General features: G+C 33.0%; 49 protein-coding genes and 1 tRNA gene (2 of these 50 running past the window's edge). 16 read left to right on the top strand and 34 right to left on the bottom strand.

Annotated features, from left to right (window positions below; translation table 11 throughout):
- A protein-coding gene (locus tag H6589_11060) for an isoleucine--tRNA ligase (protein ID MCB9175136.1) crosses the window boundary here: on the bottom strand, positions 1-1,794 show its 5' portion. The gene continues 1,671 nt to the left of window position 1, outside the view; the window shows 1,794 of its 3,465 coding nt (coding positions 1-1,794); the start codon lies at positions 1,792-1,794; its stop codon lies off the left edge, out of view.
- A gap of 102 nt (positions 1,795-1,896) precedes the next feature.
- Between H6589_11060 and H6589_11055 the strand changes: the two genes are divergently transcribed.
- The gene (locus H6589_11055; GenBank protein MCB9175135.1) at positions 1,897-2,277 is read left to right on the top strand and encodes a hypothetical protein; all 381 of its coding nucleotides are present in this window, start codon (positions 1,897-1,899) and stop codon (positions 2,275-2,277) included.
- Here the strand turns inward: H6589_11055 and H6589_11050 are convergent.
- Positions 2,274-2,699, bottom strand: a complete 426-nt coding sequence (locus H6589_11050; protein MCB9175134.1) for a RidA family protein — start codon at positions 2,697-2,699, stop codon at positions 2,274-2,276. The two genes, H6589_11055 and H6589_11050, sit on opposite strands and share 4 nt — an antisense overlap.
- Positions 2,700-2,771: 72 nt before the next feature.
- Here H6589_11050 and H6589_11045 point away from each other — a divergent pair, with 72 nt between their 5' ends.
- The 7 genes from H6589_11045 (at position 2,772) to H6589_11015 (ending at position 6,975) form a co-directional block, all read left to right on the top strand.
- Positions 2,772-3,767, top strand: a complete 996-nt coding sequence (locus tag H6589_11045; protein MCB9175133.1) for an aldo/keto reductase — start codon at positions 2,772-2,774, stop codon at positions 3,765-3,767.
- Between the two features lie 10 nt (positions 3,768-3,777).
- Positions 3,778-3,948 (top strand): hypothetical protein, encoded by a 171-nt coding sequence (locus H6589_11040; protein ID MCB9175132.1) that lies wholly within the window; start codon positions 3,778-3,780, stop codon positions 3,946-3,948.
- Positions 3,949-4,124: 176 nt separating this feature from the next.
- Positions 4,125-4,826 carry a tetratricopeptide repeat protein gene (locus H6589_11035; GenBank protein MCB9175131.1) on the top strand — a complete coding sequence of 234 codons (702 nt, stop codon included), beginning with the start codon at positions 4,125-4,127 and terminating at the stop codon, positions 4,824-4,826.
- 68 nt (positions 4,827-4,894) lie between these two features.
- Positions 4,895-4,968, top strand: a tRNA-Ala gene (locus H6589_11030).
- Between the two features lie 48 nt (positions 4,969-5,016).
- Positions 5,017-5,253: a GIY-YIG nuclease family protein gene (locus H6589_11025; GenBank protein MCB9175130.1), complete on the top strand. Its 237-nt coding sequence runs from the start codon at positions 5,017-5,019 to the stop codon at positions 5,251-5,253.
- Positions 5,254-5,356: 103 nt separating this feature from the next.
- On the top strand, positions 5,357-5,593 hold the full coding sequence (locus H6589_11020) for a GIY-YIG nuclease family protein (GenBank protein MCB9175129.1): 237 nt from the start codon (positions 5,357-5,359) through the stop codon (positions 5,591-5,593).
- Positions 5,594-5,841: 248 nt separating this feature from the next.
- On the top strand, positions 5,842-6,975 hold the full coding sequence (locus H6589_11015; GenBank protein ID MCB9175128.1) for a saccharopine dehydrogenase NADP-binding domain-containing protein: 1,134 nt from the start codon (positions 5,842-5,844) through the stop codon (positions 6,973-6,975).
- Here the strand turns inward: H6589_11015 and H6589_11010 are convergent.
- The 5 genes from H6589_11010 to H6589_10990 all read right to left on the bottom strand — a co-directional run bounded on the left by H6589_11010 (position 6,968) and on the right by H6589_10990 (position 13,802).
- The gene (locus tag H6589_11010; protein MCB9175127.1) at positions 6,968-8,347 is read right to left on the bottom strand and encodes an aldehyde dehydrogenase family protein; all 1,380 of its coding nucleotides are present in this window, start codon (positions 8,345-8,347) and stop codon (positions 6,968-6,970) included. The two genes, H6589_11015 and H6589_11010, sit on opposite strands and share 8 nt — an antisense overlap.
- A gap of 9 nt (positions 8,348-8,356) precedes the next feature.
- A complete protein-coding gene (locus H6589_11005) occupies positions 8,357-10,450 on the bottom strand; it encodes a tungsten formylmethanofuran dehydrogenase (GenBank protein MCB9175126.1) in 2,094 nt (697 codons plus the stop codon).
- 117 nt (positions 10,451-10,567) lie between these two features.
- Positions 10,568-11,857: a sulfate adenylyltransferase subunit CysN gene (cysN, locus tag H6589_11000; GenBank protein ID MCB9175125.1), complete on the bottom strand. Its 1,290-nt coding sequence runs from the start codon at positions 11,855-11,857 to the stop codon at positions 10,568-10,570.
- 15 nt (positions 11,858-11,872) lie between these two features.
- Positions 11,873-12,778, bottom strand: coding sequence for a sulfate adenylyltransferase subunit CysD (cysD, locus tag H6589_10995; protein ID MCB9175124.1), 906 nt, complete (start codon positions 12,776-12,778; stop codon positions 11,873-11,875).
- A gap of 94 nt (positions 12,779-12,872) precedes the next feature.
- Positions 12,873-13,802, bottom strand: coding sequence for an outer membrane beta-barrel protein (locus H6589_10990; GenBank protein ID MCB9175123.1), 930 nt, complete (start codon positions 13,800-13,802; stop codon positions 12,873-12,875).
- Between the two features lie 117 nt (positions 13,803-13,919).
- On the opposite strand from H6589_10990, the gene H6589_10985 reads away from it, so the two are divergent.
- Genes H6589_10985 through H6589_10975 form a run of 3 tightly spaced genes read left to right on the top strand, consistent with a single transcriptional unit; the run spans position 13,920 to position 17,394 of the window.
- Positions 13,920-14,873 (top strand): nitronate monooxygenase, encoded by a 954-nt coding sequence (locus tag H6589_10985; protein MCB9175122.1) that lies wholly within the window; start codon positions 13,920-13,922, stop codon positions 14,871-14,873.
- A 2-nt stretch (positions 14,874-14,875) separates the two neighbouring features.
- Positions 14,876-16,114, top strand: coding sequence for an insulinase family protein (locus tag H6589_10980; protein MCB9175121.1), 1,239 nt, complete (start codon positions 14,876-14,878; stop codon positions 16,112-16,114).
- Positions 16,115-16,116: 2 nt separating this feature from the next.
- Entirely contained in the window at positions 16,117-17,394 is a 1,278-nt protein-coding gene (locus H6589_10975; protein MCB9175120.1) for an insulinase family protein, read from the top strand.
- Position 17,395: 1 nt separating this feature from the next.
- Here H6589_10975 and H6589_10970 read toward each other — a convergent pair whose 3' ends face one another.
- The 7 genes from H6589_10970 to H6589_10940 form a co-directional block, all read right to left on the bottom strand.
- Positions 17,396-18,082: a hypothetical protein gene (locus tag H6589_10970; protein MCB9175119.1), complete on the bottom strand. Its 687-nt coding sequence runs from the start codon at positions 18,080-18,082 to the stop codon at positions 17,396-17,398.
- Positions 18,083-18,122: 40 nt separating this feature from the next.
- Positions 18,123-18,503 carry a DUF1987 domain-containing protein gene (locus tag H6589_10965; GenBank protein MCB9175118.1) on the bottom strand — a complete coding sequence of 127 codons (381 nt, stop codon included), beginning with the start codon at positions 18,501-18,503 and terminating at the stop codon, positions 18,123-18,125.
- A 25-nt stretch (positions 18,504-18,528) separates the two neighbouring features.
- A complete protein-coding gene (locus H6589_10960) occupies positions 18,529-20,313 on the bottom strand; it encodes an acyl-CoA dehydrogenase family protein (GenBank protein MCB9175117.1) in 1,785 nt (594 codons plus the stop codon).
- A 23-nt stretch (positions 20,314-20,336) separates the two neighbouring features.
- Positions 20,337-20,780 carry a GNAT family N-acetyltransferase gene (locus H6589_10955; protein ID MCB9175116.1) on the bottom strand — a complete coding sequence of 148 codons (444 nt, stop codon included), beginning with the start codon at positions 20,778-20,780 and terminating at the stop codon, positions 20,337-20,339.
- Positions 20,781-20,877: 97 nt separating this feature from the next.
- Complete coding sequence (locus H6589_10950) at positions 20,878-22,053, bottom strand: acetyl-CoA C-acyltransferase (GenBank protein MCB9175115.1); 1,176 nt, start codon at positions 22,051-22,053, stop codon at positions 20,878-20,880.
- 148 nt (positions 22,054-22,201) lie between these two features.
- Positions 22,202-24,580: an enoyl-CoA hydratase/isomerase family protein gene (locus tag H6589_10945; protein MCB9175114.1), complete on the bottom strand. Its 2,379-nt coding sequence runs from the start codon at positions 24,578-24,580 to the stop codon at positions 22,202-22,204.
- Positions 24,581-24,831: 251 nt separating this feature from the next.
- Positions 24,832-25,263, bottom strand: a complete 432-nt coding sequence (locus tag H6589_10940) for a MarR family transcriptional regulator (GenBank protein ID MCB9175113.1) — start codon at positions 25,261-25,263, stop codon at positions 24,832-24,834.
- A 123-nt stretch (positions 25,264-25,386) separates the two neighbouring features.
- On the opposite strand from H6589_10940, the gene H6589_10935 reads away from it, so the two are divergent.
- Both H6589_10935 and H6589_10930 read left to right on the top strand, forming a co-directional pair.
- Positions 25,387-26,658 carry a T9SS type A sorting domain-containing protein gene (locus tag H6589_10935; GenBank protein MCB9175112.1) on the top strand — a complete coding sequence of 424 codons (1,272 nt, stop codon included), beginning with the start codon at positions 25,387-25,389 and terminating at the stop codon, positions 26,656-26,658.
- A 270-nt stretch (positions 26,659-26,928) separates the two neighbouring features.
- A complete protein-coding gene (locus tag H6589_10930) occupies positions 26,929-27,708 on the top strand; it encodes a pseudouridylate synthase (GenBank protein MCB9175111.1) in 780 nt (259 codons plus the stop codon).
- A gap of 161 nt (positions 27,709-27,869) precedes the next feature.
- Here the strand turns inward: H6589_10930 and H6589_10925 are convergent, their stop codons facing one another.
- From H6589_10925 to rpmH, 3 genes are all read right to left on the bottom strand, one after another.
- A complete protein-coding gene (locus tag H6589_10925; protein ID MCB9175110.1) occupies positions 27,870-28,145 on the bottom strand; it encodes a DUF4834 family protein in 276 nt (91 codons plus the stop codon).
- Between the two features lie 34 nt (positions 28,146-28,179).
- A complete protein-coding gene (gene carB, locus H6589_10920) occupies positions 28,180-30,999 on the bottom strand; it encodes a carbamoyl-phosphate synthase large subunit (protein ID MCB9175109.1) in 2,820 nt (939 codons plus the stop codon).
- Positions 31,000-31,144: 145 nt separating this feature from the next.
- The gene (gene rpmH, locus H6589_10915; GenBank protein ID MCB9175108.1) at positions 31,145-31,306 is read right to left on the bottom strand and encodes a 50S ribosomal protein L34; all 162 of its coding nucleotides are present in this window, start codon (positions 31,304-31,306) and stop codon (positions 31,145-31,147) included.
- A 192-nt stretch (positions 31,307-31,498) separates the two neighbouring features.
- On the opposite strand from rpmH, the gene H6589_10910 reads away from it, so the two are divergent.
- Positions 31,499-32,524 (top strand): radical SAM/SPASM domain-containing protein, encoded by a 1,026-nt coding sequence (locus tag H6589_10910; GenBank protein MCB9175107.1) that lies wholly within the window; start codon positions 31,499-31,501, stop codon positions 32,522-32,524.
- Here the strand turns inward: H6589_10910 and H6589_10905 are convergent.
- From H6589_10905 to H6589_10830, 16 genes are all read right to left on the bottom strand, one after another.
- On the bottom strand, positions 32,521-34,779 hold the full coding sequence (locus tag H6589_10905) for a patatin-like phospholipase family protein (protein ID MCB9175106.1): 2,259 nt from the start codon (positions 34,777-34,779) through the stop codon (positions 32,521-32,523). The two genes, H6589_10910 and H6589_10905, sit on opposite strands and share 4 nt — an antisense overlap.
- 50 nt (positions 34,780-34,829) lie before the next feature.
- Positions 34,830-35,615, bottom strand: a complete 786-nt coding sequence (locus tag H6589_10900; protein MCB9175105.1) for an ABC transporter substrate-binding protein — start codon at positions 35,613-35,615, stop codon at positions 34,830-34,832.
- Positions 35,615-36,946, bottom strand: coding sequence for a tRNA lysidine(34) synthetase TilS (gene tilS / locus H6589_10895; GenBank protein ID MCB9175104.1), 1,332 nt, complete (start codon positions 36,944-36,946; stop codon positions 35,615-35,617). Before tilS ends, H6589_10900 begins: the two co-directional genes overlap by 1 nt.
- The gene (pabB, locus tag H6589_10890; GenBank protein ID MCB9175103.1) at positions 36,924-38,174 is read right to left on the bottom strand and encodes an aminodeoxychorismate synthase component I; all 1,251 of its coding nucleotides are present in this window, start codon (positions 38,172-38,174) and stop codon (positions 36,924-36,926) included. The genes tilS and pabB overlap by 23 nt, the downstream gene beginning before the upstream one ends.
- A 3-nt stretch (positions 38,175-38,177) precedes the next feature.
- Positions 38,178-39,086, bottom strand: coding sequence for a dTDP-4-dehydrorhamnose reductase (gene rfbD / locus H6589_10885; GenBank protein MCB9175102.1), 909 nt, complete (start codon positions 39,084-39,086; stop codon positions 38,178-38,180).
- Positions 39,087-39,088: 2 nt separating this feature from the next.
- Entirely contained in the window at positions 39,089-40,120 is a 1,032-nt protein-coding gene (locus tag H6589_10880) for a potassium channel protein (protein ID MCB9175101.1), read from the bottom strand.
- A 9-nt stretch (positions 40,121-40,129) separates the two neighbouring features.
- Positions 40,130-40,351 carry a PspC domain-containing protein gene (locus H6589_10875; protein ID MCB9175100.1) on the bottom strand — a complete coding sequence of 74 codons (222 nt, stop codon included), beginning with the start codon at positions 40,349-40,351 and terminating at the stop codon, positions 40,130-40,132.
- Positions 40,351-41,634 carry a DUF2851 family protein gene (locus H6589_10870; protein MCB9175099.1) on the bottom strand — a complete coding sequence of 428 codons (1,284 nt, stop codon included), beginning with the start codon at positions 41,632-41,634 and terminating at the stop codon, positions 40,351-40,353. Before H6589_10870 ends, H6589_10875 begins: the two co-directional genes overlap by 1 nt.
- Before the next feature lie 3 nt (positions 41,635-41,637).
- Positions 41,638-42,630, bottom strand: coding sequence for an SPFH domain-containing protein (locus H6589_10865; protein ID MCB9175098.1), 993 nt, complete (start codon positions 42,628-42,630; stop codon positions 41,638-41,640).
- 2 nt (positions 42,631-42,632) lie between these two features.
- Complete coding sequence (gene pyrF / locus H6589_10860) at positions 42,633-43,451, bottom strand: orotidine-5'-phosphate decarboxylase (GenBank protein ID MCB9175097.1); 819 nt, start codon at positions 43,449-43,451, stop codon at positions 42,633-42,635.
- 3 nt (positions 43,452-43,454) lie between these two features.
- Positions 43,455-44,537: a peptide chain release factor 1 gene (gene prfA, locus H6589_10855; GenBank protein MCB9175096.1), complete on the bottom strand. Its 1,083-nt coding sequence runs from the start codon at positions 44,535-44,537 to the stop codon at positions 43,455-43,457.
- 3 nt (positions 44,538-44,540) lie between these two features.
- Positions 44,541-45,713 (bottom strand): phosphoribosylformylglycinamidine cyclo-ligase, encoded by a 1,173-nt coding sequence (locus H6589_10850; protein MCB9175095.1) that lies wholly within the window; start codon positions 45,711-45,713, stop codon positions 44,541-44,543.
- A gap of 81 nt (positions 45,714-45,794) precedes the next feature.
- Entirely contained in the window at positions 45,795-47,792 is a 1,998-nt protein-coding gene (locus H6589_10845; GenBank protein ID MCB9175094.1) for an OmpA family protein, read from the bottom strand.
- Between the two features lie 124 nt (positions 47,793-47,916).
- Positions 47,917-50,103 carry a glutamine synthetase III gene (locus H6589_10840; GenBank protein MCB9175093.1) on the bottom strand — a complete coding sequence of 729 codons (2,187 nt, stop codon included), beginning with the start codon at positions 50,101-50,103 and terminating at the stop codon, positions 47,917-47,919.
- A gap of 200 nt (positions 50,104-50,303) precedes the next feature.
- Positions 50,304-51,464, bottom strand: coding sequence for an OmpA family protein (locus tag H6589_10835; protein MCB9175092.1), 1,161 nt, complete (start codon positions 51,462-51,464; stop codon positions 50,304-50,306).
- 124 nt (positions 51,465-51,588) lie between these two features.
- Positions 51,589-54,456 carry a PD40 domain-containing protein gene (locus tag H6589_10830; GenBank protein ID MCB9175091.1) on the bottom strand — a complete coding sequence of 956 codons (2,868 nt, stop codon included), beginning with the start codon at positions 54,454-54,456 and terminating at the stop codon, positions 51,589-51,591.
- A 144-nt stretch (positions 54,457-54,600) separates the two neighbouring features.
- Between H6589_10830 and H6589_10825 the strand changes: the two genes are divergently transcribed.
- Positions 54,601-55,830 (top strand): insulinase family protein, encoded by a 1,230-nt coding sequence (locus H6589_10825; GenBank protein ID MCB9175090.1) that lies wholly within the window; start codon positions 54,601-54,603, stop codon positions 55,828-55,830.
- A 5-nt stretch (positions 55,831-55,835) separates the two neighbouring features.
- Entirely contained in the window at positions 55,836-56,480 is a 645-nt protein-coding gene (locus H6589_10820) for an O-methyltransferase (GenBank protein MCB9175089.1), read from the top strand.
- Positions 56,481-56,709: 229 nt separating this feature from the next.
- On the opposite strand, the gene H6589_10815 is transcribed toward H6589_10820, so the two are convergent.
- Positions 56,710-57,671: the 3' portion of a T9SS type A sorting domain-containing protein gene (locus H6589_10815; GenBank protein ID MCB9175088.1), read on the bottom strand. Its footprint extends 823 nt past the window's final position; the window shows 962 of its 1,785 coding nt (coding positions 824-1,785); the start codon falls outside the window, past its right edge — the gene reads right to left on this strand; the stop codon is at positions 56,710-56,712.

The following is a 57,671-nucleotide window of genomic DNA, read 5'->3' as shown; positions in this document are numbered from 1 at the left end:
ATTTTTATGCAAATCGAATTTATCATAATTGGCTTTGGTCATATCACCAACAACAAAATCAGCCAATGGGTTTTTAATCATTAACCCTGCTGACATTGATTTTTCTATTTCTCCTTTTAATTGCTCAACCGAAGAAATACAAATTGCCTCCGCACCATCTTCTGTTCTCCAAATTGGAATGGGGATTCCCCAATAACGCGAACGCGATAAATTCCAATCGTTCAAGTTCTCTAACCAATTACCAAACCTTCCTGTACCTGTACTTTCAGGTTTCCAGTTAATGGTTTTGTTCAAGGCAATCATACGCTCTTTAACCGCAGTAGATTTAATAAACCATGAATCTAATGGGTAATATAAAACAGGCTTATCAGTTCTCCAACAATGCGGATAACTGTGTTCGTATTTTTCAACTTTAAACGCCTTATTTTCTTCTTTCAGTTTAATAGCAATTTCTACATCAACCGATTTCTCTGGCTCTTCCCCTGTATTGTAATATTCGTTCTTCACAAATTTACCTGCAAACTCACCCATTTCTGGTCGGAATCTACCTTGTAAATCAACTAAAGGAACTGCATTTCCGTTCTCATCTAACACCAACATTGGTGGAACTCCTGCTTCTTTAGCCACTTTAGCATCATCAGCACCAAAAGTTGGAGCAATGTGTACGATACCTGTTCCATCTTCGGTAGTTACAAAATCTCCAGGTATTACTCTAAAAGCTTTATCAGCATTTTCATAAGGTAATGCATAAGGCAATAATTGTTCGTATTGGATATCTACTAAATCTGAACCTTTACATTCAGCTAAAATTTTATAAGGAATGGTTTTATCTCCATCTTTAAAATTTTGAAAATCTTCCTCAGAAACACTTTCAAAATAAGGTTTTGAAAATTGTTTAGCCACCAAGTTTTTAGCTAAAACCAATTTTACTGGTAAAAATGTATATTGATTAAAGGTTTCTACCAACACATAATCAATATTTTTTCCAACAGCCAACGCTGTATTCGATGGTAAAGTCCAAGGTGTGGTTGTCCACGCTAGGAAGAAAGCCCCACCCAACCTCCCCGAAGGGGAGGAATTTGCCAACGCGCTATCCAAATTAAAAGCCTTGCTAATGGAATTTTCCATTCCCCCTTCGGGGGTTAGGGGGCTTTTAAACTGCGCTACAACCGTTGTATCTTTTACATCTTTGTAACAACCCGGTTGGTTTAACTCGTGCGAGCTTAAACCTGTACCTGCAGCAGGTGAATAAGGTTGGATGGTATAACCTTTGTACAACAAGTTTTTCTTGTACAACTCACCCAACAACCACCAAACCGACTCTATGTATTTGTTTTCGTAAGTAATGTATGGGTCGTTCATATCCACCCAATACCCCATTTGTTTGGTAAGGTTGTTCCAAATATCGGTGTAACGCATTACGGCTTCTTTACAAGCATTGTTGTATTCTTCAACTGTAATTTTTTTTCCGATATCTTCTTTGGTAATTCCCAATTCTTTTTCAACTCCCAACTCTACTGGTAAACCGTGCGTATCCCAACCAGCTTTACGTTTAACTTGATAGCCTTTTAATGTTTTGTAGCGACAAAAAATATCTTTTATAGCACGCCCCATAACGTGGTGAATACCTGGTAACCCATTTGCTGAAGGAGGTCCTTCAAAAAAGACAAAAGGTTTGTTCCCTTCTCTGGTTTCAACGCTTTTTTCAAAAACCTTGTTTTCCTCCCATCTATCCAATACTTCTTTGGCAACATTTGGCAGGTTTAATCCTTTATATTCTGTGTATTTGCTCATTTTTAAGGCTAATTTCGAAACGCGAAATTAACGAATTTTAATAAACTTTTAATTCAAGTAATAATTCACTGTTAGTTATTTGATTATCTTTGGTTTAGAAAAATGAAAACCGTAGAATTACATAAAGCCTTTTGCTCCTTATTAGAAGAGGGCGTAATCAATGTTAGATACAAAGATGATGTGGAAATTGAGATAGAAGATGTTGTTGAATTAAGAAAAGTTACTGAAGAAATGACGGGAGGAAAATGCTATGTTTCTGTTTATGAAGCAGGAAACCATACTATCATTACAAAAGAAGCTAGAGAAATTTCTTCAAATGACGAACACATTAAAAATAGAAAGGCTTTAGCTATTGTTGTACAAAGTTTAGCACAACGTATAATTTCAAATTTCTTCATGAAATCAAACAAAGACATTCATCCCATTAAAGTATTTAGCTCTAAAACAAAAGCTTTAATATGGGCTAAATCACATTTAAATTAAATTGTAGCAATACACTTTAATTCAATACAAATTGGTGATGGCAATGCATTTACCTCAACGGTAGTTCTACAAGGCTGATTGGTATTAAAATATTCGGCATAAACTCGGTTGTAGGTTTTAAAATCACGTTTCATGTCAGTTAAAAAAACTGTAACATCCACAATTTTATCCCAGTCAGAACCAGATTCTTCTAAAATTACTCTAACATTATCAAACACCGAACGGCATTGAGCTTCAAAATCAAAAGCCTCGTAGTTACCGTTTTTATCATACTTTAAGCCTGGTATGTTGGCTTCTTCGCTACCCGAACCAGCTGCTCTCGGACCAACACCCGATAAAAACAATAAATTACCCACCTTACGAGCATGAGGATATAACCCCATTGGTTTTGGTGCTTTGTTTGAGTTTATTTTATCTGACATACCTGCTTTTGTTTCCTCAAATTTATAATTTTTAATACCTTTAAAGCAAATAAAACAAATAGAATTTTAAAAATGGAATACAGAAGATTAGGAAAGTCAGGTTTACAATTGAGTGAATTATCGTTAGGGAGTTGGTTAACTTTTGGTAAGCAAATAGAAAACAATACTGCCGAAGATTTAATGAAAATTGCCTACGATAATGGTGTTAATTTTTTTGATAACGCCGAAATTTATGCTCGTGGAGAATCTGAAATAGTGATGGGAAAGGTGCTGAAGAAAATGAAATGGGACAGGGATTCTTATTGTGTTTCGAGTAAAGTATTTTTTGGTTTTAGAGGTACTGAAAATACAAAACCCAACCAAAATGGCTTAAGTAGAAAACATGTTTTTGAGGCTTGCCACCAAGCATTAGACAGACTAAAAGTGGATTATTTAGATTTGTTTTTCTGTCATAGACCCGACAAAAATACACCCATTGAAGAAACCGTTTGGGCGATGCACAACCTCATTACACAAGGTAAAATTTTATACTGGGGAACATCTGAATGGAGTGCTCAAGAAATTATGGAAGCACACATGGTTGCTAAACAGTACAATTTAATTGGTCCTACCATGGAGCAACCACAATACAACATGCTACACAGAGCAAAAGTAGAAGTAGAATTTGACCAAATATATAAAACGGTTGGTTTAGGAACTACGATTTGGTCTCCTTTAGCTTCGGGAGTGTTAACGGGTAAATACAATCAAAATAAAGACCCAAAAGGAACTCGACTTAACATGGAAGGAATGGATTGGTTAAAAAAATCTGTTTTAGAAAAAGAAAACATTAAAAAAGCTGAAAAACTAAGTGTTTTAGCGAAAGAGTTGGGAATGAGTTTACCCGTTTTAGCTATTGCTTGGTGTCTAAAAAACCAACAGGTGAGCACGGTTATTCTTGGAGCAAGTAAAACTGCTCAACTTAAAGAAAACTTTAAAGCCATTGATGCAAAAAACAAATTAACACCTGACGTTATCGAACAAATTGAAAAGATTTTAAATAACAAGCCTGTGATACCAACATTTTAAATTTTAAGAAATGGCTGGAGTAGAAAAAACTGGATTTGGTGAAAAAGAGGCTCTTGTTGGTAAAACCAATAACCACAAAGGTGGTTACTGGGGTATTCGAGGTAGTAATAATGGCTGTATTTCATACATTATTATAGGGCTTGTGGTAATTGGTTTATTTTTAATAATGTATTTCCTTTAAGGAAATTAATATATTTATACTATGAGCTTAGGTAATGTTACCAAATTTTTCGTCGCTCCTATTGGTCAAAAAGGAAGATATGGAGATAATGGGAGAAGTGGATGTTTAAGATATCTTATAATGATTGTTATTCTTATACTTCTTACATTTACTATTCTCTTTATATTAGATAGAATATGAAACTATACTCCATAATTATTTGTTGTCTTTTAATGGGCTGTTCTGATTCCTCATTAGAAAATAAAGAACAGAATAAAGAAGAAGTTATTGTTATCGATGAATATACATTAAGTGCTGAGGAAGAATTATTAAGTACTGAAGAAAAAAGTATGAAAAGCGCAGAATTTGCAATGGCAGGACTTGATAAACATAATGAAAAGAAATATGTTGAAGCAATTGTTATTTATATTAAAGCAATAGCTTTTGACCCTAATAATAGTATAAATTATAATTGGAGAGGTAATTCCATGGTAGCATTAGGTGATTATGATAAAGCTATTAAAGATTATAGTAAATCAATTGAGCTTTCGTTGCCAGGTGGAAATGAATATGGATATTCTGGCAGGGCATATGCTAAGCTCCTCAAAAGTGACTTTGAAGGTGCTATAAAAGATTATTCTTTAGCAATTTTTTATAATGAAGATGAGGTCTATTTTTTTAATAGAGGATTGGCTAAATATTACTTAAAAGATTATGTCGGTTCGATTGAAGATTGTACTAAAGCTATTGAATTAAATGAACATAATATTGATGCTTATGGAATAAGAGCAGATTCAAAATTTGAATTGGGAGATAAGTCTGGAGCATGCTTAGATTGGAAATATGCTAAGAGTCAGAACCACAAAGAAGATTTAGAAAGAGAAAAATACTGTAAATAAGAAAACCTTATATTTTAAAATATTAAAATCACTCCTATACATAGAAATTATTACATTTACACCCGATTGGGGAATTAGCTCATTTGGCTAGAGCGCTTGCCTGGCAGGCAAGAGGTGGTCGGTTCGATTCCGATATTCTCCACTTTATTAAAAGCATCCGTCAATTGACTGATGCTTTTTTATTTAATTTATGTATTTCGTTTACATCTTATATTCTTCCAATATCGACAAATACTATGTCGGTCAAACTGAAAATTTGGAACGCAGATTATCTGAACACAACACAAGGAAAAATCTTGGTGCTTCTGATTGGCAAATCAAATATTTTGAAACCTTTGAGAATAGAAGCGAAGCTGTAAAAAGAGAATCTGAAATCAAAGCTAAAAAAAGAAGAACATATTTAGAATGGTTAATTTCTAAAGTTTAATAGAGCGTCCCGCAGTATTGCGGGAAGGTGGTCGGTTCGATTCCGATATTCTCCACTTTATTAAAAGCATCCGTCAATTGACTGATGCTTTTTTATTTAATTTATGTATTTCGTTTACATCTTATATTCTTCCAATATCGACAAATACTATGTCGGTCAAACTGAAAATTTGGAACGCAGATTATCTGAACACAACACAAGGAAAAATCTTGGTGCTTCTGATTGGCAAATCAAATATTTTGAAACCTTTGAGAATAGAAGCGAAGCTGTAAAAAGAGAATCTGAAATCAAAGCTAAAAAAAGAAGAACATATTTAGAATGGTTAATTTCTAAAGTTTAATAGAGCGTCCCGCAGTATTGCGGGAAGGTGGTCGGTTCGATTCCGATATTCTCCACTTTATTAAAAGCATCCGTCATTTGATGAATGTTTTTTTTTGTTTTCACCCCTCTGTGTCTCCCCTCTAAAGGGGAGAATTTCCTCCCTTGAGGGAGGATAAAGGTGGGTGATAAAATAAAACATTACTTATCAATAGATTTTCATTTCAGGTTAACTCCATTTTTGTTTATTTTCACAAAAAATTTAATGATATGAGTAAAATTATTGTTTTAGGAGCCGGAATGGTTGGAAGTGCAATGGCTATTGATTTAACTAAAAAACACCAAGTAACCGTTACCGATAGAAGCGAACAAGTTTTAGATAAGGTAAAATCTAAATGTAACGATTTAAGCACTCAAATACTTGATGTTACAGATATTGCTAAACTAAAATCGAATCTTTCAAGTTATGATTTGGTAATTTGTGCAGTTCCAGGGTTTTTAGGTTATAACACCTTAAAAGCAATAATTGAAGCTGAAAAAAATGTCATTGACATCTCTTTCTTTCCAGAAAACTCATTGGATTTAGATACTTTAGCCAAGCAAAAAAATGTAACGGCTATTGTTGATTGTGGCGTTGCTCCGGGTATGGACAACATTATTTTAGGCTATTACAACGAAAAACTAAAATTGACCGATTTTGAATGTTTGGTTGGCGGTTTACCAAAAGTAAAAAAATGGCCTTTTTGCTACAAAGCACCTTTTTCGCCAATGGATGTGATTGAAGAATACACTCGCCCTGCTAGATATGTCGAAAATAGCCATGTAGTAGTTAAAGAAGCCTTAACCGATTGCGAATACATTGAATTTGATAAAGTTGGAACATTAGAATCGTTTAACAGCGATGGTTTACGCTCCATCATTTTTACGATGCCACATATTAAAAACATGAAAGAGAAAACCTTACGTTATCCTGGTCATGTGGAGTATATAAAAGTGTTGAAAGAAAGTGGCTTTTTTAATACGGAAGCCATAGAGGTGAACGGACAAAAAATTGCTCCGTTAGATTTTACCAGCAAAATATTGTTTAACGAATGGAAATTGGGTGAAACAGAAGCAGAATTGACTGTTATGCGCGTTACTGTAAAAGGAATAAACGCAATCGGAAAAGAAGAAACCATCGTTTACAATTTATACGACGAATACAATCCAACAACAAAAACATCGTCAATGGCACGAACAACAGGTTATACAGCTACTGCTGCCGCTAATATGTTTTTAGATGGTTTATTTCAAGAAAAAGGAGTTTTTCCACCAGAATTAGTCGGAAAACACGAAGCTTGTTTCAATTACTTTATCAAGTATTTGGAAGAAAGAGGAGTGGTTTATACAAAAACTGTTAGTTAGTCTTTATTACCAACAGTTTATCTTGTAACATTTCGTTAATGGTGTATTGAATTCCTCCTACTCCAATTCCTGAAGATTTTCGTCCGCCAAAAGGCATCCAATCTACTCGGAAAGCAGTGTGATCGTTTATCATAACTGCTGCGGCATTCAATTGTTTTGAGATGGAAAAAGCTTTATCAATGTTTTTGGTAAAAACTGCTGCTTGAAAAGCAAAAGACAATGCATTGGCTTGATTTATGGCTTCTTCAATTTTTTTGTAGGTATAAATACAAATTACTGGTCCAAAAATTTCTTGAACAGATACTTTTGAATTTTTGTTTGGATTCAATAATACGGTTGGTTCAAAACACGATGAAGATATTCTTTTTCCACCACAAAGCAATTCAGCTCCTTCGTTTATGGCTTCATTCACCCAAGCCTCAACCCTATCTACTTCTGTTGGTAAAATTAATGGTCCCACCTGTGTTTTTTCATCGAGTGGATTTCCAACTTTTGTATTATTTGTTGCTTTAACTAACAAAGGTAAAAACTTATCCAAAAACTGCTCGTGAACAAAAACTCGTTGCACGGAAACACAAACTTGTCCTGCATGGTAAAAGCCACCTTTTACTATGGCTGGAATCAACTCAGCAACATCAGCATCTTGCTCGACAATTACTGGAGCCACACCACCATGTTCTAAAGCAATTCGAGTTCCTGGAGCAATTTTAGAACGTAAATACCAACCAACTTTAGCAGAACCAATAAACGTTAAATAGTTAACTCGTGTATCTGTTGCTAATTTTTCCGCCAACTCATCTTCACAAATAATAAGCTGACACCAATCTCTTGGCAAACCTGCTTCTTTCAATATTTCAACAAACTCTATACACGATAATGGTGTGGTTAACGCTGGTTTAACGATAACTGGGCAACCAGCAGCAATAGCCGTAGCTACTTGGTGTACAATTAAGTTTAGTGGATGATTAAAGGCACTTATCGCCACCACCACTCCAATTGGTTCTTTGGTTGTAAATGATATTCGGTTTGTTGAAGATGGAGTTAATCCCATTGGAATTTCTTCTCCATGCAATTGATTAATCGTTTGAGCAGCTATCTTTACTCCATTTATAGCCCTTAAAACCTCAACCTTTGAGTCCATTAATGGTTTTCCGCCTTCTTTGGTTGCTAAATCTGCCAAATAATCTTCTCGTGAAGTCATTATTTCGACAACACGCTCCAATATAGCTACTCGCTGAAAAGCGGGCATCCAATTCTGTTTATCGTTAAAAACAGCTGTAGCCTTATGTAAAGCTCTTTCAACATCTTCGACAGTATTTAAAGGTATTTCCTTAATTAATTCTTGATTGTAAGGAGAAAATACTTTTAACATGTCGGGATTTTAATAATTTAAAAGTGCTTGAAGTGCCTTAGCAACTTTATCTCCATTTGGCAACAATGTTGCTTCTAACACAGAGTTTAAAGGAATTGCAGGTGTATCAATCGATCCTACAATTTCAATTGGAGCATCCAAATGCTTAAAGCAATTCTTTTGAATTCGAGCAGCCAATCCTAAGGTAAAACTATTTTCAACAGATTCTTCAGTCACCAACATCACCTTGTTGTGTCTTTTCGTTGCAGCATACATCGCTTCTTCATCAATCGGATTTAATGTTCTTAAATCAATAATTTCAATTTGACCTTTAAACTGTTTTGATGCTTCTAAACTCCAATACACACCTCTACCATAAGTGATAATAACAGCACTCTCTCCATTTTCAATTTTATCTGCATCCGCTTCAATTACTGTTCTTGCTTTTCCAAAAGGGATTACATAATCTTCATCAGGCTCAACCGTTTTTGCTCCTTCGGTACCTTTAATTTTACTCCAGTATAACCCTTTGTGTTCAAAAATTACAACAGGATTTGGGTCGTAGTATGCCGATTTTAGTAAACCTTTTAAATCTGCACCTGTTGATGGATAAGCTACTTTTACACCTCTAATTTGTGTTACAACAGATTCAACACTTGAAGAGTGATATGGACCACCAGAACCATAAGCTCCAATTGGAACTCTTAAAATCATACTTGCTGGCCATTTACCGTTTGAAAGATAATACGAACGACTGACCTCAGTAAACAACTGATTTAAACCAGGCCAAATGTAATCCGCAAATTGCACCTCAACAATTGGTTTTAAACCAACTGCTGCCATACCAACAGTACTACCAACTATAAATGCTTCCTGAATAGGAGTATTAAAAACTCTATCATCACCAAATTGCTGAGCCAATGTTGCCGCTTCACGGAAAACTCCTCCCAAACGACCACCAACATCTTGACCGTACATCAAACATTCCTTGTGCTTGGTCATTAATTCTCGAACAGCAAATAAAGCAGAATCAACCATTACAGTTTTATCTTTCCCTTTTGGTTCTCGTTCGCCCTTTTCCTCTGTAATTGGTGTCGGAGCGAAATGATGCAAAGTTAAATCTTCTGGTCTAGGGTCTTCTTCTAATAAAGCCAATTGATACTCTTTTTCAACCAATTCTTTTGCCTTATTCTCTATAGAAAGTAATTCAAACGATTTAACGTCTAAATCCAATAAATTTTGTTTGATTTTTGGAAAAGGATCGCGAGTAGCTGCTTCCGCCAAATCGTCTCTGTACCATTCTTTTCTCACACCTGATGTATGATGATTTAACAACGGTACTTTTGCGTGTACCAAAAAAGGACGACGTTCTTTACGAACAATATCAATCACTTCTTGCATTGTCGAGTACGACTCAATAAAATCACTACCATCAATAGTTCTAACTTCCAATCCTTTAAAACCTCTTGCAAAATAAGTAATATCTTGAGCTCTAGTTTCTTTTGCTGTTGCAGAAATATCCCATTCATTATCTTGAACCAAATAAATAATTGGCATTTGTTTTAACACCGCCATTTGAAAAGCTTCTGAAACTTCTCCTTCGGTACATGAAGCATCTCCCAAACTACAAACAACAACAGGGTTTTCTCCTTTATAATCTTCTGCAATTCCAATTTTTTCTTTGTATTGAATACCCATTGCCACGCCAGTTGCTGGTATAGCTTGCATACCCGTTGCCGAAGATTGATGAGGTATTTTTGGCTTGTCTGCATCATTTAAACTCGGGTGCGAATAGTAAGTTCTTCCACCTGAAAATGGATCGTTTCGTTTTGCTAATACCTGTAACATCAACTGAAAAGGAGACATTCCTATTGACAATAAAATACTATCGTCACGATAATAAGGAAAAACAAAATCTTGCGGTTTTAATTGCAATCCAGTAGCAATCTGAATTGCTTCATGTCCTCTTGATGTTGCATGAACATATTTGGCTGTAATCTCTTTGTTTTCTTCGTAAAGCTCTGTAAGCGATTTAGCAGTACACATTAGCTTAAAAGCTTCAAGAACTACTTCTTTAGATACTTTAGAATCCTTACCCACTTTTTTCTCAATAATTTCAGCCATAAAAAATATTTGAAGACAGTTTACAAAGATAAGAAAAAACACTGTTTTTAGCCTAAAAACAGAAAATCTTAACCCTTTACGGATTAAGATTTAAATTTTTAAAAGAATTTGAGGTAATTATTCAACAATCATACCTGCTCCAACAGTTTCATTGGTTGCTTCGTCTATTAAAATTAGACTTCCTGTAAAACGATTTCTAGAATATTTATCATACAACAATGGCTTCGTAGTTCTGATTGAAATACGAGCAATATCATTCATTTTTACATCCTTATCATCTTCCATTCGATGTAAAGTATTGATATTAATTTTGTATTTAACCTCCTTAACTACACATCTCACATCATTAGAAGTGTGCTTAATAGCATATTTACCGTTAAGAATTAAGTTCTTGGGATTAAACCAACAAACCATCACATCAATATCTTGACTAACCTCTGTTTGATTATTGTTTCTAACAATCATATCTCCTCTACTAATATCAATATCATCTTCTAACGTAATAGTTACTGACATTGGAGCGTAAGCTTCTTCTAATGATCCATTAAAAGTATCAATTGATTTAATTTTAGAAGAAAAACCTGACGGCAACACCGTTACTTCATCACCTGGTTTAAAAACTCCCCCTGCAATTCTACCTGCATAACCTCTATAATCGTGGTATTTATCAGATTGTGGTCGAATTACATACTGAACAGGAAAACGACAATCGATGTGATTGTAATCGCTACCTATGTGAATATTTTCTAACAAATACATCAAGGTAGAGCCTTGATACCAATCCATTTTTTCAGATTTGTTCACCACATTATCGCCATTTAAAGCAGAAATAGGTACAAACTGAATATCTTTCACATCTAGTTTAGAACAAAATGCTTCTAAATCTTTTTTAATTTTAAAGAAAACCTCTTCAGAATAATCCACCAAATCCATTTTGTTGATACAAAACACCACATGAGGAATACCTAAAAGAGCTGCTATAAAAGTGTGTCTTGAGGTTTGCTCAACTAATCCGTTTCTAGCATCTACCAATATTATGGAAAGATTAGATGTTGACGACCCAGTAACCATGTTTCGAGTGTACTGAATATGTCCAGGTGTATCAGCAATTATAAATTTACGTTTTGGTGTTGCAAAATAACGGTAAGCTACATCAATCGTAATTCCTTGTTCTCGTTCGGCTCTTAAACCATCTGTTAATAACGCTAAATTAACAGTCTCTTCACCTTTCTTTTTACTCGATTCCTCTATAGCCTCGTATTGGTCTGCAAATATTGATTTCGAATCATACAAAAGCCTTCCTATCAATGTACTTTTTCCATCATCAACGCTTCCTGCAGTAGAAAATCTCAATAACTCCATATCTAAATATGAAGAAGTTGATGGTTGTATTGTAGTTTTTTCCATTTCGTTTTTCTTCTTTTAAAAGTAACCTTGTTTTTTTCTATCTTCCATTGCTGCTTCTGAACGTTTATCATCAGACCTAGTACCTCTTTCTGTAGTTCTTGCAGCTGCCACCTCTTCAATTATTTTTTCAATGCTATCAGCATCCGATTCAACTGCACCTGTACAAGTTGCATCTCCAATTGTTCTAAACCTTACTTGCATTGTTTTAGTTGGTTCTGTATCTCTTTGCTGAATAAAATCAGTAGTACTCATTATTACACCATCTCTAACAAAAACCTCTCTGTTGTGTGCTAAATAAATTGATGGAATTTCAATTTTTTCCATTAAAATATATTGCCACACATCCATTTCCGTCCAATTACTAATTGGAAAAACTCTAAAATGTTCTCCTAAATGCTTTCTACCATTAAAAATGTTCCATAATTCAGGACGTTGATTTTTTGGATCCCATTGTCCAAACTCATCTCTATGTGAAAAAAAACGTTCTTTAGCACGAGCTTTTTCCTCATCTCTTCTAGCTCCACCTATAGCACAATCATACTTGTTTTGCTCAATTGTGTCTAATAGAGTAACTGTTTGCAAAGCATTTCTACTTGCATTAAATCCTTTTTCCTCAATTACTTTTCCTTCATCAATTGATTTTTGAACAGAACCAACAACCAAGTTAGCATCGTATCTTTTTACAAAATCGTCTCTAAATTCAATAGTTTCAGGAAAATTATGACCAGTATCAACATGAACTAAAGGAAAAGGAATTTTGGCTGGCCAAAATGCTTTTCTAGCCATGTGAGCAACAATAATAGAATCCTTTCCGCCAGAAAAAAGTAATGCTGGATTTTCAAATTGAGCAGCTACTTCCCTAAGCACATAAATTGCTTCCGATTCTAATTCTTGAAGATGAGTTAAATTATAAGACTTCATATTATAAATTTGTGAACAAAGATAACCAATATAATTTTTTAGCATAAAAAAAGAGCGTGTAAAACTACACGCTCTTCAATATTTTAAAGTAACCCTAGAATTTAGCTCTTGATTTTCTACGTTTACGTTTGTTTTTACCAAGAACCCAGCTATTTTTAGATTTGTAAAAGTTACTTCTACCACGAATTGCCCAACTAAAATTAACAGTTACAGTTGCGTAGCTATCATTATGTTCTGGATCGCCTCGTTTTCTTCCAGGTTGATACGTACTTGGGTAAGGTAATTTATCAGCATCAGGATTTTCTTCTCTTATTTGTGCCGATAATTCAGGACTACTCTTATCTGCTAAACTAGCAGTTAATGGATCTGTATGTGCGATATATCTATTACTTACATCATCAATGTAATCGGTAAAGGTCGTTCTCCAGCTAAATTCCATTCCTAAACGATATTTACGTTGAATAGTATAGTAGAATCCTAAACCCACTGGTACCGAAAGATTAATTAAACTATAATTCACTCCTTCTGTTTTTAAAGGTTGTAGAGCATACCAACTGCCATTTAATTCACCTTTTGGATTGCTATAAAATGCACCAACACCACCAAACACATATAAATTAAAATCTGATGTATAACGACCCGTACCACCTACATCATTTACTTTATACACATACAACTCAAGATGTGCATCCAATTCAACCATGTCATTTTTGAAGTTCAAGTTTCTTCCTCTCCTAGCAGGATTCAATGACTCCGAATCGTCCCCAGACAACCTGATATAGTTCAAAGATCCTTTTACAGCAAACTTATTTGAAAATCGGTAACGATAAAAACCTCCTAAATTCCACCGTGTAAAGTTCAACTTCATATCAGCAGGTCCACTTCTTCGTTCACCAATTCCTCCCCCCATCTCTCCTAAATAATTAGAAGCACCTAATGAAAAACCATAGTCTATGCGATACTGACTATACGCACCAAAAGACAATGTTAAAACAGCAATTATTGTAAGTAATATTTTTTGCATTATGGCAAATATATAAAAGTTATACAAACTGATGCACTTTAAATAGAAAAATCTATCTATTAAATTCTACAATTTGTATTTTCGTAAAAAAAACAAAGCTACATAATTCGTTTTGAAATGGAAAATAAAATTTGTTTACTCTTTAATATTAAACTCCCTGTAGTTCAGGGAGGAATGATTTGGAATAGCGGATGGAAATTAGCCTCAGCTGTTAGTAATGGTGGTGGATTAGGTTTAATTGGTGCTGGTTCAATGTACCCCGAAGTATTTAGGGAACACATACAAAAATGTAAAAAAGCAACGAATAAACCTTTTGGGGTTAATTTACCTATGATTTATCCTCAAATTGAGGAATTAATTCAAATCATTATCGATGAAGAAGTTAAAATTGTTTTTACTTCGGCAGGTAACCCAAAAACTTATACTAGTTTTTTTCATGAACATGGGATAAAAGTTGTCCATGTTGTGCCTGGAGTAAAATTTGCTTTAAAATGTCAAGATGCAGGTGTTGATGCTGTGGTGGTTGAGGGTTTTGAAGCTGGAGGACATAACGGAAGAGATGAAACTACCACATTTTGTTTAGTACCTATGACTAAAAAGGAACTGTCTATCCCAATAATTGCTGCTGGTGGTATTGCTACAGGAAGAGGCATGTTAGCTGCAATGATACTTGGTGCTGATGGGGTTCAAATGGGAAGCCGATTTGCAGCATCCATTGAGGCCTCTTCTCATCAAAATTTTAAACAAGAAATTGTGAATGCTAAAGATGGCGCAACCATGCTCACGCTAAAGGATGTCACACCAGTCCGACTAATTAAAAATAAATTTTATAATACCATATCAACAGCCATCCAAAAGGGAGCGAGCATTGATGAACAAAAAGACCTTTTAGGTCGCGGAAGAGCAAAAAAAGGGATGTTTGAAGGTGATTTAGACGAAGGTGAATTAGAAATTGGGCAGGTTGCTGGATTAATTGACAGTATAGAACCTGTATCAAAAATTATAGAAAATATTATGACAGAATATCATCAAGCACTTCGTGAATTAAATCAACCAACATATAAATTTTAAGCATGATAAAATTTGAGAAATTTACGTTGAACAATGGATTAAAAGTTATTGTACACCAAGATAATACTACACCAATAGTTGCTTTTAATTTACTTTACAATGTCGGAGCTAGAGATGAAGATGAAAATAAAACTGGATTTGCCCATTTGTTTGAACACTTGATGTTTGGTGGCTCGATTAACATCCCAAATTTTGATGAGCCTTTGCAATTTGTAGGAGGCGACAACAATGCTTTTACATCAAACGATATTACTAATTACTATATAACGCTTCCTAAAAATAATTTAGAAACCGCTTTTTGGTTAGATTCTGATAGAATGTTGAGCTTGGCGTTTACTGAAAAAAGTTTGGAAGTACAACGTCAAGTTGTAATTGAAGAATTTAAACAAAACTATTTAAATCAACCTTACGGAGATGTTTGGCTGCTTTTACGACCATTAGCTTACCAAAATCATCCATACAAATGGGCTACAATTGGAAAAGAAATATCTCATATCGAAAATGCTACGATGCAGGATGTGAAAGACTTTTTTTACAAACATTATTTGCCAAACAATGCTATACTTTCTGTTGCTGGAGATGTTGATGTTGCAGAAATAAAAAAATTAGCTGAAAAGTGGTTTGGGAATATTCCATCAGGAAATGTTCCTAAACGAGCCCTACCCATAGAGCCAAAGCAAAAGGAAGAAAGACGACTGAGTGTTGAACGAGATGTTCCTGCAAACGCAATTTACAAAGCCTACCACATGTGTAAAAAAACTGATGATGATTTTTATGCAACTGACTTGTTGAGCGATGTATTATCGTTAGGAAATAGTTCTAGGCTATATCAAGCATTAGTAAAAGAACAAAAATTATTTAGTGAAATTAGTGCTTACGTAATGGGTAGTTTCGATGATGGACTCTTTATTATCAACGGAAATTTACAGGACAACGTTTCTTTCGAAATTGCCGAAAAAGCTATTGAACACGAACTTACAAAGATTAAAGAAACACTTGTTCAAGCAAAGGAGCTAGAAAAAGTTAAAAACAAAATTATCTCTACTTTACTATTTTCTGAAACTAGTGTTTTAAACAAAGCTATGAATTTGGCTATTTCTGAACTTTTGGGTGATGCTAACGATGTAAATACCGAAGAAGAAAAATACATGAAAGTTACCCCAGAAGATATTAAGCAGATAGCCAACAAGATTTTAGTACCAACAAACTGTAGCACCTTAATTTACGCTAAAAAGAATTAAAAATGAATGTGTTAGACAGACAAACCCCTCCACAATATAAAGACATCAATCGGGTTGATTTTATTAATCCTGAAAACCATATTTTATCGAATGGTTTAAAAATTAATGCTCTCTCAGGCGGTAGTCAGGATATTGTAAAAATTGATTTTATTTTTAATGCCGGAACTTGGCATCAACCTTCCCCGTTAATTGCAAGCACCACCAACAACTTAATGAAAGAAGGCACTAAAAACTTTTCTTCGTTCGAAATTATTGATGGAATTGACCAATATGGTGCTTTTTTGCAAACCAGTGTCGATTTTGATAGTGCAAACATTACGCTATACTCGTTAAACAAACATCTCGAGAAAGTACTCGTTTATGTTCAAGACATTATTTTTAACCCCACTTTTGAGCAAAAAGAATTTGATATTTATAAGAACAACAGCCTCGAAAAGTTTAAAGTTTCGATGGAGAAAGTATCTTATGTGGCACGTAAAGAATCGATGAGGCAAGTTTTTGGAACAGATAATCCTTATGGCGTTGGCGCTGAATTAGTTGATTTTATGAACCTAAGCAGAGAAAAAGTTATTGCTTTTCATCAACAATTTTACAGCCTAAATAATTGCGAAGTAATTATTTCAGGAAAAGTAACCAACGAATGTATTTCATTACTTGAAAAATATTTTGGAGAAAAAACATCAAAAACAATTCTTCCTGAAAAAGAAACAACAAATACTTTATCAAATGAGCCTGATAAAATTTATATAGAAAAGAAAAATGCATTGCAATCAGCTATTCGCATAAGTAAACAGTTCCCGAATAAATTACATCAGGATTATTTTGGTTTACAAATTTTGAATACTATTTTGGGTGGATATTTTGGTTCTCGATTAATGAAAAACATTCGTGAAGACAAAGGCTACACTTATGGTATAAGTTCTGGAATTTTGTCACTACAACATGGAGGTTTCTTTTATATTTCTACTGAAGTTGGTAGTGATGTTACAAAAAATGCACTGGCTGAAATTTATAAGGAAATTCAACTTCTTCAAACCAAAAAAATAAGCAACGAAGAATTAGATTTAGTAAGAAATTACTTGATGGGAAAAATTTTAAAATCGTGCGATGGACCATTTAACATGGCAGAAATGTTTGAAAATGTGTATTTCTATGGTTTAGATTATGATTTTTACAATCGATACATCCACAAAATAAAAACTATTACACCAGAGGATTTAATGAGTTTAGCAAACAAATACTTAGTAGATTTAAAGGAAACAGTTATTGGGAAATTATAAATTAGAATTTAATAGCCAATCCTGTCCCGAAATAAACTCCTTTTAATTCAAAATCTAATTTCCAAGAATAATTTAAGTTCCCTACAAATGCTTTACCAGCAGAGCTTAATTCAGGCACAGCTCCATTATAGTTATACCCAGTATATTGTAAACTCAACAACATTCCAACATGATCTGAAAAAAATATCCGATCTGTTATACCAAATACTACAGAACTACCCGAACCAGTAATAGAACTTAAGAATATACCAGGATTTTCTTGATAAGTCCATTTACCACTAGCAAAACCTAGTCCTAGTGTAAGGAATAAATCATTTCTTTGAGCATTGAGTAAATGAAAATTGAAATAAAAACTAAAGTCGTTACTTTTTACGCTTTTAAGTGTATCCTTATCTTCTGCAGAAATAATATAGTTACTAGCGCCCAGTTTTAGTCCCAACCCTATTTTATTAGAAACTCCATATTCACCTCCTATTCTAAATACAGAACTCGCAGTACCACTTACATCAGTATCTGTAAAAGTAAATGCTCCAACCGATACAGTTGATGTTGTTCTAACTCCATAAGCTGCACCTCCTAAATCTAAATCAATATTCCAATTACCTTTTTCAAAGGCTTGAGAAAACAAATTAAATGAAGTAATAGTAAGTAAAACAACTAAAATTGATTTGAAGGATAAATTTTTCATAATTCTTTTTTTTACCAAATCTAATAAAAAAGAATCTAAATTAAATTTCTACTTCTTTAAAAATAAAATCGAAATCGAAAGAATCGTTATAATCTTCTCCTACTTCCTTCATGTCCACATCATCTGAAGCATAATACCAAACCACTGATAGTTTTGTTTTTTTATGTTGTTCTTGATTTACTAGACTAATGATGTCGTAAATAAATTGTAACGAACTGGTATTGGAATATTTTAATTTAAAAATTACTGTTGTTGAAGAACAAGGTTGTTCGATGTATTTTTTTAACCAAGTAAGAATTGGTCTATAAAAATCCATCGTATTTTCTATTAAAGAAACCCCAGAAATTTCAAATATTCCTGTTTCAGGATTAAAATCAATTCTGGGGCTTTTTAAAGTATTTTCTATTATTAATCGTTCCAATTACATCTAAAAATTGGACGCGAAATTAATAACAATATTTATTTTCAGCTATTAATTTTTCAGCAATATTTCTTCGTGCATCTTTAACATTCAGATTTGCTTGTTTTGTAAATCGTTTTAATCCCATTTGCATAATTCTTAACTCATCACCTTCCACAAATGAATTAATGGCATCTTTACCCGATTTATTTATTTTATCCGCTGCATCATAAATATACACATTCATCATGTCTATTTGATTTTGTAAAGTTGCTTTGTCGTTCGTCAAAGCTAATTTTTCAACACGTAACAAAATAGATTCAGCAACATAGGTCTCAATGGCCATGTCAGCAATACACATTAAAATTTCTTGCTCTTTTGCCAACTGCATCATTAGTTTTTGAGCAGCGCTTCCTGCAACCATTAAAATTGCTTTTTTAAATTTTTTCACTTGCTCGTGAGCTTGTTCAAAAATATCGTCGCTTCCTGCACCAAAATCAGGAATACTCATTAATTCTTTTGCTACTTCTTGCGCTGGACCCATTAAGTCTAACTCACCTTTCATTGCTTTTTTTAGCAACATATCTACCGTTAACATTCTGTTAATTTCATTGGTACCTTCAAAAATTCTGTTGATACGCGCATCACGATAAGCAGCTTCCATTGGTGCCTCAGCAGAATAACCCATTCCACCGTAAACTTGAACACCTTCATCAACCACATAATCTAACACTTCAGAACCATGAACTTTTAAAATAGCAGCTTCTGCGGCAAACTGACTGATTCCATCTAAAGTAGCTTTTTGTTTATCTACTCCTTGTGAAATCAAAGCTTGAATGGCATCGTCGATATTTTGACTACAACGGTAAATTGCAGACTCCGATGCATAAACTTTTATAGCTTGTTCAGCCAACTTATATTTTATAGCGCCGTATTTTGAAATTGGACGACCAAACTGATTTCTTTCATTAGCATAATTTACTGTTTTATCAATGATTTTTTTACAACCACCAATTGCCGAACCAGCCAATTTAATTCTACCAATATTTAAAATGTTTAAGGCAATTTTAAAACCTCCTTGTCTTTCTCCCAACAAATTTTCAACTGGAACTTTGCAATCGTTAAAAAATACTTGACGAGTAGATGAGCCTTTAATACCCAATTTTTTTTCTTCTGGATTTAGAGAAATCCCTTCAAAAGATTTTTCTACAATAAATGCTGAAAGGTTTTCATCGTTATCAATTTTGGCAAAAACAGTAAAAATATCAGCAAAACCAGCATTTGTAATCCACATTTTTTGTCCGTTTAACAAATAATGCTTTCCATCAGGAGTTAAAACTGCTTTAGTTTTTCCAGAATTTGCATCAGAACCCGAACTTGGCTCAGTTAAACAATATGCTGCTTTCCAAACACCAGTTGCTAAGTTTGGCACATATTTTTGGCGCTGTTCGGCGTTACCGTAATACAAAATTGGCAATGTACCAATACCTGTGTGTGCAGAGATTGAAACTGCGAAAGAATGTGCTCCACCAATTACTTCGGAAGTAAGCATACTTGTTACAAAGTTTTTTCCAAAACCCATGTATTCTTCAGGAACAGAAACCCCTAAAATTCCAAGCTCACCAGCTTTTTCCATTAATAATTTCGACAAACCTTCTTCTTGTTTTTCAATTCGCTCCAGATTTGGCTCAATTTCTTGTTTTATAAAATCAGCGCAAGTATCTGCTATCATTCGTTGTTCTTCATCAAAGTCTTCAGGGATAAAAACATTTCTTGGGTCAGTTTCCTTGATAAGAAATTCTCCTCCTTTGATTGTCTTATTGTTTTCCATAATATTTAGTTGTTATCGTTATACTAGTTTATTTTGTAATACATTAATTTGTGAGGTCCTATTTGTGGAACATCATAAAAATCTCCTACCACAGTAAAACCCATTTTTTCGTAAAATCCTAAAGCAATTTCTCTGGCATCACACCAAAGCAAATCAACTTTTCTATTTCGTAATTCTTGAATGGCAAATTCTATCACTTTTTTACCAAAATTTTCACCTCTAACCACAGGTGAAGTTGCCATTGCTCTTAACCGGTATTGTTGTTCTTCTTTAAATTTTTCGTTTCGTTGTATCAAAAAAGTTCCTATCGAAACTAATTCTTTCTTTTTAAAAGCACCAACATGAAATGTACCTTCCATATCATCTACATCTATACCACATTCATTCAAACTATTTTTATGAGACCATAAAACACTATACCTCAACGGGTAGGTTTGTTCTGATGATATTAGTCTAGTTTCATTCAATTTTTTACTTTTTTATACCTTAACCAACAAAATGCTTCAACAAACTCAGCATGATAGAGTTTGTTAAGCCCCTCCTTCGGAGGGGTTGGGGAGGTATTTACAACATTTCGTAAATACCAGCAGCTCCTTGACCTGTACCCACACACATCGTAACCATACCGTATTTTTGTTTTCTTCTTTTTAATTCGTTAAAAATTTGAACAGATAATTTAGCTCCAGTACAAGCCAATGGGTGTCCTAATGCAATAGCGCCACCATTCACATTTACTTTATTGGTATCTAAATCCAACCCTTTTATAACTGCAAGCGATTGCGAAGCAAAAGCTTCGTTCAACTCAAATAAATCAATATCACTTTGTTTTAACCCTGCATGTTTTAATACTGCCGGAATTGCTGTTAACGGACCAACACCCATAATTCTTGGTTCCAATCCAACCACCTGGTAACTTACCAATCGTGCAATTGGTTTGATATTTAATTCTTTCACCATTCTTTCCGACATTACCATTACAAAAGCAGCACCATCAGATGTTTGTGATGAATTACCAGCCGTTACACTACCGCCTGCAGCGAAAACTGGTTTTAATCCAGCTAACGCCTCAACTGTTGTTCCTCTTCGTGGTCCTTCATCAGTATCTACTGTATATTTTTTTGAATGACGTTTATTGTCTTCTCCAACAAATATTTCTTCCACTTCAATCGGAACAATATCATCTTTAAACAATCCATTATCTATTGCACTTAAAGCTCTTCTGTGCGATTCATACGCAAAAGCATCTTGTTCTTCACGAGAAATTTTAAAATCGTTAGCCACTGCTTCTGCAGTCAAACCCATTCCCCAATAATAATCAGGATTTTCTTTTGCCACTTTAGCATTCGGAACTATTCGCCAACCACCAAAAGGTATTGGACTCATGGTTTCAACTCCACCAGCAATAATGCAATCGGCCATGCCAGCATTGATTTGTGCTGATGCTATTGCAATGGTTTGAATACCTGAAGAACAGTATCTGTTCACAGTCATACCCGGAACTTTAACTGAGTCTAAGCCCATCATTGATATCATTCTACCAATGTTTAAGCCCTGTTCGGCTTCAGGTGTTGCATTACCAACAATCACATCATTAATGCGTTCTTTATCTAATTGAGGAAAATCCTCCATCAATCTCTTAATTACAGCGGCACTTAAATCATCTGGTCTTGTAAATTTAAACAAGCCTCGTGGTGCTTTTCCTACTGCTGTTCTGTATCCTGCTACTATATATGCGTCCATATTTCTAAATTATAGCCCCTCTTAATCTCCCCGAAGAGGAGAAATACTAAGCTGATTATTTTTCTATTTTTTTATCATTTCAATTTAACACACCCCTAACCCCTCTCAAGAGGGGAAACTCCTTACCCTTGGGAAGGTTGGGGTGGGATTAGTTTCTCAATACTTTTCCTGTTGTAATAATACTTTGTAATCTTTCTAATGTTTTGCGTTCGGTACAAAGCTCTAAGAAAGCTCTTCGTTCCATGTCTAGTAAATACTGTTCGTTTACTTCTGTTGGACTTGATAAATCGCCTCCACAAAGTACGTAGCCTAATTTTTCAGAAATTAACTGATCGTGTTCAGAAATGTATTTACCCGATTTCATTGAGTTGGCTCCCACGTATACAATACCTAAACCTTCGTTACCCAACACTTTAATGTCTTTACGTTGCAGAGGTTTAGTATATCCCTTATTTGCAAGATTTAAAGCCGCTTGTTTTGCATAGCTCAACTGATGAGCTCTACTTACCACAACCTCGTCAATACCTTTTCGTAAGTAACCTAATTCAAAAGCTTCTTGTGCAGAAGTTGAAACTTGAGCTTGACCAACAGTTAAAAAACGATTTCTTAAAATATTCAATCGCATTCCATCACCATATTCATCAGATGCACGTAAAGCAAATTCTTTAGTTCCGCCACCACCAGGAATAACACCTACTCCAAACTCAACCAATCCCATATAGGTTTCAGCATGAGCAACAACCTTATCAGCATGCATACTCATTTCGCAACCGCCACCTAAAGCTAGGTTATGAGGAGCAACCACTACTGGTATTGAAGAGTAACGAACTCTCATCATGGTTTTTTGGAAAGCTTGAATAGCGAAATCCAACTCGTCGTATTCTTGCTCAACCGCCATCATAAATATCATACCTACATTGGCTCCTGCCGAGAAATTATCCCCATCGTTTGAGACAACCAGGCCTTTGTATTTTTGTTCAGCTAAATCAATAGCCTTATTAATTCCTTCTATTACTTCACCACCAATGGTATTCATTTTAGTGTGGAACTCTAAATTGATGATTCCATCTCCTAAATCTACAATGGTAGTTCCAGAGTTTTTCCAAATGGTATTTTCTGCTCTTAGCGTTTCTAAAGAAAGCACTTTATCTGAACCTGGAACCATTTGGTAAGACTTCGATTCAATATCGTAAAAATATTTAGCTCCTTTTTCTACTTTGTAAAAAGATTTGATTCCTGCAGCCAACATTTCTTTTACCCACGGATTTGGCGTAATGCCCATTTTCTCCATTATTGGTAAACTTTCTTCCACTCCAATGGCATCCCAAGTGGCAAATGGACCTAACTGCCAGCCGAAACCAGCACTCAAGGCATCGTCAATTTTATATACCGCATCAGTAATTTCTGGTATTCTATTCGAAACATAAGCAAATAAGCCAAAAAACGATTTACGGTAAAACTCTCCTGCTTTATCTTGACCTTGCACCAAGGCTTTTGTTCTCAACCTCAAATCGTCAATGGTTTTTGCCAATTCTAATGTGGCAAATTTTACTTTTTGACCAGGTCTATATTCTAATGTATTTAAGTCTAATGTTAAAATTTCACTATTGCCTTTTTCGTCTTTTACTTTTTTAAAGAACCCTTGTTTGGTTTTTGAACCCAACCATTTGTTCTCCACCATTTTATTGATGTAACTTGGAATGGTAAAAATGGTATTCGCTTCATCATTCGGACAATTATCCTTAACTCCATTGGCAACGTGCACCAACGTATCTAACCCAACCACATCACACGTACGGAAGGTTGCCGATTTTGGACGACCCATTGCTGGACCAGTTAATTTATCAACCTCTTCAACCGTTAAACCCATTTCAGTAACGGTATGAAATAACGACATGATGCTGTAAACACCAATTCTGTTAGCAATAAATGCTGGAGTGTCTTTACAAACCACTGTAGTTTTTCCTAAAAATCGTTGACCATAATCTTCCAAGAAAGTCATCACTTCTGGATCGGTTTTAGGCGTTGGAATTAACTCTAACAATTTTAAATATCGTGGTGGGTTAAAAAAGTGCGTTCCACAGAAATGTTTCTGAAAATCTTCACTTCTTCCTTCCAACATCATGTGAATTGGAATACCAGATGTGTTAGATGTAATTAACGTTCCTGGTTTACGGTATTTCTCAACGTTTGCAAAAACTTGTTGTTTAATGTCTAAACGCTCAATAACCACTTCAATCACCCAATCGCAAGTTGCAATTTTTGATAAATCATCATCAAAATTTCCTGTAGAAATTCTACTGATATAAGACTTACTGTAAATTGGAGAAGGGTTTGATTTCAATGCAAACTGCAACGCATCGTTAACAATTTTGTTACGCTCAGCTGGTTTTTTCGAATCAGCAGCTTCTTTTGGTACAATGTCCAACAAAAGCACTTCTACCCCAACATTGGCAAAATGGCAAGCAATTCTTGAGCCCATTACTCCTGAACCCAATACTGCTACTTTATTAATTTTTCTGTTCATATTTTATTTCATTTTGTCATTTCAACTTTATGGAGAAATCTTCTAGGTTAGTTAAAAGATATCTCTTCGCTCGATATGACAGTTAATTTATATTTTATCAATCTTGTTACTTAACACACCCCTTCCGCTCTCTAGAGGGGAAGCTACCACACAAAGCCAACTTCGGTCTTCCATATTTGGACTTCACGCTAATTATTCTTTTTCTTTTCGTTCCTCTACGTAGCCCCTCCTTCGGAGGGGTTGGGGAGGCTTTAGTTTTCTTGTTTATACTTTTCTATCGTCTTATTTATCGTGTCCATTACTTCAAAAAAAACGTGAAGTTTACTTTGCGGAATTTCCTCTAAAATTAAATCATTAAATCCTTCTACTACTTTTTTCGCCAATTTTCTTTTTTCAACACCTTCGGGAGTTAAAAAAATACGTACCATTCGTTTGTCTTTTTCATCTTGCTTACGGAAAATCAAGCCTTTATCTTCCATACTTTTTATTATTCTACTCATGCTGGTTGCCTCCATACCCATTAACGGAGCTATGCTTGTTGCAGGAGTACCTTCTTTACTTATGGTAAGCAAAAAATAACCTGCCGCCTGTGTGCTACCATGCTTTGCAGCCACTTGGTTGTACATTTTAAAAATGCCGTGCCAAGTAGATTTTATTTGATAATCGATGGTGTTTTGATTCATTTATTATGCTTACATAACAAATGTAGTAAATTATATTGTGTAAGCATAGTATATTGAATTATTTTATTAAAAAAATCCCATTTTAAATAAAAAGATTTAACTTTAGATAAAAACTCAATTTATATGAAAGGCTCAATTTTATTTTTTGTTGGAGTTTTATTTTTTACCCTTAATTATAATGCTCAAAATATTCAAATTGATTCTCTTTGTTTAACAAAGGAGTTAATAGATTATCAACTATCAAAAAATCAAAAAGAAGCACAAGAAAAAGAGGTATTAATTCAACAATTAATTAAAAAAATAAAAGACGAATCCACCAAAGATTATTCTTTATTTAAAACAACTACATATACTATTCCAGTTGTATTGCATGTTTTTCATAATGGCAATGATGGCAAAATTGACTTAGACCAAGCACAATCTGGTATTGATATTCTTAATAATGATTTTAATGGTCTCAATAGTGACTGGAATACAATTGACCCTGAATTTGATAGTATTAAAGCGACTTTAAATATACAGTTTTGCCTTGCTTCGATAGACCCTAATGGCAATCCAACAACTGGAGTAATTTATTATCAAGACTCTAGCGCTATGGTGAACAGCAGCTCAAACCTATTATATCAGCACGCTTGGGACAATTATAAATATTTTAATATTTATTTACCAAAATACAGCAAAGGCGTTCCATCAGATTTTACTGGTTCAGCAACTCTACCAGATAATTATTTATCTAGCATAGGAAGAGATGGAATTATTTATAGCTCTATTAGATGGGGTTATGGTACTCATTCTGAATTATATTATGGTCAAGAATGGGCATCTGTAGGCACACATGAAGTTGGTCATTGGCTAGACCTCTATCATACTTTTAGTAATAATTGTGGAGATAGTGGAGATTTAGTTGCTGATACTCCACCAACTCTTGGAGGAACAATTTATCTTTCAGGATGTTATAACAACAACATGTCTTGCGGTTTTAATACTAACGGAGAAAATTACATGGACTACAATCACGATTGCAAAAAAATGTTTACTCAAGGACAAGTTGATCGAATGAATGCGGCACTATATTTACCCTCAAGAATAACAATTTGGTCAGATTCAAATTTAGTAGCAACAGGATGCTCTCCCAATATTCTAAATACTTCAGAATTACAGAAAGAACACCAACCTATAGTATTCCCAAACCCTTCTAACTCTATATTAAATTTTATTTTTCAATACAAACAAAGTTCTCTAAATATATATAATCCTATAGGGAATCTAGTTTATAGTAAAATAATTGATTCTAATTATCTGACTATTAATGTAGCTAACTTTACAAAAGGAATTTACTTCTATACTAGTACCTATAAAAATATTATTTCTAATGGTAAATTTGTCGTTGAATAATCAAAACATTACAATCATTGATTATCCAACTACCCCACCTCTCGTAAGCATCCATCAGTAAACTCTATTCCAAGCGTCCGCTTGAAATACATTATTGAAATCAAAATAGATTGCGGGTCAAGCCCGCAATGACGTATAAAAAGATTGTAGAGTTTTTGTGGATAATGGGTTAGACTACAATTAACCATTCATTGTAGAGACGGATAATTATCCGTCTCTACAAAACAACATGGATTTATTCTTATTTTCGCTTATCTACTTAAAAGCAACTTGACAAACTCAACAAACAGCTACTTCACCCCCTTTAATCAAGTTATTGAGTTATCAACCCTACCTTTTAAATTTACCTATCCTTTTGATTATACTCCACACCCACTTTGTTTATTAGCTGCAAAACAATTGCAAGAATATTTAACCACCCAACAAGATTTTGAGCATAATTTTGGTTTAGACAAAACCCAAGAAGGGATGGTTATTGGAAAAATGTTTGGTGTATTGGTGGTGCAAACTCAAGAAAACGAATTGGGTTATTTAGCAGCATTTTCGGGTAAATTGGCAGGAGCCAACCAACATATTAAATTTGTACCACCAGTTTATGACGGATTGGTTGAGGGCAATTTTATCAATTTAGGCATGCTGGAACTAAGCCGAATAAACGAAGAAATAAAAACCTTAGAAGAACAAAATACCACAGAAAGCAACCTAAAAATTACTGAATTAAAAACACTACGAAAAGCCAACTCCATTGCTTTGCAGGACCAAATTTTTGACCAATACTTTTTTATTAATCAATCAGGCGAAGAAAAAGGGTTACGTGAAATTTTTAATAAACCGCCTAGCGGAGCTGGCGAATGTGCTGCACCAAAATTGTTGCAATATGCATTTTTGAATAAGCTAAAACCTATTGCTATGGCAGAATTTTGGTGGGGGCAATCACCAAAATCGGACTATTGGAAGCATGGGCATTTTTACCCTGCCTGTAAAGAAAAATGTGAGCCTATTTTAGCTCACATGTTAAAAGATATTGAAATGGATGGGAAGCCTTTTTAATAAAAAGAGTCAGTTCGAGTTTCCGATTTTCTATCGGAAATATCGAGAACACACTTTTTAGAACCTAAAATTTTATTCTCGATAAATTCCGCAATAATGCGAAACACTCGAATGGACAAATTTTCGGAAAAGAGATTCTTGATTAAACTACATAAATAAGCTTACTCTACCTCCTCATAATCCACGTAATCGCCTAAATCATCCGATTCTGGTTTAGTACTTCTTTTAGTCGAGTTTATTTTTACTTCTCCTTCGTGTTGTTTTACAAAACGTTTTGCCTCTTCTTCATCTCTAACCTGGTTTTGTGCTTGTTGTTGAAATTCTTGCATCTTTTTATTTGCCCAACGGGTAATTAAAAAAGGAAACACGTAACGTACCAACAACTTAAAGCCGTAATAAACAATAATAATGATGGCTATGGTACGAAGTAATTGCAAAATCAGTTAAAGATTTAAAGTGGGTATTAGCTAATTAACGGCTCAAATATAGATTACGTTCGGCATAAATATCTCTAAAAAATTTATCCTTTAAGCTATCAATAAAGTATATTGCTTCTCCTGTCGATTTCATTTCTGGACCTAACTCTTTATCTACATCAGGGAATTTGCTAAACGAGAATACTGGTATTTTAATGGCGTATCCTTTTTTATAAGGTTTAAAGTTGAAGTCTTTCACTTTGTTTTCCCCCAACATTACTTTAGTTGCATATTTCACGTAAGGTTCGCGATATGCTTTTGCAATAAAAGGAACTGTTCGAGAAGCTCGTGGATTTGCTTCGATAACATAAACCACATCATCTTTAATAGCAAACTGAATATTGATTAATCCTACTGTTTTTAATGCAACGGCAATCTTTTTGGTTATTTCCTCTATTTGAGTGATAATCAAATCACCCAAATTGTATGGAGGTAATACTGCATAAGAATCACCAGAGTGAATTCCTGCTGGCTCAATGTGTTGCATGATTCCAATAATATAAGTATCTTTTCCATCACAAATGGCATCCGATTCAGCTTCTATTGCTCCACCCAAAAAGTGGTCTAACAAAATTTGGTTGTTCGGCATGGCTTTTAAAATATCCACCACGTGATGTTCTAATTCTTCTTCATTAATTACAATTTTCATTTTTTGCCCACCCAATACATAAGAAGGACGAACAAGTAATGGAAAACCTAAATCCTTAGAAAGTTGAATAGCTTGCTCGGCACTTTCTACAATACCATATTTTGGAAAAGGGATTTTCAGCTCTTCCAACACTTTAGAAAACCGCCCTCTATCCTCAGCAATATCTAATGCTTCAAATGAAGTACCCAATATTTTAATTCCATATTTTTCTAATTTCTCAGCTAACTTCAATGCTGTTTGACCTCCCAACTGAACAATTACACCCTCAGGTTTTTCGTGTAAAATGATATCATAAATATGCTCCCAAAAAACTGGTTCAAAGTAAAGTTTATCAGAAGTATCAGAATCGGTTGAAACCGTTTCAGGATTACAGTTAATCATAATGGTTTCGTAGCCGCACTCTTTAGCTGCCATTACGCCATGTACGCAACTGTAATCAAACTCAATTCCTTGTCCAATTCTATTCGGACCAGAACCCAACACCACTACTTTTTTTCTATCTGAAACTATAGATTCATTTTCATCCTCGAAAGTTGAATAATAATATGGTGTCTCCGCAGGAAATTCAGCAGCACATGTATCTACCAACTTGTAAACCCTGTTAATTTTCATTTCGATACGCTTATTAAACACCTCACTTTCTAAACATTTCACTAAATGAGCAATTTGTCTGTCAGCGTATCCTTTTTGTTTTGCTTCGTACATTAATTCACGAGGCAGAGTATCAAGTGTAAATTTTTGGATTTTGTTCTCCAATTTTATCAAATCTTCAATTTGACGTAAAAACCAATGGTCAATTTTTGTTTTTTCGTAAATGGTTTTAAAAGGAATACCCAATTTTATGGCATCGTAAATATGAAACAACCTGTCCCAACTTGGGTTTTCTAAACTGTGCAAAATTTGGTCTTGATTAGTCAATTCTCTTCCGTCAGCGCCCAATCCATTTCTACTTATCTCCAAACTCTGACAAGCTTTTTGCAATGCTTCTTGGAACGAACGACCAATACCCATTACTTCTCCAACCGATTTCATTGAGAAGCCCAATCTTCTTTTTGCACCTTTAAATTTATCAAAATTGAATCGTGGAATTTTTACAATTACATAATCCAATGTTGGTTCAAATAATGCCGAAGTATTTCCTGTAATTGGATTTTTCAACTCATCAAGTGTATAGCCAATAGCCAATTTAGAAGCTATTTTTGCAATAGGATAACCCGTAGCTTTTGATGCTAGAGCAGATGAACGCGAAACCCTTGGATTAATTTCTATGGCAATAATTTCTTCTTTTTCATCATTACTCACGGAAAACTGAACATTACAACCTCCAGCAAAATTTCCAATAGAGCGAATCATATGAATCGCCATGTCTCTCATTTTTTGAAAAGTCGTGTCTGATAAAGTCATTGCTGGAGCAACTGTTATGGAATCTCCAGTATGAATACCCATTGGGTCAAAATTCTCAATAGAACAAATAATAACAACATTATCATTTTTATCTCTTAACAATTCTAACTCATATTCTTTCCAGCCAATAACTGCCTTATCAATCATTACCTCATGTATTGGCGATGCCTGAAGCCCCACATGCAAAGCGTCTTCAAAATCTGCTTGATCGTAAATTACTGCTCCACCCGTTCCTCCTAAGGTAAACGAAGGTCGTATAACCAAAGGAAAACCTATTTTTTGTGCAACCTCTTTACCTGCTAAATACGATTTTGCCGTTTCTGATGGAGCCATCGGCACACCTATCTCCTCCATTTTCTGTCTAAACAACTCCCTATCTTCTGTGATATCAATAGCTTTAGTATCAACACCAATCATTCGCACATTGTTTTCTTCCCAAACACCCATTTTATCACACTCAATTGCTAAATTAAGCGCTGTTTGTCCTCCCATTGAAGGCAGTACCGCATCAATATCAGGATGATCTTCTAATATTTTAATAATTGATGAAGTTTCTAAAGGCAACAAATACACGTTATCGGCTGTCACCTCATCAGTCATAATGGTTGCTGGATTAGAGTTAATTAACGTAACTATAATTCCTTCACTTCTTAATGAACGTGAGGCTTGAGAACCTGAGTAATCAAATTCACAAGCTTGACCAATAACAATTGGTCCGCTTCCGATTAATAAAACATGTTTGATACTGTTGTCTTTTGGCATGGGTATGTGTTATATGGTGCTTAATTTATTACTGCGAAGTTAATTTAATTGGACTTGCTTTTCAGGTTAACTTTTCAACAAAAAGTAATTTTTTGTTCAAAAAAAAGGGAAGCTAATTGCTTCCCTTTTAATCTAACCTATATAATTACTTTCTATGTTTGAACTCGTCAGACACAGTTAGTTTCTTTCTACCTTTTGCTCTTCTTCTAGCTAAAACTTTTCTGCCATTAGCAGATTCCATTCTACTCATGAAACCATGTTTGTTTCTTCTTTTTCTTACTGATGGTTGAAATGTTCTTTTTGACATGTTGTTTAAGTTTTAGTCTTTCCTCAAAAAATTGGACTGCAAAAATATACTTTTTTTATATACTAACAAATAATTTGATAAATATTTTTTAAAAGCAACTTTTGTTTTTCTGCTCATTAATTATGACAAATATCAGTATTAAACTTTTTTTTTGAAAGTACTTTAGCACTTAATTTCAGGAATAGTAATAAAATGTTGATTGGCTTAAGAGATTTTTTTGTTCGAAAACTTAAAAAAGGTACTTTTTTATGGAAGGTGCTGGAATTTTTACAAGGCATGTTTTTTGTGAAAAACTATTTATTTTATTACAAATGGAAATTAATTAAATCTCAAACCACAATTAGGGAAATAAACATTGAATTTACTAGCTATTGCAATTTAAGGTGCGCATTCTGTTCGCTCGACCATGAAAAACCAAAAATTAGAATATCTCCAACTTTATTAGACACTTTTTTTAGCAATTTAACCTCCGACAAACGATTTGGCAATGTAGAAGTAATTCATTTACACAATGGCGGAGAAACCCTATTACATCCAGAAATTGCTGAATTACTTGCTATTATTAAAAAATATAAAGACCTTGTTAAATCAGAAAATAGAAAATTCCCAATTGTTCATTTACTAACCAACGGAACACCTTTGAACGAAAAGAAATCATTAGAGGTTTTAAACAGCGATGCAATTGATGTTATGGAGTTTAGTATGGACGGCGGTAGTCCTGAACGATTTGAAGAAATGAGAATTCGAGCAAAATGGGATAGCTTCTATCAAAACATCAAGTTTTTTTGTGAAGAAAATAAAAAACGAGGCAATAAAATTCGAACCAACATTATATCAGTTATCGATTCCAAAAACAGTTTGAAAACCGATTGGATGGACAAACAATTTGTTGAAGTACTTAATATGGTTGACACTTATGAATTGAGACATCCGCACACCTGGGCTGGAGAAATTGACATTGAAGGTGATTCATCAAACAGTAAAAACAAACCTCACAAAATTGGATGCGGTTTATTGATGCATCAATTGGTTTTTTTACCTAATGGCGATGTTAGTGTTTGCTGTGTTGATTTAAACTCAAAAGGTGTTGTTGGAAATATTAACAACAATTCACTTTTTGACATCTACGACTCTAAACTTAGGAAAAGATGGTTGGAATTGATGTTTAAACGACGTAAATCAGAAATTGATTTATGTAAAAACTGTGATACATTTTAATCCAAACTTTTCTTGTTGAATATCATAAATCCAAAATGAAACAATACACTCCAAGGAGTTTCTGATTTATCGTAATAATTCACATTAAACGCTAAGGGTCCAATTGGAGTATAGTATACTAACGAAGAAGACCCTACATACCTAGTGTTTGACCATTCCGTACTAAAAACAGCCTTATTATTTACATCGGATAAAATAGTCTGATACGGCTGAAATGCATAACCCTCAACTCTTAATTGAAAGTTATTAAATAAAGTGAAAATACTTTTCACACCCCCAGCCACATAATTATAAGCTCTAAAATTGTTTTGAAACAATGTTCGCATTTCGGGTAAAGGAAGAAATGCTGGGGCTGATAAAATTGAAGCAGAATAATTACTGAAAAATTTCTGTTCAGAATAACTTCCTTCAACCATTAACCCAAATTTTACTTTATGTTTTTTATTAAAATATTGATCGAATTTCAACTTTACTTGTCCCCATTCTATACTATTGTTATAAACAGTCGTATCATTTGATGTTGAACCAAGCACCGTATTTTCATTTCCTTTTATATACTTATATTTCAAAGAAAAATAACTTCCTGTGGTTGCATACTGAGGCTTATCCAATGAATTTCGTTCAAAATAAATCCCACCAATAATATTTTCGAAATGTGTTTTATCGGTTGTGTCAGTAGATAAAAACTGCTTCGTTTGATAGTATTCGTTTACTATTTCACCTATACTACCCTCAAAAACCAATTTACCTTTATAAAAAACTGGCAACCCTATTTCTGTTTTCAAATACTTATCTCTTATTAACAAATAGGAAGGTTTTATATCATCAAAAAACACGTTATTACTTTTAAAGTAATCCCAACTCCCCATATTGTAGGTTGTTTGCGAGTAAAATGGAATTTTAAAAGGAATATCAATTCTTACTCCGCCAAGTATTGAATTATGGAATCTACCGAAATAACTATTTGCCATTAAGGTGATGGCTGTTTTACTCAAAAAATTATACTTTACACCAATAAAACCTTCGTCAATTGGCTTAGAAGAGAAAAGACCTCCGAACGACACAAATAAATCCCTTTCTTTTTTTGCTTTCAGTTTAAGCGTGAAATAATTGGTTAAACTGTCATATTCCGCTTCAGGATACAATGATTTTATTTTATCGTCAGATAACAGTTTAATATACTCATGCTGAATATCTTTAATTGAGAAGGTATCTTTATTCAAGCTAATAGACCGTTCAACGTAATGATTTTGGGATTTTTTTAGCCCTTCAACTTTTACCTTATCAAAAACCAAACGTGGTAAATTCTGTCTATATATTTTCCTTTTATTTTCTACTGCTGATTTTGTAATAAAAGTATTTAAATTCTTCTTAATTGAATCCATTACTGCAATTGTAGCATCATATCCAATTTTAATCAACTCTTTGTTATTGTTAAAATTAAAAGTAGCGTAATCTTCAGCATTTGGATTTATAATTATTCCTTGTTCACAAGGAATAGAATAGTCAGTTTCAAAAGCTACAATCGCTTTAAATTGCGATACTATATTATCCTCATCGGGTAAATCAAAATTATAGGAAACATTACTTCCTATTATATAATCAGGAGAGAAATCATGATACATAACATCAGAAGGAAAATTATTATATAAACCTCCATCAAAAAGTAACATATCCTTGTAAGCAACTGGTTTTAGATACAATGGATATGACATCGATGATCGAACTGCCATTGCTAGTTTTCCCGATCTAAAAACCATCTCTTTTTTAGAAACCACATCAGAGGCAATACACCTAAAAGGGACAAATAAATTATCAAAGTTATCGTTAGCGGCAGTAATAGAACCTGACAAATAAGACATCAACCCAAAATTGATTGCTTCTGACGAAACAAAGTTAGTTGGTAAATTTGCCTCAAAATTAGTATCAAGAGCTAACTTAAAAGTTATCATAGAAGCATCCTGCTCTTTTTTTCGTAAATTGTAGGTATAATTATCGTCTAAAACTCCAGCAGCCCAATCTTTAAAGTCTTGTGAAGTAAAAATCACCTCCATTTCTTCTGGCGAATAACCAGAAGCATAAAACGCACCTACTAAAGCTCCAATAGATGTTCCTGTAATATAGTCAATAGGAATATCATTTTCTTCTAAAGCTTTTAAAACACCTACATGAGTAATACCACTTGCTCCACCACCACTAAATACCAACCCAACTTTTTGGGCATACGAATATGTTCCAAAAAAAACAAAGGACAATAAAACAACTATTTTAAGCGACTTATTAATAACGAAAAGTTTTTTCGAAGTTAATTGATTTTACTATATAAGTCAATAAGATAATCAACTGTTTTTGTTAATCGTGAACCATACCAAGAAAACATTTCTCCATCTACCAACACTATTTGGGCATTGGGACATAAATTTTTAAACTCCAACATGTCTTTTTCTTTGAAAGGATAGGGTTCCGACGAAAGTAAAATTAACTGTGGATTATAACTCATAATTTGTTTATTTGAAAGTTCTGGATAGTTTTTATCAGAATCTACAACATTATTGAAGCCTACCTGTTGCATCATACAATGTATAAAGGTATTCTTACCTACCGTCATGTATGGTCTTTTCCAAATAAAATACAGCGTTGATTTAGCTTTGAAATGAAGATTTGCAAGCCTTTCAAAATCATGTTCTATTTTTTTACAAATTTCCAAAGCTAATGTTGATGTTGATGTCATTATACCAATTTGAGTTATCATTTCCAAACTTTCGTCAAGCGTGGAAATATTACTTGTCCAAACTGGAAAAAGCTTTTGCAATTCAAAAATTTGTTCTTTGGTGTTTTCTTCTTTATTAGCTATAATTAAATCGGGTTTTAGCGCTTTAATTTTTTTAATATCAAGTGTTTTAGTTCCTCCAACACGCTGTTTATTGTCAAACCATTTTTTGGGATGAATACAAAACTTTGTAATACCTACTACTTCATCTTCTAATCCTAAATCAAACAACAATTCGGTTTGGGAAGGAACAACAGAAATTATTCTTTTTGGGGTTGTATTTAATTGTATTTGATGTCCTATTTGGTCAGTAAATGTCATTACTTTTTAATTTCGAGCAACAAAACATTTTTAGTTGTTGAAGTGATTTTAAAATCATCGTTTATTCGATAACCAACAACCCAAATAATTTGATTGTTTTGAGTTAACAACCATACCTCTTCCTTTTCCTTTAAAGATAGTTTTTCATCAATAAAAAAGTCGCTTAATTTTTTAGTATTCTTCATTCCAAACGGCTTAAATCGGTCTCCTTTCTCCCATCTTCTCAATACCATTGGATAGCTAATTTTATCAGCATTGAAGTAAGCTATTTTTTTATCTTTTTTTAAAGAACCCAAAACTTCATTGTTTACAATTTTGGCATTTATTTTAATTGGAAGTATTTTAAAATCATTGATAGAATTGATTACAACCACTGAATTATTATCGCTTGCAGATTCAGAGATAATAAGCTTTTTACGATCCTTAATTATTTGGTGTGTTCCGCTTAAAAATGTTTTTCCGGATTGCTTGTTTAAGGACTGTAACACATCCTCAACATCAGAAAAGTTAAATCCAAACGGTTTAAAAAAATAATATAAGTACGTTTTGATGGGTTGTAATGATAATAGCTGTTCAATATCTATTTCGGTATGTTGTGACAATACTTTTACACATTTTTTTCTATCCTCATCAATCTTGTAATCAAGCAACTGCTCTAATTCTGCAAATTGTAAAGTTTCATTAAACATCGTTTCAATTAACGCTGGGTTTATTTTTTCCAACTCTGGAATCACTTTATGTCGTATTTTATTTCGGACATATTTGGTTTCCTCATTTGATAAATCCTCTCTAAAATCTAAGCAGTTTTTTTCGATAAAATCATCAATTTCTTGGCGATTAAAACAAAGTAATGGTCGCACAATTTTACCATTTTTTGCAGCAATACCGTGTAATCCACTTAAACCAGTCCCTTTGGTTAGATTAATCAAAACGGTTTCGGCAACATCATTTTTATGATGAGCTGTGGCGATGAATTGATAATTATTTCTTAATGTGAGTTCTTCAAACCATTGGTAACGCAACTCCCGAGCTGCCATTTGAGTTGAAATTTTCTTTTCTTTGGCAAAAGCAGCAGTATTAAACGATTTTGAATAAAAAGAAACCCCTAATTTTTTTGCTAAATTCTGGACAAATTTTTCGTCTTTATCAGACTCTTTACCCCTTAGCTTAAAATTACAATGTGCAATTCCAAAGTTCAACTTAGATGCGTGAAACAAATGTGCCATAGCTACAGAATCCTTACCTCCACTTACTGTGAGTAGAACCTCATCTGCTTTTGAAAAAAGCTGTTGTTTTTGGTAAAAATTCTCAAACTTGTTTAACATCTTCATTTAATACTTCATTTAATACTTCATTTATTGCTTTTGCTTTAAGCAAACATTCTTCGTACTCTTTTTCTGGGTCAGATAAATGTGTAATAGCACTACCAACAAAGTACGACATTTTTTTAGTTGAACGGTTGTATAAAATGCTTCGTATCACAACATTAAAATCAAAATCTCCATTGGGTTTTATGTATCCTACAGTTCCTGAATATAAACCTCGTTTTGAACTCTCGTATTTTTCAATTAACTCCATTGCACTAATTTTTGGTGCACCAGTCATAGAACCCATCGGAAATAAAGCATGAATAATATCTTTAAAAGAAATATTAATCCCTATTTCAGCACTTATTGTAGAAATCATTTGATGTACTTGCGGAAAAGTATAAATTTCACACAATTCTTCTACAGTAACTGTATTTCGTTGAGCAATTTTCGACAAATCATTTCTAACCAAATCAACAATCATGATGTTTTCACTTCGTTCTTTTGGGTCGTTTTGGAGTACTAGTTTTAACTTTTCGTCTTCCTCTTTGTTCCAACCTCTTTTAATTGTCCCTTTAATAGGTTGTGAGGTAATTTTATTTGCTTGTTTTTTAATGAAACGTTCGGGAGAAGCTGACAGTAAAAATTTATCATCGTGTTTTACAAAACAAGAAAATGGAGTCGGTGATTTTTTATTCAATTTGAAGTATAATTCTGTAGGATTAATTTCAGTATCATGAGCATAAAACTCCTGACAATAATTAACTTCATAAATATCTCCTAACTGAATATGATTTTTTAGCTTAACTACATTATTTAAATATTGCTGCTTCGAAATTCGTGGAACAGCAATAGGGTTGTTATTTTTAGACACATCTATTTCAAACGCTATAATATTGTTATAAACGTTTTGAATTGATTCTTCAGCATAAATATGAGCATTGTATTGTATTTCGAGTTTATTATCTGAGATAATGAACAGAATTTCAGGAGTAAAAAAGAACTCATCTTCAAAACCAATTTCATCAATATGATTGGAAGTTAATTCTTCGATTTGGTTTTTATAATCGTAAGCTATAAAACCTAGTTTCCAATTGTTTTCAGCAACGTTATCAGTATTTGAAACACCAAAGAAATTTGCATTGGAATTGTTAGAATTAAAAAAAAATACATTTTTATATTCAGAAAAGTAATGAAGCAACTTTTCTTGAAACCTTACTTTGTTGTTTATCGAAAAAGAAACTGTTTTCAATGCTTAACCTTTAACTACTTGAAGTTGTTTATCCAAAATTGCTAAACCTTCTTCAAAGGTACAAGGAGAATATTCCAACTCTATATAAGCTTTATCTAAAATAAAACCTGTTCTTGGAGGTCGTTTTGCAGCTTGGTTTAACGATACTGATTTAATTGGAGTGATGATGGTTTTATCCAAACTATAGAAATCAGCAACTCGATTAACCAATTCTAACACACTCATAAAATCTTTACCTGATATATGATAAATACCCGTTGCTTCTCTTTCAGCGATTTGCCAACAAGCATAAGCCAAATCTTCGGCTAAAGTTGGCATACGGAATTGATCGTCTACAATAGTTAATGGATTGCCCTTTTCTAAAGCTTGTTTTGCCCAAAGTACAATGTTAGAACGACTCATATCTTCAACAACACCATAAACAATAATGGTACGAACAATGCTCCATTTTATTGATGATTGTTGTAGTAATTTTTCAGCTTCGTATTTTGATTCACCATAAAAGCTCAACGGATTTGGTTTATCATCTTCTTTATATGGTCCACTTTCTCCATCAAAAACAAAATCGGTTGAAAGATGTATTAAATGTGTTTCATGTTTTTTCGATGCATCAATCAAATGTTGAACTGCATTTACATTCAAATTCCAACATTCGTCTTTTTTATCTTCGCAAGCATCTACATTAGTCATAGCAGCTGTATTGATTACAACTGTTGGCTTAAATTTATTAAATACCTGTTCAACTTGCGTTTTATTGGTAATATCTAAACTAGCATAATTAAAGCCTTTGACAGATGTTATTCTATTTTCACCAGTTGATGTAGCGAGAAATTCGATACCCGATACATTTGCTAAAAGTTTTACCAATTTTTGCCCCAACAACCCATTACTTCCTGTAATTAAAACACGCATTTCTATCCTTTTAACAAATTAGTTTGAGTAGTAATATCTCTAAAAGCTTCTATTTGATTAGATGTTCCGAGAATAAAAATTCTTGCTTTAGGCATAATAATAGTGTCTGGTGACGGGTTAATGATATATTCCCCATCAGGTGTTCTAAACCCAACAATATTTGCTCCTGATTTATTTCTAATATCAAGCTCTTTAATGGTTTTATTCTGAAATTCAGCTGGTAAATTTTCAAATGTAATTTCTTCCAAATTTGCCGCATTATTGCCTTGTCCCATCACATAATCAATAAACTCAATAATATCTGGCTTAATTACTAACGAAGCCATGTGTGCTCCTCCAATTTTATCGGGCATTATTACATTATCAGCTCCTGCTCTACGAAGTTTTTTATCCGAATTTTCTTCCGACGCCCTACTTATTATAAGTAAATCAGGATTCATTTCTCTTGCCGTTAACACTACAAACATGTTGTCGGCATCTTTTGGCAATGTGGTAATTAATGCTTTTGCACGATGAATTCCAGCTCTTTCCAATGTTTTTTCATGAGTAGCATCGCCCTGAATAAAAGGTATATTTAAAGAAGCATCTAAATCATCCAGTATCTGTGTATCTTGTTCAACCAATACATAAGGTTTATTGTGAACTTTTAGTTCTGAAACCGACTGCTTACCGTTTCTTCCATATCCGCAGATGATGGTGTGATTTGAAATTTTATCCACTTTTTTATTTATTCTTAAATCCTTAAAATATCGTCTAAACTCACCATCCAAAATATAAATTGTTATAGATGTAATGGTATACGCAAATGTACCAAAGCTAAAGATAATTAAAAATGATGTAAATATTCTACCTTCAGACGATAAAGGGTGAACTTCAGTAAACCCAACTGTTGAAATGGTAATAATTGTCATGTAAAATGCTTCAATAAAATTGTAGCCTTCTATTAACCTAAAACCAAATACACCAACCAATATTATCACTAGTAATAGCGATAATGAAAGGTATAATTTCTTAAAGTGCTTAAAATTTAACATCGAACGAAGTTAAATATCCCAAACTGTTTTTCGCTTACTAAACTTAAAATATTCTTTGTGTTTTAAAACAAAAGCCATTATTAAGTATACAATAACAGGAGAACCGACTGTAATAAATGATAAATAAATAAAGGAAAGACGTACCTGAGCTGTTTTTAGTTGTAGTTTTTCACCCCACCAACTGCAAACCCCAAAGGCTTGTTTCTCAAAATAAGCTAAAATTTTAGAAATCATTTTTTTATTGATTTAATCAGATTATTTCCAATACTGCAATTTAAACATTTTTTTTGAGAACAATAATTTGTTTTTAATTCAATTAATGCTTGACTATCTAAAGCATTTTTAGCTTCAACTCCATTTTTCTCAAAATTATTAATAATTGTATTACTTTCTGCCTTTAAGTCTTGCAGAATAGTTAAGGCTTTTGATTTTAAATTTTCATCATTAACAGATTCACCATAAACATACAAAAAAGGAACAATTACATTAACTATTAATGCATCAATTAAAACCGCCCCTGTATTTTTAACATTGATTTTTTCAGATTTCTTACCAAACTGATAATGTGCCGACCAATAATCTGAAGCATAAAGTTTAAATAAATTACGAAATTCTTGTATTGTATTTAATGACAATACTTTAGAGAATAACCTTGGTTCGTTTTTTAACAAATTTGCTAGTTGAGCTATTCTAATAGTAGGAAAATTAGCTGGTCTTAACCGCAAAAACTTCCATATGCTATTTTCAAGTGGTGATAAAGAAAACTTAGACTTTAAAAATTTGTACTCATTTTTTAGTTTTTGGAAATAATCATCATTATAATCATCTTGTAAAAATCCAGCCTGACCAAATAACAACGCCTCTATTGAAAAAATGCTATTGTGTTTTTCTATAATTTTTAATGGGGATTTTTTAGCCAGTAATAAAAAGGGTTCTGCGTTAACTTTTAACCCAAAATATTTAAACAACTGCTGATAAAAGGTTTCTTCCCAATTGTTCATATTCAGTTTTAATGAATCTTTTATCGATTTCGACTTATGCTCTAATCGTTCAATAACCAGCCTTTCAAGCCAATTATTAATAATAAATATGTCTACATCATTAAGGTTAGCACTACAAGGAATCCAATTTTTGCTAAACAATAATTCCTGGTAGTTTTCAACTAATTTATTATTGATAATTTCTCTTAATTCAAAAGTAGGTATATGAATGTTTTTAGAATTTTTTATGTTTTTATCATTTTCATATACCACATGTAAAATAACATTGTCGTAAGCGGTGTCTTTTTGGTGTTGATGTTTATCCCAATCTGATGATTTAATATGAATCTCTACATTTCCTGCCCAAGTGGTATTACCTATTTTAATTTGGGCATTAAAAAAATCGGGACCAGCATCTGTATTGTGCTGTCCCGATTTTATAATTTGTATCGTTTCGTTGTTGGATGTCTTTAAATCAAGTGTATTAAACAATTTAAAGTTCCAGATATAGTGAAGAAAATCTTCGGTAATCATACTTTATAGCAAATCTCCATTTTCGTCTTTATCTCCGTATTTTTTTGCTGGCTTTTTCTTCATATAATCAGCACGAGTGGTTGATTTATTAACTGTATCTGCAGCAATTAAACTCGATTGAATTTGAGTTTGTAAATCACCTACAGTGCCTGGAGAATAAGGTACAAAAATAGTGTTAACCCCTTGCTCCGCTAATCTTCCAATGGTATCGTAATGTTGAGTCATAAACAACATGTTCATTACTTGTTGTCCGGTAACACCATCTTCCATTGCACCCTTTACCTCTTCAACCGAATGTTTAATACCATTTGCAATAGCAATACGTTGATTGGCAATACCCTCACCTTGAAGTTTTTTACCTTCTGCTTCTGCCTGTGCAGCAGCTACTACTTTAATCTTTTCAGCTTCAGCATATTCTTTTGCAGCTTCTTTTAATCTTTTTGCCGCATTAATCTCATTCATGGCGTGCTTTACTTTGGCATCTGGATCAATATCGGTAATTAAGGCTTTAATAATTGCATAACCATATTCTTCCATAGTGTCAGCCAATTCAATTTGAACTGCTTTTGCAATTTTATCCTTCTCACTAAACACATCATCTAACAGCATGTTAGGTACTTCCGAACGGATTGAATCAAAAACATACGATTGAATTTGACGAGCTGGATTATCAAATTTATAAAATGAAGTTTGGATTCCATCTTCTGATTCAACAACATAATATTGAACAGAAATAATTAATCGAACAAAAACATCATCTTTTGTTTTTGTTTCAACTTCAACGGGAAGTTCCATTACTCTTAAGTTTACTACTCCCGCTTTTTTATCAATAATCGGGATTTTAAAATTGAACCCTGAACGAGCTACTCGTTGAAATTTACCAAAACGCTCAATAATAACTGCCGTTTTTTGTTTTACAACGAAAAACGCACCAAATACAAAGAAAAATGCAAAAATAAATAGCACTATTCTACCGACACCAAAAGGAATTTCCATAATTATATAATTTTAAATTTGTTTAACAAGATAGCCATTTCTTTTTGGATTTTTACTGCTTCTTCACGAGATTTTTTTGCAAAATCAACATCTTTACCCGCATATATAATTCCTCGCGAAGAATTAACCAGTAACCCAACTTCTTTATTCATTCCGAATTTACAAACTTCACTCAATTCACCACCTTGAGCACCAATACCAGGAACTAATAAAAAGCTATCAGGAACAAGTTTTCTAATGTCTAAAAACATTTCGGGACGAGTTGCTCCAACCACATACATTAAATTTTCATCATTGCCCCACTCCTTAGATTTTTTTAGCACTTTTTCGAATAATTTTTCCTTTTCTCCATCAAAAAATTGAAAATCGTCAGCGCCTTTATTAGATGTTAACGCTAAAAGAATTACCCATTTATTTTTAAACTCTAAAAAGGGCATTACCGAATCTGCTCCCATATATGGAGCTACAGTTACCGAGTCAAAATTTAAGTTTTCAAAAAATGCTTTAGCATACATACTTGAAGTATTACCAATATCACCACGTTTCGCATCAGCAATCGTAAAAATTTCTTTTGGAATATACTCGATTGTTTTTTGTAAACTTTCCCAACCTTGTGAGCCATACACTTCATAAAAGGCTAGATTGGGCTTATAAGCAACACATAAATCGTGTGTAGCATCAATTATCTGTTTATTAAATTCAAAAATTGGATCTTTCCCTTTTAATAAATGTGTCGGAATTTTTGTTAAATCTGTATCTAAACCAACACATAAAAAGGATTGTTTTAGTTTTATTTGGTTGATTAATTCTTGTTTAGTCATTTCTTATTCGGTTAATCCTGCCTGAAGTTTTTCCGTATTTTCTGCAATTTTTAACGAATTGATAATTTCATCAATATCACCTTCCATTGCCGCTCCTAAATTGTAAAGTGTTAACCCAATTCTATGGTCGGTAACCCTTCCTTGAGGATAATTGTAGGTTCTTATTTTTGCAGATCTATCACCAGTAGATACTTGAGATTTACGCTCCGCTGCTCTTTCTTTTTCTCTTTTAATTACCTCTGCTTCATAAAGGCGTGTTCTTAATACTTTCATGGCAATTTCCATGTTTTTTATTTGAGACCGTCCTTCTTGACATTCAACAACAACACCAGATGGAATATGTGTTAAACGAACCGCAGATTCAGTTTTATTAACGTGCTGCCCTCCTGCTCCAGATGAACGGTATGTATCTTTTTTAATATCATCTTTTCTAATTTCAATATCTACTTCTTCTGCTTCTGGTAAAACTGCAACCGTAACTGCTGATGTGTGTACTCGACCTTGAGATTCGGTAGCCGGAACACGTTGAACACGATGTACTCCCGATTCAAATTTTAAAACACCATAAACGCTATCTCCTTCAACAGAAAAACCTATTTCTTTAAATCCGCCAGCAGTCCCTTCATTTACAGTCAAAACTTCTATTTTCCAGCCTCTTTTTTCCATGTATTTGGAATACATTCTGAATAAATCTCCAACAAAAATACAAGCTTCATCTCCACCAGTACCTGCTCTTATCTCAACAATAACGTTTTTAGTATCTTCCTCATCTTTTGGAATTAACAAGACCTTAATCTCATCGTCCATTTTATTTTTTTCCTGAATAAGGTCATCTAGTTCTGCCTTAGCCATTTCTAAAAATTCCTTATCAGTTTCCGTTTTAATAATTTCTTTTGATGATTCAATATTTCCAACTATGTTCTTATATCTTTTGTACACTTCATTGATTTCCGATAACTCCTTATATTCTTTATTTAACTTAACATAACGACTCATGTCTGAAACCACCTCTGGATCAACAATCTGCTCACTCACTTGGTCAAATCGTATATTGATTTGTTCCAATTTCTTTAATAAATCACTCATAAATTAGTTGTAAATAAATTCTCCAAATTCACTTTTGATGGTTAATTTTTTTTCTCCTTTTGCTACCACTTTTCCAATAATTTTAGCATCAACATTAAATGATTTTGAAATAGAAATAATATCTGTAGCTATTTCTTCTGAAACATAAAGTTCCATTCTATGCCCCATGTTAAACACCTTATACATCTCCTTCCATTCAGTACCTGATTCTTCTTTAATAATTTTAAACAAAGGTGGTACATCAAACAAATTATCTTTTACAATATGCAAATCATCTATAAAATGTAAAATTTTGGTTTGAGCGCCTCCACTACAATGCACCATACCATCAATCTGATGTTTATATTTTTCAAGGATTTTTTTAATAATTGGAGCATATGTTCTTGTTGGTGATAAAACTAACTTCCCTACATTAAGCTCAACACCATCGACTGTGTCAGTTAAATTATATTTCCCTGAATAAACCAATTCACTTGGAAGACTATTATCATAGGTTTCAGGATATTTTTTTGCAACAGTTTTGTTAAACACATCGTGTCGTGCGGATGTCAACCCATTACTTCCCATTCCACCGTTATATTCCTTTTCATAAGAAGCTTGACCTGATGAAGATAATCCAACAATAACATTACCTACTTTAATATTAGCATTATTCACCACATCATCTTTCTTCATTCTGCAAGTAACTGTAGAATCAACGATTATAGTTTTAACTAAATCGCCAACATCTGCAGTTTCTCCACCTGTTGAATAAATACCAATTCCTAACTTTCTTAAATCATCAAGCAACTCTTCCGTTCCATTAATAATTTCAGATAAAACTTCTCCTGGAATCAAATTTTTGTTTCTTCCGATGGTTGAAGAAAGTAATATGTGATCAACAGCACCTACACACAATAAGTCATCAATATTCATAATTAATGCATCTTGTGCAATTCCTTTCCACACGGAAATATCACCAGTTTCTTTCCAATATGCATAAGCTAATGATGATTTTGTTCCTGCTCCATCTGCATGCATAACAATACAGTGATCTTCACTTCCTGTTAAATAATCAGGGATAATTTTACAAAATGCTTTTGGATAAAGACCTTTATCAATTTTCTTAATAGCATTATGAACATCTTCTTTTGAAGCTGAAACTCCTCTTAATAAATATCTTTCCGACGGCTTCATTTAATAATATATTTTTTGTAAAAACTATAAACAAAAAAAGCATCCACCAATGGCAGATGCTTTTTTTATTATTTATTTAATCTAATTAGCAGATGGTTGCGGTGCCTGAGGCACATAATCATCTCTTAATACTTTAAAGTCAGTTCTTCTGTTTCGTTGATGAGCAGCTTCTTTTTCTTCTTCAGATTTCAAAGCATTAATGTATTTCTCATCTAATAATGTACCATCAGGCATTTTTAAAGGTTCTTTTTCTCCCATACCTTTAGCTACAATTCTATCTGGAGCAACACCTTTTTCTTTAATTAAATAATCAACACAAGATTGAGCTCTTCGTTGAGATAATTTCTCATTATAAGCATCTTTACCTCTAAAATCTGTATGAGATCTTAATTGAATAACAATATTTGGATTATCTACCATAATATTATACAGGTAGTTCAATGAATCTTTAGATTCTGGTAATAAATCAGCACTATTGTAAGCATACAATATTAAAGGTAATTTAATTGGTCCTTGCATTGGTTGTAACTCATATTCATGAAAGAAGTTCATTGAAGACTCATGTCCAACAGTTGTTTCTTTCCCTTTTGCTGATAAATATTTCTCTTTTTCTACAACTAATGAATATGAAGTGTTAGGATTTATATACCTTGCATCACCATTTTCTTTAAATGAAAATGCTCCACTTTCATCTGTTAACATTTCTGCTGACAATCCATCTGTTCCAATTAATTTAACTTTTGCACCAGCAATTGGTTTTTGAGTTTCAATATCTCTAACAACCCCCTCTAAAGCAAACACAATTTCTGGTAAATAAAACTCCCAAATATCATCCCCACCTTTACCTCCAGAACGGCTAGTTGTAAACATACCTCTATTTTGACCTTCTTCGAAAACAATACCAAAATCATTTGCCTCAGAGTTCATTGGTGCTTTTAAATTTTCAGGATTTCCCCATTGATTGATTCCTTTACTTTTAGCTTTAAACAAATCTAGACCTCCCATACCTGGATGTCCATTAGAAGCAAAGTACAATTCGCCATTATCTCTGATATAAGGAAACATTTCGTCACCAGGCGTATTGATTTCTGGACCTAAATTAACTGGTTGTGACCAAGTTTTAGCTTTTTTATCATAAGTTATATACCATAAATCTTTACCTCCTTGTCCTCCTGGAATGTTAGAAGCAAACACTAAAGTGTTGTCATCATCTGAAATTGCTGGATGACCAACCGTAAATGTATCCTGAGCAACAGCAATTAATTCAGGTTCACCCCAATTTTGTCCAGATTTTCCAGCAGTATAAATACTACACCCCATAACTCCTTTCTTTTGAACGCCACAACGAGTAAAATAAATTGTAGATTTTTTTGAATTCAAACAAGCAGAACCTTCACTTGCTGGTGAATTTACAGTAGCATTAAGCAGCGCAGGCGTACTCCATTTCCCTTTTTTATCTCTTTTAGAAAAATAAATATCATCAAAATTCATTCCCGTAACATCAGATACTTCAGTTCCAGTAGAACCTTGTCTTGTAGAAGTAAAATAAATCTCATCTCCTTTTTTACTAGAAAATGTAGGTGAAAAATCATAATCCTCTGAGTTCAATAATGGCAAAGGATTAACAACAACTTTAGTTGGATTATCCTTCCATGATTTTGCATCCGTAGATGATTTGATTCCTATATCAGCCAACTTATCACCAGGTTTAGCTGCTTTATATTTGTTATACTCAACAATAGCTTCTTCATATTTACCTTGCGATTTATAAATATCTGCTAAATAAAGAATAGCTATTGGATCATCATATTTTGCAGTAATGGCTTTACTGTACCAAACAGCTGCTTGAGTCCCGTCTTCTTTTAATCTATAACATTCTGCTATTTTAAATAAAATTTCAGACTTAACCTCTTTGCTTTTTTCTTTTGTGTAAGCTTTCTTATACAAGTCAATTGCTTGATAATACTTTAAACCACTAAAAGCAATATCAGCATCTTGTTTATAATTTTTTTGAGCACTTAACGAAAGGCTAAAAAACAAAAAGATAGCCAGGATACTAAAAATTTTGGTTGTTTTCATATTGTAATTCGTCGTTTATTAAATAGAGTTCGGCTAAAGTAAATAATTCTTTCTATTAATCAAAAAAATGTTAGCCAAAATTTTAACTAACATTTTAATTTTTAAAATTCTATTTGATTTTAGCTTATTTTGTAAATAATATTTCTCTCAGCTTTGGTAGAGGCCAATATTCATCATCAATTAATAATTCCAATTTATCTGAGTGATATTTAATTGTTTGAAAATAAGGTTTAACATTATCACAGTAAGCAAACGCTTTTTCTTCGGCGTGTTCAATTTTATTTGCCTTCTTTCTTTCAACCAACATTAAATCAATATTAGATTTCAATTCATTGATATGAGTTGATATCGTTTCAAGAACTTGATATTGAGTTGATGCCATTTTTTTAGCTTCTTTACCATAGATTTCAATCATACCTTTAATGTTATCTATAATTGTATTTTGATATCGAATGGCCGTTGGGATAATATGATTTTGAGCTAAGTCGCCTAAAACTCTAGATTCAATTTGAAGTTTTAAAATATAATTCTCCAATTCAATTTCATGTCTTGCTTCCATTTCTATTGGAGATAAGACTCCTAACTCATTAAACAAGTCAATTGTTTTCTTATCCTTCATTACCTTTAAAGCTCTTGGCGTATCTTTTAAATTTGATAATCCTCTTTTTTCAGCTTCTTTAACCCATTCATCACCATATCCATTACCTTCAAATCTAATTTTTTTAGATTCTTTAATTAATTTTTGAAGCTCTTTTAATATAGCCTCATCTTTCTTTTCTCCTTTATTGATTCTTGCATCTACAGATTTTTTAAATATCATTAATTGTTTTGCAACAATTACATTCAGTGCAATCATAGCAGAACCACAGTTTGCAGATGAACCTACAGCTCTAAATTCAAATTTATTCCCAGTAAATGCGAAAGGAGAAGTTCTGTTTCTATCTGTATTATCCAACAACAGTTGAGGAATTTTACCAATACTTAGCTTTAGTTCTGTTTTATCTTCTGGTGTCATTTTACCCGCCTTAACACTTTTTTCTAGGTTGTCAAGCATTTGTGTTAGTTGAGAACCAATAAATACCGAAACAATAGCTGGCGGTGCTTCGTTAGCACCCAATCGATGATCATTACCTGCAGAAGCAATACTTGACCTTAATATATCCGCATTATCGTGAATAGCTTTAATAGTATTTACGAAAAACGTTAAAAATCTTAAGTTCGTTTTCGGATTTTTTCCTGGAGCTAACAAATTAATACCAGTGTTTGTTCCTAACGACCAGTTGTTATGCTTTCCTGAACCATTTAAAGATGGGAATGGTTTTTCATGCAATAAAATTCTATAGTCATGTTTTCTTGCAATCTTCTCAAGCAAATCCATTAATAATAAGTTATGGTCATTTGCAAGGTTAGTTTCTTCAAACATTGGAGCACATTCAAACTGATTTGGTGCCACTTCATTATGTCTAGTTGTAACAGGTATCCCTAACTTTAACGCTTCAATTTCATATTCTTTCATAAAAGCACTAATTCTATCAGGAATAGACCCAAAATAATGATCATCCAATTGTTGTCCTTTAGCAGGATTATGACCTACCAAAGCTCTACCTGTCATCATTATATCTGGTCGTGCATAATAAAGTGCTTTATCAATTAAAAAGTATTCTTGCTCCCATCCTAATGAAACATTTACTTTAGTAACATCTTTTTCGAAATACTGACAAACATCAGTTGCTGCTTTGTCTATTGCATGCAAAGCTTTTAATAATGGCATCTTAAAATCAAGTGCTTCTCCAGTGTATGCAATAAAAATTGTAGGGATACACAACGTTCCGCTAATAATGAATGCCGGAGAAGAAGGATCCCAAGCAGTATATCCTCTTGCCTCAAAAGTGTTTCTTATACCTCCATTTGGAAAACTAGAAGCGTCTGGCTCTTGTTGCACTAAATTATCTCCGTCAAATCTTTCAATACCACGACCACCAGAAATTGGCGTAAAAAATGAATCATGTTTTTCTGCCGTGCTACCCGTTAATGGTTGAAACCAATGTGTATAGTGAGTAACATTTTTAGTTAATGCCCAATCTTTCATCGCAGATGCAACTTGACTTGCCAACTGTCTATCAAGAGAAGCCCCTTCTTCAATAGTTTTCATCAAAGCTTTATACGCTTCACTAGGAAGGTACTCACGCATCACTTCTTGTGTAAATACATTTGTTGAATAATATAATGAAGCTTTATTCGCTGGGTAATCAACTTTTTTTGGCACTCGAGAAAGTGCATCTGATAACGCTTGAAATCTAATTGTAGCCATTTTTTTATTTGATTTTTATAATTTTTAGCGAAGGTAAATCAAAAAATTAGTGTTTTAGCATTTTTTATATAAAAAATTATTAACACCCCCCTATAAAAAACACTATTAAAGTAAAATACATGTGTTTTTAAATTAAATACATCAAAAAAAAAGACCCTAAAATAAAATTTAGGGTCTTTTTTCTTGAATATTATAAAAACCTATGGTTTTTTAATTGTTATTTCAACCTTCATGTTTTTTGTCTTATCCTTATCTTCAGCTACACCTTGCATTGATTTAATAATTCTCTCTTTAACAATACCTTTTGATACGATATACTTATAAACAACTCCTACTCGTTTTCCATCTAATTTATCTTCATCCTTTTCTGACTCATCAATATAACCGTCTAATGAAACAGAATCTTTTGGATTTGTTTTTAAGTATGTAATTAAATCATCCATTTTTTTTGTAGCTGAAGCTGATATATTCATTTGTTTTGATTCAAAGAATATTGTATAATTCATACTAGAAACTCCACTTTTAGTTTTTGTAGCTGTTACATTACCATCCGAATTAAGAATTTTTGGTTGGTTGCTTTGATTATTTAAATCACTTTTAAAACTCTTATTAACTGTCTCCATATCATCAACACCAGGAATAAAATCACAATCACATTTTTCATCACCACTTATTGATGTTACTATTACATTATCTATATAATAATAGGCATCGTTAGTTTGTGGAGAATTAAATCCTTGTGGACGTTTTACTTTATTAATCGTAAGTTTTTCTTCAGGAGTGAAATTTCCAATAGTTAAAAATTCTTCACCACCTTTTGCTTTATACTTAGCACAGACAGGTGTCCAATAATATTGTTGCTCATACACAGTTAATCTTCTACTTAGTATTTGAGGTTCAAATTGAAAGACATCATTATTATTTGCAGAAACAGCATCATTAGATAAATAAGCTCCTAAATAATTACATGCGTACTTTGATAAATCAGCTAAACTAACATGGAATGTAACACAATATTCCTCATCCTGCTTTAAAGGCTCTGTTAATTTTACTTGCAAGTAACTTCTAGAAACTTTTCCTTTATAACTATAAGCCAGTAACCCTGCATAATTATCTCCTTCCATAGGATCTTCTGCTCCGTAAGAATTGCCGTCGATAGCAATTTCTCCACTTTTTGTATTTTTAATATATAAGTCAGCTTGAGTTAATGTTGGAGATATCCAAGGTTCTGCCATATTAATTTGACCTTTTTCTTTTACTTTTTTTCCAATTTTATTAAAGTCGTGATTAGGCACCAAATTAGTTTGTGAAAATAAAATTGTAGACAATAATAAGGAGATAAATATAAGTATGTGTTTCATAAAGAATATGTTGTTTTGTTTTGATGAAGCAAAATTCAGACCGAAGTTACAAAATATGAAGGACAACTAAAAATGAAATAAAAAAAAGCCGCTTTATAAGCGGCTTCTTAATCTATTTTAGTATCTAATTAATTGACTTACCATAGAAATTATTTAAAATCAGTTCTTCAAGCAACATTCTTTTTCCATTATAGAATGGAGTTATCCACGCATCTTTTTGTCCTGATTTTATTATTTTTTGTCTTAACACCTCTGCCTCTGCAATTGTTGTATAAACCCCTTGAGTAAATCTAGTTATTCCATCTGGATAATCTTTCACCACCGGTTCGCCGTATTGTTTTAAATGATTCCATTTGTAATTTTTAGGAAATCTATATGCTGCAATTTGAACTCTAAACTCCAATCCAGAAGCACACGATTTACCACCTGTAGCTATCAACTTATTATAAATGGTTTTATCATTTAAGTCTTTTCCTACAAAAAATGAGAAATCAATAAAGTTATCATTACAAGGACCTTTAGCTATTGGTTTTGTAATACCTAACTCTTCTTTTTGTCTTTCATTTAATTCGTCCAATTTTTTACGTTGACCAAAAACAAAAACAGTGACAAAAGCATCCTCTGAAGCTTTTTCTTTTGCAACCAGATTTTGTCTAAATGCTTCTGCTTCATCTAAAGTTTCGAATGGTCCAAAAGTGTATCGAGTAATTCCATCAGGGTATGTCTTAGCAGTTATCTTACCATATTTTTCTAAGTGACCTAATTTAAAATCTTCAGGATTAGTAACTGCTCCTATCTCAACCTTAAAAGTTAATCCTGCAATATTCTTACCAGCAGCGTCCTCTAAAGTTTTATTTTTTTCAAGATTTACATCTTCACTTTTCACCAAATCAACAGCTTTTTTTTCATTCAAATCACTTGGTGTCTCGATCTTCTCTACACCTGTAAGTTGATCATGAATAGTAACATCTTTAAGAAAATCAGTTCTAGCATATTTTTGAGGATAATATTGCTTAATTGATTTTTCTTGTCCATGGTCATTTACTTTAATAGCTGATGAAATCATTGTAGAATCTGATTTAATCAATTCTTGTCGAGCTATTTCTGCAGCTAATAACGAACTGTATGGTCCAGCCATAGTTTTAACGGTTCCATCAGGGTAAGTAACCTCTTTTGTTGTTAATCCTTTCAACTTATCTTCTCTACCAACTGGTGCTTCTACAAAATATTCAATACCATCTGCCTGAATTTCGCCTTCTTCTTTAAGAATTTTTTTATACACCATTTCCTCATAGCCTTCTTTAGTACTTTCTTTTCTATACTTATCAATTTGAGAATCAATTTTTCCTTGTAAAACATCTTCATTTGATGAAGCAACTTCCTCTACTACTTGTTTTCCTCCAAAATTAAAATCATGTTCTACTTGAACATACGTTTCTAACGACTGAACATCTATATAATCAATTTTAGTATCATAACCTTCAACCTCAATAGCTATTTTATATTTATTACCAGGTGTTAATGCCAGCATATACTTACCCGATGATGAGTTAGATTTAAACTTTCCTGCCAAATCTCCTGTTGTTTCATTAGTAACTGTAATATCCGCTTCTACAGGCTTATCATCTTTATTAACAACCCCCACAACTAAAGCAAGTATTGGTCTTTTTCCAAAATGACCAGGGCTAACTGTGTATATATCATGAGTACCATTCTCACTTCGACCAGCAGTAGAGTAATATCCAGTTTTAGCATCTGCCGACAGTACATAATATCTATCGTCATCAATTGTATTTACTGGATATCCAATATTCATTGGTTCATCCCAACCATCATCATTTAGATAAGTGTAAAAAATATCATACCCACCCATACTGTTATGCCCTTTAGAACTATAATACATTGTTCTTCTATCTGGATGAATAAAAGGAGCATCATCATCATATTTAGTATTAATAACAGGACCTAAGTTCTTCACATTCCCCCAAGTATCATCAGGCATAAGCTCTGCAGAATACAAATCTCTTTCTCCAAAACCACCTTCTCTATTACTTGAGAAATAAAGTACTTTTCCATCACTAGATAAACTTGCACTTCCTTCCCAAGCTGTAGTGTTTACTTGACCTTTTAATTTTTCTGGTTTAGTCCAACTATCTCCATTTAAATAACTGGTATAAATATCTCCATTGTCACTTTTTGTACTTTTATAAATAAACAACTGTTGACCATCAACAGAAAGGGCTATGCTAGCATCGTGTCCATTTGTATTGATATTGTCGCCAATACTTTCTGGTTCTAACCACGTATTTCCAACTTTATATGAAACCATTATGTCTTCATAATATTCTCCTCGCGGATCAGGTTTTCCTGTTCTATCCATTAAACCTCCCTTACTTCTTTCACCTCTATAGGTAAATATAAGAACTGTTTCATCGGATGTTATAACAGGAACATACTCAGAATGTTCAGTATTTATTGGCGAACCAATATTAATAATATCAACTACCAAACTGTCACCCATAAACTTTTCAGCATTTTGGCAATAAATAATATTCTGTCTTGCTTTTGCTTTTTGTTCATCAGATACATCCGCAGATGACATGTATTCTTGATACGTCTCAATTGCTTTTTTAAAATCTCTATTTACAGCATAAGCTCTAGCCAAATAAAAATTCACCTCATTAAAGGTTGGATTATTCTGTTTCACTTCTAATAACTTAGATAATGCTAGTGTTTTTTTATTTCTAAAAAACGTATAACATATACCTTCCATCAATCTATAATAAGGATCATTCGGTTTATTTTTTGATAATTCTTCGAATAGCTCCAACGCCTTTGGAATATTTTGTTGGTCCTCGTCAAAATAATAAGACTCTGCTTTTTGAAGCATTGCTTTTTCATCTTTGCTTGATAATGTATTTTGAGCCCTTAAAACGCTTGTTGTTAAAAACATTAACAATAACAGCTGAATGTAAAAATTCTTTTTAACCATTTTATTATCAGTATTATAAATTTATTCGAAACTAAAGTACCTTAAAAACCTATTCATACTTATTAACAATTCCTACACTTATTAACGGAGTTATTAACACCTTAAATAAATTAAAGCGTTTATATTTGTTTTTTCAAATTTTATATGGAGTATAATTTATATGAACTTAGCAATGGTATTAGAATAGTTCACAAACCTGTTTCTGGTAAAATAGCACATTGTGGATTTATAATAAACACTGGTAGTAGAGACGAGAATATTGATGAAAACGGTATTGCCCATTTTATTGAACACACCATATTTAAGGGAACTCAAAAAAGAAAATCACACCATATTTTAAATAGAATTGATAGTGTTGGTGGTGAAATTAATGCCTATACTACAAAAGAAAAAACTTGTGTTTATGCTTCTTTTGTAGTTGATTATTTAGAACGATCTACAGAATTACTAACTGATATTTTAACCAACTCCACCTTTCCAGAAAAAGAACTAGAAAAAGAAAAAGATGTTGTAATAGATGAGATTCATTCTTATCAAGATACTCCTTACGAACAAATTTATGATGATTTTGAAGAAATGGTATTTAGAAATCATTCGTTAGGAAAAAATATACTTGGAACTGTAAAAAGCGTAAAAAAATTCAATCGCAAATCTATTTTAGACTTTATTGATAGAAATTATGCTACAAATCAAATTGTTTTTAGCATTATTGGTAATGTCTCTGAAAAAAAAATCAAACAACTTGCAAAAAAATATTTAGAACCAATACAAACCAAAACAAATCCGCTGGTTAGAACTGACTTTAGTGATTATAAATCGTTTCAAACCACATTAAAAAAGGACAACTACCAATCTCACGCTATTTTAGGAAATGTAGCTTACGGAGCTAACGATATTAAAAAGCCTGGTTTTATTCTTATAAATAATTATCTGGGGGGACCAGCTATGAATAGCCGACTAAACATGAGCATCCGAGAAAAACACGGTTTTGCTTATTCTGTTGAATCAAGCTATACAAGTTACACCAATACTGGTATTTTTAGCATCTACTTAGGTACCGACCAGAAAAACTTGTCGAAATCAATAGATTTAACATTGAAGGAATTAAAGATTCTACGAGAAAAAAAATTTTCAGACATTCAACTTCATCGTGCAAAAGTTCAGTTACTCGGGCAAATAACTTTATCAGAAGAGAATAATGTAAACATGATGCTTGGCATTGGAAAAAGTCTTTTAAACTATGGTAAGGTCGATAGCTTGGAAATAGTTTATGAAAAGATTAACAGAATAACAGCAAATGAACTACTAGAAATTTCTAATGAGATTTTTAACCCTGAACAAATTAGTACCTTAATCTATCAATCAAAAAAATAGATCAAATGAATTTTTTACCAGAAGAACTCGATAATTATGTATCAGCTCATTGTGATGAAGAATCACAGTTATTGAAAGAACTAAATCATGAAACTTGGGAGAAAGTAATTAATCCTCGTATGCTATCAGGACACTTGCAAGGAAGGGTGTTAAGTATGTTAAGCAACATGATTGGCCCTATAAATATTTTAGAAATTGGCACTTACACAGGTTATTCTGCAATATGTTTAGCTGAAGGACTTGATAAAAATGGTTCAATAGATACAATAGACATAAATGAAGAATTAGAAACCATTGCAAAAAGATATTTCTCTAAAGCTGGCATTGAAAATCAAGTAAATTGTTATTATGGTGATGCCAATAAAATAATACCAACTTTAGATAAAAAATATGATTTAGTATTTATTGATGCCGACAAGATAAATTACAGTAATTATTTCGACTTAATTTTTGACAAGTTAAATAAAGGGGGCTATATTATTGCTGATAATGTTTTGTGGAGCGGAAAAGTGATTCAAAAAATCAATCCTGATGATTTAGACACAACAGCCATATTAGCATTTAACAACAAAATTCAAAACGACCCTAGAGTGCAAAATGTTCTACTCCCAGTTAGAGATGGTTTAATGGTTATTAGAAAGCTAAGCTAAGTATAGCATACATTAAAAATCCAAATCCTAATATAGAGCTAAACAAAATAGGCATCAATACCACATATTTAGTTTGTTTGGATTGATGTAAAAAATACTTCAGTAGCAAAATAAAAATTGCAAATAAAGGATATCCTATCAAAACAATAAACAACCAACTTTCCATTCTAAAGTCCAAATTATATAAATAAGGACGATAAAATTATGATTGCAATCATACTCGGAACCCCTACCTATTAATTGCTATTTTAAACGAATCGCTTGAATTATCTTCAAAGACAAGCTTCACCATATATGTTCCATTTGGTATTGAAGCTACATTAATTTTTATTGGTCCGTTTTCTAAATGATTGTTTTCAGATGCAACTACCTTTCCTAACATATCAAAAATCTCAATATTAACAAGCCCTTTAATTTGCTTTCTTACTGGAATTGTAATTAAATTTTTTGCTGGATTTGGATAAGGTATTGTGTTTTCTACAACCATATTGTTATCACCATCAACATTTGTAATCATATCAATAGTTACTGAAATTGATGGAGTAGCATCATAACCAAATCCTGCCCAATACCAAATTGGTGATTGACCATTAGGCAATACTTTAACTGGGGCAATAGGCTGAAGATAGTTATTAACTGTAGATTCATAATCCAATTGAACATCATAACCAATTCTTAGTTCGTCACTTGAATTATACACACAAAATAAATATTTCTGATTGTCAACTAATTGAAATGGGGCGTCAAATGGCAAGAAAATATTTACTCCATTTTCAGTTTCATCAGGATAAAAATAAAATGCATCTCCAACTTGATTCAAAGCATTAAATGTTGGAGTGGACACAGATAAATCAGCAAACACATCATTCCACTCATACGCTCTTATTTCAATTATTTCGAATGACATCGCTCCATTTACTGGTGCACAAGAAAATGTCATCCCCTGAACAATACCTCTACTAGCATTAGCATCTTTAAAAACTAAACACGATTCCCAATCATCATATAGTGTGGTTGACTCATTAAGAGAATACGCAGTAGACTTAAGAGGTTGATACAACGAATCAATTCGTGATTTTGCATATATATTGGGGCTTATTGAAAATCTAGATTCAAAGACATTATCAGAAGTATCTTCATCATTTGTTAAATTGATTTGATATCTAATATTATATTCTCCTGCTGCCCAAG

Source organism: Flavobacteriales bacterium (genome assembly GCA_020635795.1).
Taxonomy (GTDB): Bacteria; Bacteroidota; Bacteroidia; order Flavobacteriales_E; family Vicingaceae; genus Vicingus.
The sequence above is the reverse complement of the archived record's forward strand: the minus strand, read 5'-3'. Positions and strand labels throughout refer to the sequence as shown.

Coding starts and splice junctions, on each gene's coding strand:
- H6589_11055 (MCB9175135.1), top strand. CDS start 1,897: ATGAAAACCGTAGAATTACATAAAGCCTTTTGCTCCTTATTAGAAGAG.
- H6589_11050 (MCB9175134.1), bottom strand. CDS start 2,699: ATGTCAGATAAAATAAACTCAAACAAAGCACCAAAACCAATGGGGTTA.
- H6589_11045 (MCB9175133.1), top strand. CDS start 2,772: ATGGAATACAGAAGATTAGGAAAGTCAGGTTTACAATTGAGTGAATTA.
- H6589_11040 (MCB9175132.1), top strand. CDS start 3,778: ATGGCTGGAGTAGAAAAAACTGGATTTGGTGAAAAAGAGGCTCTTGTT.
- H6589_11035 (MCB9175131.1), top strand. CDS start 4,125: ATGAAACTATACTCCATAATTATTTGTTGTCTTTTAATGGGCTGTTCT.
- H6589_11025 (MCB9175130.1), top strand. CDS start 5,017: ATGTATTTCGTTTACATCTTATATTCTTCCAATATCGACAAATACTAT.
- H6589_11020 (MCB9175129.1), top strand. CDS start 5,357: ATGTATTTCGTTTACATCTTATATTCTTCCAATATCGACAAATACTAT.
- H6589_11015 (MCB9175128.1), top strand. CDS start 5,842: ATGAGTAAAATTATTGTTTTAGGAGCCGGAATGGTTGGAAGTGCAATG.
- H6589_11010 (MCB9175127.1), bottom strand. CDS start 8,347: ATGTTAAAAGTATTTTCTCCTTACAATCAAGAATTAATTAAGGAAATA.
- H6589_11005 (MCB9175126.1), bottom strand. CDS start 10,450: ATGGCTGAAATTATTGAGAAAAAAGTGGGTAAGGATTCTAAAGTATCT.
- cysN (MCB9175125.1), bottom strand. CDS start 11,857: ATGGAAAAAACTACAATACAACCATCAACTTCTTCATATTTAGATATG.
- cysD (MCB9175124.1), bottom strand. CDS start 12,778: ATGAAGTCTTATAATTTAACTCATCTTCAAGAATTAGAATCGGAAGCA.
- H6589_10990 (MCB9175123.1), bottom strand. CDS start 13,802: ATGCAAAAAATATTACTTACAATAATTGCTGTTTTAACATTGTCTTTT.
- H6589_10985 (MCB9175122.1), top strand. CDS start 13,920: ATGGAAAATAAAATTTGTTTACTCTTTAATATTAAACTCCCTGTAGTT.
- H6589_10980 (MCB9175121.1), top strand. CDS start 14,876: ATGATAAAATTTGAGAAATTTACGTTGAACAATGGATTAAAAGTTATT.
- H6589_10975 (MCB9175120.1), top strand. CDS start 16,117: ATGAATGTGTTAGACAGACAAACCCCTCCACAATATAAAGACATCAAT.
- H6589_10970 (MCB9175119.1), bottom strand. CDS start 18,082: ATGAAAAATTTATCCTTCAAATCAATTTTAGTTGTTTTACTTACTATT.
- H6589_10960 (MCB9175117.1), bottom strand. CDS start 20,313: ATGGAAAACAATAAGACAATCAAAGGAGGAGAATTTCTTATCAAGGAA.
- H6589_10950 (MCB9175115.1), bottom strand. CDS start 22,053: ATGGACGCATATATAGTAGCAGGATACAGAACAGCAGTAGGAAAAGCA.
- H6589_10945 (MCB9175114.1), bottom strand. CDS start 24,580: ATGAACAGAAAAATTAATAAAGTAGCAGTATTGGGTTCAGGAGTAATG.
- H6589_10940 (MCB9175113.1), bottom strand. CDS start 25,263: ATGAATCAAAACACCATCGATTATCAAATAAAATCTACTTGGCACGGC.
- H6589_10935 (MCB9175112.1), top strand. CDS start 25,387: ATGAAAGGCTCAATTTTATTTTTTGTTGGAGTTTTATTTTTTACCCTT.
- carB (MCB9175109.1), bottom strand. CDS start 30,999: ATGCCAAAAGACAACAGTATCAAACATGTTTTATTAATCGGAAGCGGA.
- rpmH (MCB9175108.1), bottom strand. CDS start 31,306: ATGTCAAAAAGAACATTTCAACCATCAGTAAGAAAAAGAAGAAACAAA.
- H6589_10910 (MCB9175107.1), top strand. CDS start 31,499: ATGTTGATTGGCTTAAGAGATTTTTTTGTTCGAAAACTTAAAAAAGGT.
- H6589_10900 (MCB9175105.1), bottom strand. CDS start 35,615: ATGACATTTACTGACCAAATAGGACATCAAATACAATTAAATACAACC.
- tilS (MCB9175104.1), bottom strand. CDS start 36,946: ATGAAGATGTTAAACAAGTTTGAGAATTTTTACCAAAAACAACAGCTT.
- rfbD (MCB9175102.1), bottom strand. CDS start 39,086: ATGCGTGTTTTAATTACAGGAAGTAATGGGTTGTTGGGGCAAAAATTG.
- H6589_10880 (MCB9175101.1), bottom strand. CDS start 40,120: ATGTTAAATTTTAAGCACTTTAAGAAATTATACCTTTCATTATCGCTA.
- H6589_10870 (MCB9175099.1), bottom strand. CDS start 41,634: ATGATTACCGAAGATTTTCTTCACTATATCTGGAACTTTAAATTGTTT.
- H6589_10865 (MCB9175098.1), bottom strand. CDS start 42,630: ATGGAAATTCCTTTTGGTGTCGGTAGAATAGTGCTATTTATTTTTGCA.
- pyrF (MCB9175097.1), bottom strand. CDS start 43,451: ATGACTAAACAAGAATTAATCAACCAAATAAAACTAAAACAATCCTTT.
- prfA (MCB9175096.1), bottom strand. CDS start 44,537: ATGAGTGATTTATTAAAGAAATTGGAACAAATCAATATACGATTTGAC.
- H6589_10850 (MCB9175095.1), bottom strand. CDS start 45,713: ATGAAGCCGTCGGAAAGATATTTATTAAGAGGAGTTTCAGCTTCAAAA.
- H6589_10845 (MCB9175094.1), bottom strand. CDS start 47,792: ATGAAAACAACCAAAATTTTTAGTATCCTGGCTATCTTTTTGTTTTTT.
- H6589_10840 (MCB9175093.1), bottom strand. CDS start 50,103: ATGGCTACAATTAGATTTCAAGCGTTATCAGATGCACTTTCTCGAGTG.
- H6589_10835 (MCB9175092.1), bottom strand. CDS start 51,464: ATGAAACACATACTTATATTTATCTCCTTATTATTGTCTACAATTTTA.
- H6589_10830 (MCB9175091.1), bottom strand. CDS start 54,456: ATGGTTAAAAAGAATTTTTACATTCAGCTGTTATTGTTAATGTTTTTA.
- H6589_10825 (MCB9175090.1), top strand. CDS start 54,601: ATGGAGTATAATTTATATGAACTTAGCAATGGTATTAGAATAGTTCAC.
- H6589_10820 (MCB9175089.1), top strand. CDS start 55,836: ATGAATTTTTTACCAGAAGAACTCGATAATTATGTATCAGCTCATTGT.